The sequence below is a fragment of the Cryobacterium sp. Y57 genome (assembly GCF_002929505.1).
Taxonomy (GTDB): domain Bacteria; phylum Actinomycetota; class Actinomycetes; order Actinomycetales; family Microbacteriaceae; genus Cryobacterium.
In genome coordinates, this window is sequence record NZ_PJJL01000062.1 from 1 (window position 1) to 57,548 (window position 57,548).

The 57,548-nt window shown below is 64.8% G+C and carries 51 protein-coding genes and 1 pseudogene (1 of these 52 running past the window's edge); 12 read left to right on the plus strand and 40 right to left on the minus strand.

Features of this window, described 5'->3' with window-relative positions; all coding sequences use genetic code 11:
- Window positions 1-202, plus strand: a pseudogene (locus CXY72_RS06445) (aldehyde dehydrogenase); the annotation flags it as partial.
- Between the two features lie 192 nt (window positions 203-394).
- Here the strand turns inward: CXY72_RS06445 and ligA are convergent.
- The 3 genes from ligA to CXY72_RS06460 all read right to left on the minus strand — a co-directional run bounded on the left by ligA (window position 395) and on the right by CXY72_RS06460 (window position 5,141).
- Window positions 395-2,647 (minus strand): NAD-dependent DNA ligase LigA, encoded by a 2,253-nt coding sequence (gene ligA / locus CXY72_RS06450; protein WP_104126875.1) that lies wholly within the window; start codon window positions 2,645-2,647, stop codon window positions 395-397.
- Window positions 2,640-3,866 carry a tRNA 2-thiouridine(34) synthase MnmA gene (mnmA, locus tag CXY72_RS06455; RefSeq protein WP_104126876.1) on the minus strand — a complete coding sequence of 409 codons (1,227 nt, stop codon included), beginning with the start codon at window positions 3,864-3,866 and terminating at the stop codon, window positions 2,640-2,642. The genes ligA and mnmA overlap by 8 nt, the downstream gene beginning before the upstream one ends.
- A 63-nt stretch (window positions 3,867-3,929) precedes the next feature.
- Window positions 3,930-5,141 (minus strand): cysteine desulfurase family protein, encoded by a 1,212-nt coding sequence (locus CXY72_RS06460; protein ID WP_104126877.1) that lies wholly within the window; start codon window positions 5,139-5,141, stop codon window positions 3,930-3,932.
- A 70-nt stretch (window positions 5,142-5,211) separates the two neighbouring features.
- Between CXY72_RS06460 and glgX the strand changes: the two genes are divergently transcribed.
- A complete protein-coding gene (glgX, locus tag CXY72_RS06465; RefSeq protein WP_104126878.1) occupies window positions 5,212-7,290 on the plus strand; it encodes a glycogen debranching protein GlgX in 2,079 nt (692 codons plus the stop codon).
- A gap of 15 nt (window positions 7,291-7,305) precedes the next feature.
- Here glgX and glgP read toward each other — a convergent pair whose 3' ends face one another.
- A complete protein-coding gene (gene glgP / locus CXY72_RS06470) occupies window positions 7,306-9,873 on the minus strand; it encodes an alpha-glucan family phosphorylase (protein ID WP_104126879.1) in 2,568 nt (855 codons plus the stop codon).
- Window positions 9,874-10,119: 246 nt separating this feature from the next.
- Here glgP and CXY72_RS06475 point away from each other — a divergent pair, with 246 nt between their 5' ends.
- On the plus strand, window positions 10,120-12,120 hold the full coding sequence (locus CXY72_RS06475) for an alpha-1,4-glucan--maltose-1-phosphate maltosyltransferase (RefSeq protein WP_104126880.1): 2,001 nt from the start codon (window positions 10,120-10,122) through the stop codon (window positions 12,118-12,120).
- Window positions 12,117-14,441 (plus strand): 1,4-alpha-glucan branching protein GlgB, encoded by a 2,325-nt coding sequence (gene glgB, locus CXY72_RS06480; RefSeq protein WP_104126881.1) that lies wholly within the window; start codon window positions 12,117-12,119, stop codon window positions 14,439-14,441. The genes CXY72_RS06475 and glgB overlap by 4 nt, the downstream gene beginning before the upstream one ends.
- A gap of 87 nt (window positions 14,442-14,528) precedes the next feature.
- Here glgB and CXY72_RS06485 read toward each other — a convergent pair whose 3' ends face one another.
- Together CXY72_RS06485 and CXY72_RS06490 are read right to left on the minus strand one after the other, a co-directional pair.
- Window positions 14,529-15,503: a tetratricopeptide repeat protein gene (locus CXY72_RS06485; RefSeq protein WP_104126882.1), complete on the minus strand. Its 975-nt coding sequence runs from the start codon at window positions 15,501-15,503 to the stop codon at window positions 14,529-14,531.
- Window positions 15,500-17,329 (minus strand): hypothetical protein, encoded by a 1,830-nt coding sequence (locus tag CXY72_RS06490; protein WP_104126883.1) that lies wholly within the window; start codon window positions 17,327-17,329, stop codon window positions 15,500-15,502. The genes CXY72_RS06485 and CXY72_RS06490 overlap by 4 nt, the downstream gene beginning before the upstream one ends.
- Window positions 17,330-17,574: 245 nt before the next feature.
- On the opposite strand from CXY72_RS06490, the gene CXY72_RS06495 reads away from it, so the two are divergent.
- Both CXY72_RS06495 and CXY72_RS06500 read left to right on the plus strand, forming a co-directional pair.
- Window positions 17,575-19,182, plus strand: coding sequence for a hypothetical protein (locus CXY72_RS06495; protein ID WP_104126884.1), 1,608 nt, complete (start codon window positions 17,575-17,577; stop codon window positions 19,180-19,182).
- A gap of 23 nt (window positions 19,183-19,205) precedes the next feature.
- Window positions 19,206-20,255, plus strand: a complete 1,050-nt coding sequence (locus CXY72_RS06500; protein WP_104126885.1) for an AI-2E family transporter — start codon at window positions 19,206-19,208, stop codon at window positions 20,253-20,255.
- 20 nt (window positions 20,256-20,275) lie between these two features.
- Here the strand turns inward: CXY72_RS06500 and CXY72_RS06505 are convergent, their stop codons facing one another.
- The 9 genes from CXY72_RS06505 to rpsB form a co-directional block, all read right to left on the minus strand.
- Window positions 20,276-21,010: an alpha/beta hydrolase gene (locus CXY72_RS06505; protein ID WP_104126968.1), complete on the minus strand. Its 735-nt coding sequence runs from the start codon at window positions 21,008-21,010 to the stop codon at window positions 20,276-20,278.
- A 35-nt stretch (window positions 21,011-21,045) separates the two neighbouring features.
- On the minus strand, window positions 21,046-21,351 hold the full coding sequence (locus tag CXY72_RS06510) for a hypothetical protein (protein WP_199183973.1): 306 nt from the start codon (window positions 21,349-21,351) through the stop codon (window positions 21,046-21,048).
- A gap of 63 nt (window positions 21,352-21,414) precedes the next feature.
- The gene (locus CXY72_RS06515; RefSeq protein WP_104126886.1) at window positions 21,415-22,077 is read right to left on the minus strand and encodes a lytic transglycosylase domain-containing protein; all 663 of its coding nucleotides are present in this window, start codon (window positions 22,075-22,077) and stop codon (window positions 21,415-21,417) included.
- Window positions 22,078-22,131: 54 nt separating this feature from the next.
- Window positions 22,132-22,860 carry a DivIVA domain-containing protein gene (locus CXY72_RS06520; protein WP_233197684.1) on the minus strand — a complete coding sequence of 243 codons (729 nt, stop codon included), beginning with the start codon at window positions 22,858-22,860 and terminating at the stop codon, window positions 22,132-22,134.
- A gap of 47 nt (window positions 22,861-22,907) precedes the next feature.
- Window positions 22,908-23,921: a phosphatidate cytidylyltransferase gene (locus tag CXY72_RS06525; RefSeq protein ID WP_104126887.1), complete on the minus strand. Its 1,014-nt coding sequence runs from the start codon at window positions 23,919-23,921 to the stop codon at window positions 22,908-22,910.
- 11 nt (window positions 23,922-23,932) lie between these two features.
- The gene (frr, locus tag CXY72_RS06530) at window positions 23,933-24,487 is read right to left on the minus strand and encodes a ribosome recycling factor (protein WP_104126888.1); all 555 of its coding nucleotides are present in this window, start codon (window positions 24,485-24,487) and stop codon (window positions 23,933-23,935) included.
- A gap of 30 nt (window positions 24,488-24,517) precedes the next feature.
- On the minus strand, window positions 24,518-25,282 hold the full coding sequence (gene pyrH / locus CXY72_RS06535; RefSeq protein WP_104126889.1) for a UMP kinase: 765 nt from the start codon (window positions 25,280-25,282) through the stop codon (window positions 24,518-24,520).
- Window positions 25,283-25,404: 122 nt separating this feature from the next.
- The gene (gene tsf / locus CXY72_RS06540; protein ID WP_104126890.1) at window positions 25,405-26,232 is read right to left on the minus strand and encodes a translation elongation factor Ts; all 828 of its coding nucleotides are present in this window, start codon (window positions 26,230-26,232) and stop codon (window positions 25,405-25,407) included.
- A gap of 10 nt (window positions 26,233-26,242) precedes the next feature.
- The gene (rpsB, locus tag CXY72_RS06545; RefSeq protein WP_104126891.1) at window positions 26,243-27,160 is read right to left on the minus strand and encodes a 30S ribosomal protein S2; all 918 of its coding nucleotides are present in this window, start codon (window positions 27,158-27,160) and stop codon (window positions 26,243-26,245) included.
- 310 nt (window positions 27,161-27,470) lie between these two features.
- On the opposite strand from rpsB, the gene CXY72_RS06550 reads away from it, so the two are divergent.
- Window positions 27,471-28,019, plus strand: coding sequence for a M23 family metallopeptidase (locus CXY72_RS06550; protein WP_104126892.1), 549 nt, complete (start codon window positions 27,471-27,473; stop codon window positions 28,017-28,019).
- Window positions 28,020-28,063: 44 nt separating this feature from the next.
- On the opposite strand, the gene CXY72_RS06555 is transcribed toward CXY72_RS06550, so the two are convergent.
- The 7 genes from CXY72_RS06555 to CXY72_RS06585 form a co-directional block, all read right to left on the minus strand.
- Window positions 28,064-29,092: a tyrosine recombinase XerC gene (locus CXY72_RS06555; RefSeq protein WP_104126893.1), complete on the minus strand. Its 1,029-nt coding sequence runs from the start codon at window positions 29,090-29,092 to the stop codon at window positions 28,064-28,066.
- A gap of 40 nt (window positions 29,093-29,132) precedes the next feature.
- On the minus strand, window positions 29,133-30,065 hold the full coding sequence (locus CXY72_RS06560; RefSeq protein ID WP_104126894.1) for a phosphodiesterase: 933 nt from the start codon (window positions 30,063-30,065) through the stop codon (window positions 29,133-29,135).
- Window positions 30,066-30,228: 163 nt separating this feature from the next.
- Window positions 30,229-31,419: a YncE family protein gene (locus CXY72_RS06565; RefSeq protein ID WP_158252506.1), complete on the minus strand. Its 1,191-nt coding sequence runs from the start codon at window positions 31,417-31,419 to the stop codon at window positions 30,229-30,231.
- 313 nt (window positions 31,420-31,732) lie between these two features.
- Window positions 31,733-33,052, minus strand: coding sequence for a DNA-processing protein DprA (gene dprA, locus CXY72_RS06570; RefSeq protein WP_104126896.1), 1,320 nt, complete (start codon window positions 33,050-33,052; stop codon window positions 31,733-31,735).
- The gene (locus CXY72_RS06575; RefSeq protein ID WP_104126897.1) at window positions 33,049-34,584 is read right to left on the minus strand and encodes a YifB family Mg chelatase-like AAA ATPase; all 1,536 of its coding nucleotides are present in this window, start codon (window positions 34,582-34,584) and stop codon (window positions 33,049-33,051) included. The genes dprA and CXY72_RS06575 overlap by 4 nt, the downstream gene beginning before the upstream one ends.
- Window positions 34,584-34,982 (minus strand): YraN family protein, encoded by a 399-nt coding sequence (locus CXY72_RS06580; RefSeq protein ID WP_370446225.1) that lies wholly within the window; start codon window positions 34,980-34,982, stop codon window positions 34,584-34,586. Before CXY72_RS06580 ends, CXY72_RS06575 begins: the two co-directional genes overlap by 1 nt.
- 106 nt (window positions 34,983-35,088) lie before the next feature.
- On the minus strand, window positions 35,089-36,228 hold the full coding sequence (locus tag CXY72_RS06585) for an alcohol dehydrogenase catalytic domain-containing protein (RefSeq protein WP_370446226.1): 1,140 nt from the start codon (window positions 36,226-36,228) through the stop codon (window positions 35,089-35,091).
- Between the two features lie 39 nt (window positions 36,229-36,267).
- Between CXY72_RS06585 and CXY72_RS06590 the strand changes: the two genes are divergently transcribed.
- A complete protein-coding gene (locus CXY72_RS06590) occupies window positions 36,268-36,711 on the plus strand; it encodes a nitroreductase family deazaflavin-dependent oxidoreductase (RefSeq protein WP_104126898.1) in 444 nt (147 codons plus the stop codon).
- 79 nt (window positions 36,712-36,790) lie between these two features.
- Here CXY72_RS06590 and CXY72_RS06595 read toward each other — a convergent pair whose 3' ends face one another.
- From CXY72_RS06595 to nirD, 9 genes are all read right to left on the minus strand, one after another.
- On the minus strand, window positions 36,791-38,275 hold the full coding sequence (locus CXY72_RS06595) for a glyceraldehyde-3-phosphate dehydrogenase (RefSeq protein WP_104126899.1): 1,485 nt from the start codon (window positions 38,273-38,275) through the stop codon (window positions 36,791-36,793).
- 65 nt (window positions 38,276-38,340) lie between these two features.
- Entirely contained in the window at window positions 38,341-38,664 is a 324-nt protein-coding gene (locus CXY72_RS06600; protein WP_104126900.1) for a DUF2469 domain-containing protein, read from the minus strand.
- A 12-nt stretch (window positions 38,665-38,676) separates the two neighbouring features.
- Window positions 38,677-39,321 carry a ribonuclease HII gene (locus CXY72_RS06605; protein ID WP_104126901.1) on the minus strand — a complete coding sequence of 215 codons (645 nt, stop codon included), beginning with the start codon at window positions 39,319-39,321 and terminating at the stop codon, window positions 38,677-38,679.
- On the minus strand, window positions 39,321-40,103 hold the full coding sequence (gene lepB, locus CXY72_RS06610) for a signal peptidase I (RefSeq protein ID WP_104126902.1): 783 nt from the start codon (window positions 40,101-40,103) through the stop codon (window positions 39,321-39,323). Before lepB ends, CXY72_RS06605 begins: the two co-directional genes overlap by 1 nt.
- Window positions 40,104-40,182: 79 nt before the next feature.
- Window positions 40,183-40,524: a 50S ribosomal protein L19 gene (gene rplS, locus CXY72_RS06615; RefSeq protein ID WP_092108884.1), complete on the minus strand. Its 342-nt coding sequence runs from the start codon at window positions 40,522-40,524 to the stop codon at window positions 40,183-40,185.
- Window positions 40,525-40,698: 174 nt separating this feature from the next.
- Window positions 40,699-41,244, minus strand: coding sequence for a hypothetical protein (locus tag CXY72_RS06620; RefSeq protein WP_104126903.1), 546 nt, complete (start codon window positions 41,242-41,244; stop codon window positions 40,699-40,701).
- A 57-nt stretch (window positions 41,245-41,301) separates the two neighbouring features.
- On the minus strand, window positions 41,302-42,012 hold the full coding sequence (trmD, locus tag CXY72_RS06625) for a tRNA (guanosine(37)-N1)-methyltransferase TrmD (protein WP_104126904.1): 711 nt from the start codon (window positions 42,010-42,012) through the stop codon (window positions 41,302-41,304).
- A 9-nt stretch (window positions 42,013-42,021) separates the two neighbouring features.
- Window positions 42,022-42,834 (minus strand): sirohydrochlorin chelatase, encoded by an 813-nt coding sequence (locus CXY72_RS06630; RefSeq protein ID WP_104126905.1) that lies wholly within the window; start codon window positions 42,832-42,834, stop codon window positions 42,022-42,024.
- Window positions 42,831-43,229 (minus strand): nitrite reductase small subunit NirD, encoded by a 399-nt coding sequence (gene nirD / locus CXY72_RS06635; RefSeq protein WP_104126906.1) that lies wholly within the window; start codon window positions 43,227-43,229, stop codon window positions 42,831-42,833. The genes CXY72_RS06630 and nirD overlap by 4 nt, the downstream gene beginning before the upstream one ends.
- 290 nt (window positions 43,230-43,519) lie before the next feature.
- On the opposite strand from nirD, the gene nirB reads away from it, so the two are divergent.
- Genes nirB through CXY72_RS06650 form a run of 3 tightly spaced genes read left to right on the plus strand, consistent with a single transcriptional unit; the run spans window position 43,520 to window position 48,205 of the window.
- Complete coding sequence (gene nirB, locus CXY72_RS06640; RefSeq protein ID WP_104126907.1) at window positions 43,520-46,156, plus strand: nitrite reductase large subunit NirB; 2,637 nt, start codon at window positions 43,520-43,522, stop codon at window positions 46,154-46,156.
- 4 nt (window positions 46,157-46,160) lie between these two features.
- The gene (cobA, locus tag CXY72_RS06645; RefSeq protein ID WP_104126908.1) at window positions 46,161-46,985 is read left to right on the plus strand and encodes a uroporphyrinogen-III C-methyltransferase; all 825 of its coding nucleotides are present in this window, start codon (window positions 46,161-46,163) and stop codon (window positions 46,983-46,985) included.
- Window positions 46,985-48,205 carry a uroporphyrinogen-III synthase gene (locus tag CXY72_RS06650; protein WP_104126909.1) on the plus strand — a complete coding sequence of 407 codons (1,221 nt, stop codon included), beginning with the start codon at window positions 46,985-46,987 and terminating at the stop codon, window positions 48,203-48,205. The genes cobA and CXY72_RS06650 overlap by 1 nt, the downstream gene beginning before the upstream one ends.
- A gap of 162 nt (window positions 48,206-48,367) precedes the next feature.
- On the opposite strand, the gene rimM is transcribed toward CXY72_RS06650, so the two are convergent.
- The 3 genes from rimM to rpsP are packed head-to-tail and all read right to left on the minus strand — an operon-like array spanning window position 48,368 to window position 49,688.
- Window positions 48,368-49,024, minus strand: a complete 657-nt coding sequence (gene rimM / locus CXY72_RS06655; protein WP_233197685.1) for a ribosome maturation factor RimM — start codon at window positions 49,022-49,024, stop codon at window positions 48,368-48,370.
- Between the two features lie 19 nt (window positions 49,025-49,043).
- Window positions 49,044-49,280, minus strand: a complete 237-nt coding sequence (locus CXY72_RS06660) for an RNA-binding protein (RefSeq protein ID WP_104126911.1) — start codon at window positions 49,278-49,280, stop codon at window positions 49,044-49,046.
- A gap of 3 nt (window positions 49,281-49,283) precedes the next feature.
- Window positions 49,284-49,688 (minus strand): 30S ribosomal protein S16, encoded by a 405-nt coding sequence (gene rpsP / locus CXY72_RS06665; protein ID WP_104126912.1) that lies wholly within the window; start codon window positions 49,686-49,688, stop codon window positions 49,284-49,286.
- A 201-nt stretch (window positions 49,689-49,889) separates the two neighbouring features.
- Between rpsP and CXY72_RS06670 the strand changes: the two genes are divergently transcribed.
- Window positions 49,890-51,026: a glutamate--cysteine ligase gene (locus tag CXY72_RS06670; protein WP_104126913.1), complete on the plus strand. Its 1,137-nt coding sequence runs from the start codon at window positions 49,890-49,892 to the stop codon at window positions 51,024-51,026.
- Between the two features lie 57 nt (window positions 51,027-51,083).
- On the opposite strand, the gene CXY72_RS06675 is transcribed toward CXY72_RS06670, so the two are convergent.
- The 6 genes from CXY72_RS06675 to CXY72_RS06700 all read right to left on the minus strand — a co-directional run.
- Entirely contained in the window at window positions 51,084-51,902 is an 819-nt protein-coding gene (locus CXY72_RS06675; protein WP_104126914.1) for an SDR family oxidoreductase, read from the minus strand.
- A 341-nt stretch (window positions 51,903-52,243) separates the two neighbouring features.
- Window positions 52,244-52,876 (minus strand): HNH endonuclease family protein, encoded by a 633-nt coding sequence (locus tag CXY72_RS06680; protein ID WP_104126915.1) that lies wholly within the window; start codon window positions 52,874-52,876, stop codon window positions 52,244-52,246.
- A 358-nt stretch (window positions 52,877-53,234) separates the two neighbouring features.
- A complete protein-coding gene (locus CXY72_RS06685) occupies window positions 53,235-53,999 on the minus strand; it encodes an LLM class F420-dependent oxidoreductase (protein ID WP_104126973.1) in 765 nt (254 codons plus the stop codon).
- Window positions 54,000-54,327: 328 nt separating this feature from the next.
- A complete protein-coding gene (gene ffh / locus CXY72_RS06690; RefSeq protein WP_104126916.1) occupies window positions 54,328-55,917 on the minus strand; it encodes a signal recognition particle protein in 1,590 nt (529 codons plus the stop codon).
- 29 nt (window positions 55,918-55,946) lie between these two features.
- Entirely contained in the window at window positions 55,947-56,987 is a 1,041-nt protein-coding gene (locus CXY72_RS06695) for a hypothetical protein (protein WP_146071094.1), read from the minus strand.
- Between the two features lie 94 nt (window positions 56,988-57,081).
- On the minus strand, window positions 57,082-57,548 hold the 3' portion of the coding sequence (locus CXY72_RS06700; RefSeq protein WP_104126918.1) for a hypothetical protein. The gene runs 97 nt beyond the window's last position; 467 of the gene's 564 nt are visible here — the last part of the coding sequence; its start codon lies off the right edge, out of view; its stop codon occupies window positions 57,082-57,084.

The window sequence follows — 57,548 nt, forward strand, 5'->3', positions numbered from 1 at the left end:
GTGGCTCAAAGGCCAGAGCATGGGCAGCGGCCAATGCCCGGTGAAGAAATATAATCGGCAACTGCGCGACCTGATTGCCGTTGGCAAAGCCAAGCCGTCGTGGATCGTTTCGCACGAGGTCCCGCTCAGTAAAGCCGTGGATGCCTACAAGAACTTCGGCGACCGCAACGACGGGTGGACCAAAGTCATCCTCAAGCCCTAATAGGGCACCGTTGAACGAACTCGCCGCAGCGCGATCAACCCTCGGACTCAACGAGTGAGGGCGTGAACTCGAGTTCGGATAGTAATCCACACCGAAAGCGCAACCAGCACACGCTCTAACTTGGGCGCTGAGTTCGGCGGGGTGGCACTTGCGAGTGCCGCCCCGCGTTCAGCGCGGCGCCGGTGCAGCAGCCTACGTGGATGCCGGCGCGGTCGCCAACCCGGCCGGCCCCTCCGTGAGCAGGGTTCGAAATTCGTCGGCGTCGAGGATTCGGATGCCGAAGGCTTCGGCCTTGCCCAGTTTCGATCCGGCGCCGGGCCCGGCTGCCACGAAGTCGGTGTTCTTGGACACGCTCGATGCGCTTTTACCGCCGGCGGCGATGATCGCCTCCTGCGCGCCCTCCCGGGTGAAGCCCTCGAGTGATCCGGTGGCCACGACGGTCAGCCCCGCGAGCACTCCCCCGGCGGCCTCGGCCGCGCCCGGACCGGGGTGGCCCGGGGTGGCGAACTGCACTCCGGCCGCGGCCCACTGGGTGACGATATCTTCGTGCCAGTCCACCACGAACCAGGCGAGCACTGCGTCGGCGATGATGCCGCCAACCCCGTCGACGCCGGCGAGTTCTTCGCGGGTCGCCGCACGAACGGCGTCGAGTGAGCCGAAGTGGTTGGCCAGTGCCCGGGCGGCGACCGGGCCGACATGACGGATGTTCAGGCTCACCAGAATGCGCCACAGCGGCTTCGTCTTGGCCTTCTCGATCTCGGCCAGGAGCTTGAGCGCGCTGGAGGACGGCTGCAGGCCGGTCAGACCCTGCTTCTTTTCGGCCGGACTCGGATTGCGACAGAACGGCATACGAATTTTCGCAACCCCATCGTCTTCCTTCGGCAAGCCCGTTTCGGCGTCGCGCACGATCACCTGGATCGGCAACAGGTCGGCAAGTTTCAGGGCGAACAAGCCGGCCTCGGTCGACAGCGGCGGGTCGGCCGGCACGGTCGGCTGGGTGAGCGCAGAAGCGGCGACCTCGCCGAGCACCTCGATGTCGAGCCCCCCACGGCTGCCGATGTGTTCGACTCGGCCGCGTACCTGCGCGGGGCAGCTGCGCGCGTTTGGGCAGCGCAGGTCGATGTCGCCCTCTTTGGCCGGGGCCAGCGGGGTGCCGCATTCCGGGCAGTTCTGGGGCATGACGAATTCGCGTTCGGTGCCGTCGCGCAGTTCGACGACCGGGCCCAGCACCTCGGGAATGACGTCACCGGCCTTCCGCAGCACGATCGTGTCGCCGATCAGGACCCCCTTGGCCTTGACGACGTCCTGGTTGTGCAGTGTCGCCTGGCGTACCTCGCTGCCGGCCACGAGTACTTTCTGCATGACCGCGAAGGGGGTGGCGCGGCCGGTGCGGCCGACACTCACGACGATATCGAGCAGTTTCGTGTTGACCTGCTCCGGCGGGTATTTGTAGGCGATTGCCCAGCGCGGCGCCCGATTGGTGGCGCCAAGCTCGGCGTGCAGGGCGAGCTCATCGAGTTTGATGACGATGCCATCGAGCTCGTGCACGACGCTGCCGCGGTGCGCTCCGTAATACTCGATGAACTCAGCCGCCTCGGCGACCGACGGGACCACGCGAAAGTAGCTGCTGGTCGGCAGCCCCCAACCGTGGAGCAGGCCGTAGACCTCGGACTGGGTCTGCACGGGCGGGTTCTCCCAGGCGCCGATGCCGTGAACGAGCATGCGCAGCCGACCCAGGCGCGCCTTCATGAGGCGCAGCTGGTCCGCGTTCTTGCCGGAGGCTTTCTGCCGCAACGACCCGGCCGCAGCGTTGCGAGCGTTGGCGAACATCCGCTCGCCGGCCGCGGACTGCGCCGCGTTCAGCTCGTCGAACGCGACCGTCGGAAAGAACACCTCTCCGCGCACCTCCATGAGTGATGGATGCCCGGTGCCAGCCAGGCGACTCGGGATGCCGGGTACGAGGTCGATGTTCTCGGTCACGTCTTCGCCGACGACCCCGTCGCCGCGGGTCGCCGCGGAGACGAGCACTCCATTGGCGTAGCGCAGGTTGATGGCGAGGCCGTCGATCTTGAGTTCGCACAGGTAGTGCACCGCGCGGCCGGAGTTTTCCGCGGCTTTGCGAGCCCAGGCGTCGAATTCTTCGAGGGAGAAAACGTTGTCGAGGCTGAGCATGCGTTCGGCGTGTGTCACCGGGTCGAACAGGGTGACTTCGGCTCGACCGCCGACCGTTTGGGTAGGGCTGTCCTGGCTCGCCAGCTCGGGATGCAATCGCTCGAGTTCGTCGAGGCGTTGAACCAGCCGGTCGTACTCGGCGTCGGAGATAATGACGGTGTCGCGCTCGTAATAGGCGTCACGGGCGGCAAGCACGCGGGTGGTGATATCGGCAGCCTCGGCCGCTGCGGCACTCAGCGCGTCGGGTGTGGTGGCAACAACGGACTCAGGCATTGACCGGGACGGGGCTGGCCGAAGCGGTGGGGACAGTAGCGGTGGAAACAGAAGCGGTGGGAACAGAAGCGGTGGGGACAGTGTCGGTGGAAACAGAAGCGGTGACAGCAACCGGAACGGCGCTGACGGTGCGGTCGATGGTGCATTGGCCGAGCACCCGGGTGCCGACGTACACCACGGCGGTCTGCCCGGGGGCGACGCCAGCCAGCGGCTCGTTCGGAATGATGCGCAACTCGACCGAGTCGAGGACTCCGGTCACCGCGGTGGTCGAGACGACCTGGGCTACCGCAGGTACCGGGTCGGCGTGGGCGCGGATCTGCACATGGCAGGGGAACGCGACATCTGGATGTTCGGGGGCAAGCCCCGCCCAGGTGTACTTGTTGCCGGCGATCTCCTTGATGGCGAGCGCCTCCTTCGGACCGACGACGACCGTGTTGGTGATCGGGCGCACCTCAAGCACGAAGCGCGGCTTGCCGTCGGCGGCCGGAGTGCCGATCGACAGCCCCTTGCGCTGGCCGACGGTGAACGCGACGGCGCCGTCGTGCTGGCCGAGGGTGTTGCCTTCCCGGTCGAGGATATTACCGGTCACTGGGGCGACGCGTTCGCCGAGCCAGCCCTTGGTGTCGCCGTCGGGGATGAAGCAGATGTCGTAGGAATCGGGCTTGTTGGCCACCGAGAAGCCGCGTTCGGCCGCTTCGGCGCGCACCTCGGCCTTGGTCGGCGTGGCGCCGAGCGGAAACATGGAGTGGTTGATCTGGTCGGCGGTGAGCACACCGAGCACGTAGGACTGGTCTTTCGCCCAGGCGGCCGCGCGGTGTAGTTCCTTGTTGCCATCGGCATCCGTCAGGATGCTCGCGTAGTGGCCGGTGCAGACGGCGTCGAAGCCGAGGGCCATGGCCTTTTCAAGCAGGGCGGCGAACTTGATCTTCTCATTGCAGCGCATGCAGGGGTTCGGCGTGCGGCCGGCGGCGTACTCGGCAATGAAGTCGTCGACGACGTCGAGTTTGAAGCGTTCCGAGAAGTCCCAGACATAGTAGGGAATGCCCATGATATTGGCGGCACGCTGGGCATCCATCGAATCTTCCACCGTGCAGCAGCCACGACTGCCGGTGCGCAGTGTGCCCGGCATCCGGCTCAGCGCCAGATGCACGCCAACCACCTCGTGTCCAGCTTCGACCGCACGTGCGGCTGCGACGGCGGAATCAACACCGCCACTCATTGCTGCTAAAACCTTCACTCAACGAGTGTACGCGGAGTGCCCGTTTGAGCAAACGTCAGCCCGTCAGTGCCCGGGCACCCGATCGGCCAGACCGGCAACGAGCGCCTGGGCGTGGGCTGCGGGCAGAGCCGCGAGCAGCGCGTCGACGTCCGCGTCCGTCGACGTATGGCCGAGGGTGATGCGCAGGGCACCGCGGGACTCGACCTCGCTGCGTCCCATCGCCCGCAGCACGTGCGAGGGTTCCGGCACCCCGGCCTGGCAGGCTGATCCGGTCGACACCGACACCCCGGCGGCGTCGAGCAGGAACAACAGCGAGTCGCCCTCGCAGCCGGGAAAGCTGAAGTGGGCGTTGCCCGGCAGCCGGGTGGTCGGGTCGCCGTTGAGTACGGCGCCGGGAGCGACCCGCGCGACACCGGCAATGACCCGGTCGCGCAGCGCCGCCAGACGAACAGTTTTGACTCCTCCCGCCCCTTCTGGCTGCCGGGCCGCCCGCTGCTCAACGGTGATGGCGGATGCCGCTACGGCGAACGAGACCGCCGCCGCGACATCCTGGGTGCCGCTACGCACCTTGCGCTGCTGGCCGCCGCCGTGAATGAGTGGCTCGACGGTCGTCGCCCGGCCGAGCACGAGCGCGCCGATGCCGACCGGGCCGCCGACCTTGTGCGCCGATACGCTCAGCGCCGACACACCTGCAGCGGCGAGCGTGCGAAAGTCGACCGGAACGTAACCGTAGGCGGCGACAGCGTCGACGTGCACCGGGATGCCGTTGGCGGCGGCGAGCGCCGCCACCTCGGCGACGGGTTCGAGGGTACCGACCTCATTGTTGGCCATGATCACACTCACCAGCGCAACGTCCAGGGGATCACGCGCAATGGCATCCGCCAGCGCGCCAAGGTCGATGCGTCCCTCATGATCGAGCGGAATCCACTCGACGATGGCCCCGTCGTGCTGCGCGAGCCACTCCACCGTGTCGAGGGTCGCGTGGTGTTCGCCGCCGGGTACCAAAATGCGCCGGCGCGGGGCGCGGGCCCAAAACAAGCCCTTGATGCCGAGGTTGATCGCCTCGGTGCCGCTTCCGGTGAAGACGACTTCGATCGGATCGCAGGCGAGACTGGTGGCCACGATCTCGCGCGATTCTTCGAGCATCCGTTTGGCATTCTGGCCCTGGCTGTGCACCGAGGCGGGGTTACCGACGACGCTCATCGCTTCGGCGTAGGCGGCAATAGCGGCGGGGAGCATCGGCGTGGTCGCCGCGTGATCCAGATAGACAACCATGCCTGCCATTTTACAGTCGAGCGGATGCCGGTGGTCGTCACCCTCCCCCACACTGATTACTCTTGAATCCATGAGTTCCACCGATCCCCTGCGCAACCTCGGTGTGCGACTAACTAGCGCCGGCGGCGAACTCCGCGTCTGGGCCGAACATGCCGACGCCATGGACCTGTGTCTGTTCGACGAGATCGACCCGAACTGGATCATCAAAAGCGTACCAATGACGCAGGATGCGCACGGTGTGTGGTCCGGCAAATCGCGCACGCTGTCACCGGGGCGCCGGTACGGCATCCGAGTGTCGGGTCCGGCCAGCGCACAGAATTCTTTTCACCCCGAGAAGACTCTGATCGAACCGTATTCACGTGGTCTGGTTCGGGTCGGCGCCGGATTGTGGCAGTCCTCGGTGGTCGACGACGATTTCGATTGGAACGGCGCCGAGAAACCGGGCACGGCCCTCGATCACACCGTGGTCTACGAGGCGCACGTGCGCGGCCTCAGCCGGATGAACCCGCTGGTTCCGGCTGCGCTGCGGGGCACCTACGCCGGTCTCGCCCACGAATCCACGATCGCCTACCTGAAGGACCTCGGCGTGACCGCGGTTGAACTCTTGCCGGTGCAGGCGTTCGTGTCGGAGCAGCGCCTGATCAAACAGGGCCTGATCAACTATTGGGGGTACAACACCCTCAATTTCTTTTCCCCGCACGCCGACTACGCCACCCAGGCTGCCCAGTCCGCCGGGCCGGCAGCGGTGCTGCGCGAGTTCAAGGGCATGGTCAAGCTGCTGCACGAGGCAGGGCTCGAAGTCATCCTCGACGTCGTCTACAACCACACCGCCGAAGAGGGTCGGAACGGCCCCGTTACGAGTTTGCGCGGCATCGACAATGCAGGCTATTACCGGCAGGATGAGTCCGGTGCCTACATCGACGTGACCGGCTGTGGCAATACGGTCAACTTCAGCCACGACGTGCCGAAACGGCTCGTGCTCGATTCGCTGCGCTACTGGGCCAACGATGTGCAGATCGACGGGTTCCGCTTCGATCTGGCGGCGACGCTCGGCCGCGACGGCGGCGTCGTCTACGACCCGGAGCATCCGCTGCTCACCGAGATTCGCGACGACCCGGAGCTGGCCGGCGTGAAGCTCATCGCAGAGCCGTGGGATGTCGGCCAGGGCGGCTGGCAGACCGGCAATTTTCCGCCCGGCTGGACCGAGTGGAACGACCGCTACCGCGACCGCATGCGCGACTTCTGGCTTTCGGATATGAAGAGCCTGCGCCTAAGCGGCTCAGCCGGCAGCGGGATCGGACGGTTCGCGACCCGGGTCGCCGGTTCCTCGAACACGTTCTCCCAGAAGCGCGGCCCACTCGCCTCGCTCAACTTCATTACCGCGCACGACGGGTTCACCCTCGCCGATCTGACCGCGTACGACGTGAAACACAACCTCGGCAACGGCGAGTCGAACCGGGACGGCACCGACAACAACAGCTCGTACAACCACGGGGTGGAGGGGCCGACTCGCGACGTAGCCATACTGGCCACCCGCCGCAAGGCCATGCGCAACCTGCTCGGCACTCTGCTCCTGTCGGCCGGCATCCCCATGCTCACCGCCGGCGATGAGTTCGGGCGCAGCCAGCGGGGCAACAACAACGCCTACTGCCAGGACAGCGAGCTGACCTGGCTGAACTGGGATTTCGACGACTGGCAGCAGGACCTGCACCGGGTCACTCGCCGCCTGCTGCAGCTGCGCCGGGAGAACCCGGCGTTGCGTCCGGTGCACTTCGGACGGTTCGGCGAAACCACGCCCAGTGCCAGCCAGCTGGACTGGTACAACATCGCTGGCGAGGTACTCACCGGCGATGCCTGGAACTCGCCGACCGAGCGCACTCTGCAGTACATGGCGGCGTCGACCCCCGAGCATGAAGCGTTCAATCGCATCCTGCTCGTGATCAACGCGCGGGAGCACGACGAGACGGTCACCCTGCCCAGGCATGAGGGAGTGGATGCGTATACGTTGCTCTGGGATTCCAGTCACGACGACCTGCGCGACTCGGTCATCGAGCACGCACCGGGCACTTCCCTGTTCGTTCCGGGTGCCTCGATGCAGCTTATGCGCGCGCACGGCGCGCTCGTGCCGCGCCGTACGCCCCGTGCCTGAGCGAGTCAGGGCCGTCTAACTTGCGACGGCGACCAGCCCCATTTCGGCGGGGCTGGTGAGCAGGTCATTCTTCGGAACGACGCGCACGGTATAACCGAACGTTCCGGCCCGGTCGAGTTCGACCGTTCCTGTGAACAGGGTGGCACCGCCGGCCGGTGCTTCTTTCACCAGTGCCGGTTCGAGCGCCTGAGTGGCCACATCGCGCAGTTCGTCGGTGCCGAGGCTCTTACCGTAGACAACTTCGACGGTCACGTCGTCAGCGACGAGTCCGCCGAGCTGCACGTGCGCGCGCAGGTGCAGGTCATCACCCACTTCTGGCACCGACGAAACGCCGCCCGATTCGACGTGGGTCACCGCGACCTGCGGCCAGGCCGAGACGATCCGCCCTTTCCAGGCCGCCAGTTCGCGGGCCGCGCGGTAGTTGTTCGCCGACATGAGCGCTTCGTAGTGCCCGGCCGGGCGATATAGACGTTGCACATATTCACTGACCATACGGTCAGCGGACAGTGCGGGCGACAGGGAACTGAGGGTGTGCCGGATATTTGACACCCATCGTTCGGGTACGTCGTCGCCGTTGCGTTCATAGAACATCGGGGCGACCTGGTGTTCGATCAGGTCGTACAGCGCCTCGGCTTCGAGCCGGTCCCGTTCGGCGGAGTCGCCGGCCGAATCGGCCGACGGAATTGCCCATCCGTTCTTGCCGTCATAGTATTCCGGCCACCAGCCGTCAAGAATCGACAGGTTGAGGGCGCCGTTCAAGGCCGCCTTCATGCCACTCGTGCCGCAGGCTTCGAGCGGGCGGAGTGGATTGTTGAGCCAGACATCCGTTCCCGGATACATGAGCTGGGCCATCGCAATGTTGTAGTCGGGGAGAAAAGCGATGCGCGTGCGCAGGGCCGGATCCGCCGCGAACTGCACGATCTTCTGGATCAGTCGTTTGCCCTCCTCATCGGCGGGGTGTGACTTGCCGGCGATGACGATCTGAATCGGATGCTCCGGGTGCAACAGCAGGGCGCGCAGACGTTCAGGGTCGTGCAGCATCAGGGTCAGGCGCTTGTACGTAGGAACGCGGCGGGCGAAACCGATGGTCAGCACGTTCGGGTCGAACACCCGGCCCATCCAGGCCGGGGGGATGCCGCCCAGGTTCTGGTCGCGCCAAGCATTATGCAGACGGCGGCGGGCATCCGCGACGAACTGCAGGCGCATCTGCCCGCGCACCGACCACAGGTCCTGGTCGGACACATCAGGGGAGGCCCAGTTCGCCGTCGAGGTGTCGCTTGTGCCGAGCTTCGCGTTGGCGAGGCTCTTCAGCGCCGGGTCGGTCCAGCTCTGCGCGTGGACACCGTTTGTGATCGACGTAATCGGCACATCCGCTGAATCAAAGCCAGGCCAGAGCCCGTTAAACATTCTGCGACTGACCTCACCGTGCAGGGTCGACACGCCGTTGGCGTGCTGGCCGAGGCGTAATCCCATGACGGCCATGTTGAACACCTCGGAGGAGCCGCCGGAGTAACTCTCCGCTCCGAGCGCGAGCAGGTCTTCCACGTCGACGCCGGGCAGCAGATCGGTGCCGAAGTAGCGCCGCACGAGGGAACGCTCGAAGCGGTCGATGCCAGCGGCGACCGGAGTGTGGGTGGTGAAGACGGTTCCGGCACGGGCCACCTGCAGGGCTTCCTGAAAGTTCAGGCCCTCGCCGATCAGGCTGGAGATGCGCTCGAGGCCGAGGAACCCGGCGTGGCCCTCGTTGGTGTGGAACACGTCGGGCTCTGGCAGTCCGTGCAGCGAGCTCCACAGCTTCACAGCGCGGGCACCGCCGATGCCCAGCAGGAGTTCCTGCAGCAACCGGTGTTCGCCGCCGCCGCCGTACAGGCGGTCGGTGACCAGGCGCAGGTCGTCAGCATTCTCGGGAATGTCGGCGTCGAGCAGCAACAGGCGAACCCGACCCACCTTGGCCTGCCAAACGCGGGCATGCAGGGTGCGGTCGTCGGGCAGGGCGAGGGACACCTGCACGGCCGAACCGTCGGCTCGGCGCAGCACGGCGAGCGGCAGCCCGTCGGGGTCGAGCAGCGGGTAGCTTTCCATCTGCCAGCCGTCAGGCGAGATGGCCTGGCTGAAGTAACCGGCGCGATAGAACAGCCCCACGCCCACCAGCGGCAGGCCAAGATCGGACGCGCTCTTGAGGTGGTCACCGGCCAGAATTCCCAATCCCCCCGAATACTGCGGCAGGGCAGCGGCGATGCCGAACTCCGGTGAGAAATACGCGATCGCAGCCGGTTTTTCGCCCTCGAGTCCCTGGTACCAGCGTGGTTGATCGAGATAATCGCGCAAGCCGTTTCTGGTGGAATCAACCTGCGCCACGTAGTCGTGGTCCTGCGCCAGCTCGTCGAGGCGACGTGGATCGACGGCACCGAGCAGGGCGACCGGATCGGCACCGATCTCGCGCCACAGCTCAGGGGCGATGCGCTCGAACAACTGCCGAGTGGGTTCATGCCACGACCAGCGGAGATTGCCGGCAAGCTCCTCGAGAGCCGCGAGCGGCCCGGGGAGAACGGCACGGACAGTAAATTTGCGGATGGCCTTCACGAGGTCAACCTTAGGGGTGCCGGGTGACTAATCTGTGACACCGCGATCAACGCGCGCGGGCACGCCCGACGGAATCGTCGCGCGCGGGCACGCCCGACGGAAAGGGAGCGCCACGGCTACTGTTCACGCTACGGTCATGGTGTGGCCAAGACAGCAGCGAAAAAGACGATCCAGCCGGCAGCATCGAGCACTGCTCGCACGAGCGTGCCTGCGGATGCCGCGGCGGGGAGCGGTTTCACCACTTCCATGGGTCGCATCCCGGTTCTTGACCTGTCTCCTCAGCTGGACGACAATCGCTGGCCGGTCCGCGCCTTCGTCGGCGAAGTTGTGCCGTTTGGCGCGACCGCTTTTCGCGAGGGGCACGACCTCATCGGTGTCGACCTGCAGCTCACGGCGCCGGATGGCAGCACGACGCGGCATCCGATGGTGCTGCAGGCCGACGGCACCGACCGCTACGGCATCGAGGCGCAGCTCGGCGTCCCGGGTCACTGGCAGTATCGGGTGCGCGCGTACGCCGACGACTTCGCGACCTGGGAACACAACGCGGCGATCAAGATACCGGCGGGCATCGACGTCGAGCTCATGTTCACCATCGGCGGGGTTCTCCTGGCACAGGCCGGCCGTGATACCGGCCGCCCCATCGCCGCCCGTCGTGTGTTCCAGGCCGCGGCCCTAGCGCTCGCCAACACCGGCAAGTCGGCTACGGAGCGTTTTCTCGCGGTAGCGGATGCCGCGTTGCGGCAGGCCATCGCGGCTCGCCCCCTCGCTGGCCTGGCCTCCTTCTCGGCCGAACGCACGATCATCGTCGAACGCGCAAGGGCCGGTGTCGGTGCCTGGTACGAATTCTTCCCACGCTCTGAGGGCGCCGTTCGCCGCGCCGACGGCAGCTGGAAAAGCGGAACCTTTCGCACCGCAGCCAAACGACTGCCCGCCGTGGCCGCCATGGGCTTCGATGTGCTCTACCTGCCTCCGATCCACCCCATCGGACAAGCCTTCCGCAAGGGCCCGAACAATTCGCTCACCGTTGCCCCCGGCGACCCGGGGTCACCCTGGGCCATCGGCTCATCTGACGGCGGCCACGGCGCCATCCACCCCGACCTCGGTACCGTCGCCGATTTCAGCTTTTTTCTGAAGAAGGCCGCCTCCCTCGGCATCGAACTCGCTCTCGACTTCGCCTTGCAGGCCTCCCCCGATCATCCCTGGGTGAAGGAGCACCCGGAGTGGTTCACGACCCTGCCCGACGACACCATCGCCTTCGCGGAGAACCCACCGAAAAAATACCAGGACATCTACCCGATCAATTTCGACAACGATCCCGCCGGCATCCGCGCCGAGGCGCTGCGATTGCTGCGCTATTGGATCAGCCTCGGCGTGCGCATCTTTCGCGTGGACAACCCGCACACCAAGCCGCTCGACTTCTGGGAGTGGCTTATCGCCGAGGTCAATGCCACCGACCCCGACGTAGTGTTTCTGGCCGAGGCATTCACCCGTCCAGCTCTTATGCAGGCCCTCGGCAAGGTCGGCTTTCAGCAGTCGTACACCTATTTCACTTGGCGCAACACGAAGAAAGAGCTCGAGGAGTTCTTCGACGGTCTCGCCACCGACACCCCCGACTTTCTGCGCCCGAACCTGTTTGTGAACACTCCCGATATCCTCACCGAGTATCTGCAGTTCGGCGGCCCGGCGGCGTTCAAGATTCGGGCGGCGCTCGCCGCCACGGCCGCGCCGAGCTGGGGGGTCTATGCCGGTTTCGACCTGTTCGAAAACGTCGCTCGGCCGGGTGCCGAAGAGAGCATCGACAACGAGAAGTACGAGTACCGGCCGCGGGACTGGAACACGGCCGAGGAGCTCGGAAAATCCCTCGCGCCCTACATCACGCTGCTCAACCGCATCCGCTTGGAGCATCCCGCGCTGGGCCAGCTGCGCAACCTCGACATTCACTCGAGCGACGATGACGCGATCCTCGTCTACAGCAAATTTCTGGGCGCTGCCTTCACCGGAACGGGTCAAGCGGATGCCCTCATCATCGTCGCCAACGTCGACCCGCACTCGGTGCGCCAAACGGTGGTGCACCTCGACGTGACCCGGTTCGGCATTGCCCGCGGCGACAACTTCGACGTGCACGACCTCGTCTCCGGCGTCACCTGGACCTGGTCGTCCGATAACTTCGTGCGTCTGGACGCTTTCACCGAACCGGTGCATATTCTGCATGTCACGCCACACGATCCGACCCGGGCACGCGCATGAGCGGCGGCAAAGACAAAAACGCACAGCATCAGAAACACGACACCACGAGCACGAAGGGTCAGGGAAAGAACATCGACGGCAAGAAGGCACAGTCCCCCAAATCCAGGCCCAAGAAGATCCAAAAGCCTGCGGCCCCGATCGAACCGGTGCCCGACCACGTGCTCGAGGCCGTCGCTGCCGGCCGCTATTACAACCCGCATGAAGTTCTGGGCCAACACCTCGCCAACGAAGACTCAGTGTCAGACCCGGTCGTCATCATGCGGGCACTGCGTCCCCTCGCCACCGAGGTGTTCGCCATTCTCGCTAACGGATCGCGCGTCGAGCTGACCCACCTCGCCTACGGCATCTGGCAGGGCGAGAGCATCGTCGGGCTCAGCGATTACACGATCGACGCCCGCTACGAGAACGCCCCGCCCTGGATTTGTGATGACCCGTATCGGTTCATCCCGACGCTCGGCGAACTGGACCTGCACCTGATCGGTGAGGGTCGCCACGAGCGGCTCTGGGACGTGCTCGGGGCCCACCACCGCCAGCACCAGGGTGTCACGGCATCATCCACCGGTACCTCCTTCGCGGTGTGGGCCCCGCACGCCCGCGCCGCCCGGGTGATCGGCGACTTCAACGGCTGGAACGGCGTCACCCACGCCATGCGCAATATGGGCAGCACCGGCGTCTGGGAGCTGTTCATTCCGGGCCTCGCACTCGGCGCCAACTACAAGTTCCAGCTGCTCGCGCAATCCGGCGACTGGGTCGAGAAGGCCGATCCGATGGCCCGGCTCGCCGAGGTACCACCGCAGACCGCGTCGATCGTCACCGAATCGCACCATGAGTGGTCGGATGCCGCCTGGCTCGCCAATCGCACGGCCAACGATCCCCACAACCAGGCTATGAGTGTCTACGAGATGCACGTCGGTTCCTGGCGGCCTGGTCTCGGGTACCGCGAGTTGGCCGATGAGCTGGTCGGGTACCTGCTGGAGCTGAGTTTCACACACGTGGAATTCATGCCGCTGGCTGAGCATCCATTTGGTGGCTCCTGGGGCTATCAGGTGAGCGGATATTATGCGCCGACCAGCCGGTTCGGCTCCCCCGACGACCTGCGCTACCTGATCGACCGGCTACACCAGGCTGGCATCGGCGTGATCATGGACTGGGTTCCCGGCCATTTTCCCAAGGACGATTTCGCCCTGGCCCGCTTCGACGGCCAGGCCCTCTACGAACACCCGGACCCGCGCCGCGGGGAACAACTGGACTGGGGCACCTACATCTTCGATTTCGGCCAGATGCAGGTACGCAACTTTCTCGTGGCCAATGCACTGTACTGGCTCGAAGAATTCCACATCGATGCGCTGCGTGTCGACGCGGTCGCCTCCATGCTCTACCTCGACTACTCGCGTGAGGCCGGACAGTGGGAGCCGAATAAGTACGGCGGCAACGAGAACCTCGAGGCCATCAGCCTGCTGCAGGAGATCACCGCTACGGCGTACAAGCGCAACCCGGGCACGATCATGATCGCCGAAGAATCCACGAACTGGGGCGGGGTGACGGCGCAGACCAGCGGCGGCGGGCTCGGCTTCGGCTTCAAGTGGAACATGGGCTGGATGCACGACTCACTCGAGTATATGCAGGTCGACCCGATGTACCGCTCGTACCACCACAATGACATCACGTTCTCGTTCATCTACGCCTTCAGCGAGAATTTTCTGCTGCCGATCAGCCATGACGAGGTCGTGCACGGCAAGGGCGCCCTGGTCTCGAAGATGCCCGGTGATTCCTGGCAGCAGCTGGCCAACGTGCGCGCCTACCTTGCTTTCATGTGGGCGCACCCGGGCAAGCAACTGTTGTTCATGGGAAGCGAGTTCGGTCAGCGCTCGGAGTGGAGCGAGGACCGCGGACTGGACTGGTGGATGCTCGACCAGCCGGCGCACCGCGGCCTGTTCAACCTGGTCGCCCAGCTCAACCGGGTCTACCGCGATAATGCCAGCCTATGGAGCCGAGACAATGACCCCGGCGGCTTCGAGCTACTCGACGGCGGAGCCGCCGGCCAGAACGTCGTGTCGTTTCTGCGCTGGGACAACCACGGCGTTCCGGTCGCCTGCTTCTTCAACTTTGCCGGGCATCCGCATACCGACTACCGAGTCGGCCTGCCGTTCGCCGGGCAGTGGGAGGAGATTCTCAACACGGATGCCGCCGACTTCGGTGGATCCGGCGTGGGAAACCAGGGCGCCGTGGAAGCCTACAACGAGCCGTGGGCCGGTCGCCCGGCATCGGCAACCCTGACCCTGCCTCCCCTCGCTGGCTTATGGTTGCGCCTTCGCCGCTAATCGCATCATGTTCGAGCGTGACTGGCCGGTACGACTGAGCCAGCCGCCACTGGGCGCACCCGGGCGCACTCGGGCGCACTCGGGAAATCAGTACAGGAGGGCGGTCAGACGCGAACGGGTGGGGGGAACCCGTGGATCGTCCTGACCGACGACCTCGAACAGCTCGAGAAGGCGCTCACGGATCGTGTTGCGGCCGGCTGCGGGCTGTGCCGGAAAGAGTCCCAGCAGGCGATCGAAGGCGTCCTCGATGTGACCTCCGGAGAGGTCGAGGTCGGCCACCAGCAATTGCGCGTCGAGATCGTCGGGGGCGGATGCTGCGCCATTGCGAATCTGATCGATGCTCTTGCCCTGCAGCCGGGCAAGCAGACTCACCTGCGCCAGACCGGCAACGGCCATCGTGTCGTTCGGGTTCTGCGCCAGTGCGGTGCGGTATTCACTCTGGGCGGTGGCGTAGTCGCCGGCCTCGATGGCCGTGTACGCCTCCAGGTGGTGCGGCGGCAGAGGCTCCGGGGTCGCGACAACCGGTTCGGCGTCCGCGCCTGAGGCCTGAGCCGTGCCTGTCACACCCTGTTGCGCTGCGAGCTCCAGAACGCGACCGAGCACCTCGATGATCTTTTCCTCACCGAGTGGGCCGTTGAAAAGCTGTACCGGCTGACCGGTGATGACGGCGGCGACCGTCGGCACGGACTGGGCCTGGAATGCCTGTGCGAGCTGCGGATTCGAGTCGATATCAACGCGGGCCAGGACGAACTTGCCAGCGAAGCCCACAACGATCTTCTCCAACACAACCATGAGCTGTGTCGAAGGTTCGCTCCGGGATGCCCACAGCCCGACGACCACGGGAACGCGCGAAGACAAGTCGAGCAGTTCGCCGAAATTGGCGTCCGTACCCTCAAGAACAAGGCTCGGAAGGGCGACGGTACCGGAGGGTGCCGCAGTACCGCCGGCGATGGATGCACCAGCATCGGCCGCCGGGGTTGTTCCCGCCGGGGCACGGTTCACGAGCGAGGAGAGGTCCACCGCTCCGCGCAGGTTCGATCCGAAAGGGGGCATATTCGTCATGGAAGCTCCGCCGATGTGATGAGGCCCTGGGCAAAGCCCAGAAGCACGATTTTTTCGCTCGAACCAGCCGTGGGTACGTAGAACAGCAGTTGGTCGCGGTAGGTGTTTTGAAAGCCCTTGGCCGTAGTGGTGATGCCCGATAGCGCCTTCGTGGCGAGCGCATCGGCGGCCGGGCCCACCGTGGCCCCGGCATCGACCGGTTTGACCGTTTCAGTCTCCGTCATACTGACCGCCACGATGCTGCCGGAGTCGTTGGTCGCGAGGGCTACTGCTTCGTCGGTGCCCGCAGAAGCCGCGAATTCGATCGAAGCGGTCGACGGCAGAGCAGCGACCTTGGCCGCGTTCAGGTCAGCGACCTGAACGCGAAAATTATCCCCTTCGCTCTCGAACAGGCCGAACGAGGGGCTCGCCTCGCCCTGCAGCAGGATGTCGGCATAGGCGGCGGCCAATTCGTTCGGCGGCAGCAACAACAACTTGTTGTCGGGAGCGATGGCGGGGGCACCGACGATGGCGGGCGCCACCTTCGGGACGTGCGCCGACTGCTCCAGCGCGAACAGATACTGCACGTGATAGTTCGTGCGGGGCGATTCCTGCTTGAGGATGACCGCCATGGTCGGAATGCTGGGATCGTTTTCGTCCTGGATTACGGTCATGACAACACGAGGCCAGGAGTTCGTCTGCTGCGGCAGCGTGAACGTGAGCGGTGCACCCGCCAGGGCAACCGGCGGGGCTACTGCCGCATCGACGGCACGAATCTTGTAGTTGGCCAGTCGTTGTTCCAGCGCCGGGCCGGTGAATCGCGTCGCAATAGTCTCTGCATTCAGGTTCGTATCGGCGTCCGCGCTGAGCAGCGCAATTTCGCTCATGATCGTTTCCAACTGGGAGACAGTGACAGCGGGCGGCGGCAGTTCGGCGGCGGCTTCGACAGAATCGGTGGGCTGAGGCGTTGGCGTTGGCGTCGCCGTGGCCGTGCTGGCCGTGCTGAAATCAGGCCACAGGTCGGCCGAACAGCCGCTCAGCGCCAGCCCGGAGACCACGATCATGGGAACGATGGCCACGCGCCGGGCGATTCCCCGCCGCGACGTCGTGATCTGACTGGCTTTGATCGCCTTCGGACGCGGCGCACGCGGTAAACGCGGCATTCGGGGACCGCGGGGCACATTGCGACGCGGCCTGCGAGAGCGACGCAGATGCAGCAGAGCCAATACGTATAACACCAGTCCGGCCAATAGCAGTACGGCACCACCAGCGAGCAGCGGGCCGGCCCACGGGGTGGAATTATCGGACGCCCACGACAAACGGATGCTGGACGGTGCCGGTTCGATCCCGTCCGACGCGACGAGCACGGACATACCTTCCGGCAGGGTCAGCGTAGTTGTCACGGACTTCGTGCCGGTGTACTCCTCGAGCCACAAGTCCGACCCGGCTGGATTCACGATCGCGGAGGCGACATCCGCTGGGGCGGCAGCACCCGATGTGCCCTCGGCAGTATCGGCGGTTGCGGCGTCGGTGACGGTGGAGGTGAGTTCGCCTGTTTTTTCGCTGAGGCCGACGGTGGCGTACGCGTCGTCCGCAATCCACGCGGCGACGTCTTCCGAACGGCCGTAGGCGAGGAAGATGGCGCCATCTCCGCGCACGTTGATGGTCTGGCTGCCCGTCGACGCTGCCAGCGCGCTCGGATCTATCACGGTGTACTTCGTGTCGCCGGCGACGGAAGAAGCGAGGGACGTAAAAGCGGGTTCCAGAAGGATCGTTCGCTGTGCAATGCCGAGAACGATCATCACGGCAGCAAGCACGAAGGCCACGATGGCAAGAACAAAACGCACGGATCACCCTTCAGCTTGTGTGCTGGTTGGTATTATTCAGTCACTTTGGCTGACTCCTGCGCCTGAAAGCGCTCAGACACAGACCTTCTACGATACTGCCTTCTCCTGAAAGGTGCCTAATAACGCCGGCGCCCCACCGTCGAATGGGCGGGTACTGGCGGCGGCGCCAGCACACTAAAATTGGGGGTGTTCCCCGTCATGCATGATCCATCGAGGGCCGGGGCCCCATCTGTAAGGAGTAAAAAGTGTCTGACGACGAAGCTGATTTCACCCAGGTATTTCGCGGCTACGACAAGGATGAGGTCGCCAAGGCCATCCAGGCTCTGCGTCGCGAACTGATTCAGGCCAACACTCAAAACGCCGAGGCCGGCCGCGAAGTCAAACGGATGGCGGCGCGCATTGACGATCTCAACGCTGAAATCGAAGAGGTGGGCAGCCCCACCTTTTCCGGCCTCGGAACCAAACTGGAGAATACCCTTCGCGTCGCCGAAGAGCAGTCCACCCGAGTCATCGCCCAGGCCGATATCGACGCCGAAAAGCTGCGCGCCGCGACGAACGACGAGGTGCAGCTGCTCCGCCACAATGCCCTCGAGCAAGCCGAGCGTACTTTGTCCGATGCTGCCGTGAAGGCACGTCGGGTTCTCGATGACGTGCGAGTTGAAGCTGACGACGTGCGCGCCCGCGCTCAGGATGACCAGGCGCAGGTTGTCCAGGATGCGGTTCGCGATGCCTCCATGATTCGGGGCGCTGTCGCCACCGAGGCTGCCGAAGCGCGGGCAACGGTCAAGCGTGAGGTGTCGGCCATCCGCTCGGAAGCCGATCGGGAAGCAGCAGAAGTGCGCGTAGTGGCCCAGCGGGAAGCGACCGAGGCTCGGGAGATCGCGGCCGGCCTTACCCACGAAACCGAACTCACCCGCGCCGAAGTGGCGTTGGAACTCGACCAGCAACGCGCTGACTTGCAACGCGAAACCGAACAGGCCCGCGTCGATCTGACCGCCGAGACGGACCAGGCCCGGGTCGATCTGGCGAGGGATTCCGAGCAGGCGCGGCTGGACGGTGCACACGAGGCAGATCAGGCCCGCACCCTGCTCGCCGCCGAGGTCGAGCAAGGGCGAATTGATCTGGCCCGAGAGACCGAACAGGCACACGCTGTGACGGAGGTCGAACGCGAGCAGGCCCAGACCGATCTCGCTCGAGAGCTCGATCGCAAACGCGCCGGTGTGGCCCGTGAGATCGAGCAAGGCCGCGCAGCCCTCGCCGCCGAGGTTGAACAGGCGGCCGCCGACCTGGCTCGGGAGAACCAGCAAGCCGGAATCGACGCAGAGGCCGAAGCCGAGCAGGCCCGCATCGATTTGGAGAACCAGCTCACCGCCACGCGCAAGAAGGGCGAGCACGAGGCGAGCCGCCTGGCCCGGGAGATCGACCAGGCACGAGCCGACTTCGATGTCGAGTTGAAAGCCCGCCGTGACGAGGCCGAGCAGGAGTACCTCGCCCGGCATCAGGAGGCCGTGGCGCAGGCTCAGAAGTTTCAGGCGGATGCCGCCAGGCAGCTGACCGAGACGAGTGAGCGCACGGCCGAGCTGCGCACCCTCAACGAGCAACTCGATGCTGGCGCCCGCGAGGAAGCCAAGGCGAACAAGGAACTCGCCGAAGAGAACGCCGCTGGCATCCTCAGGGACGCGCACGCCGCTGCGACCACTCTTGTCACCGACGCCACAACACGCTCACGCACCCTCGTGGCGGACGCCGAGGACCGGCTGTCCCAGATTAGAATTGAACGCGACGCCGTGGCCGGGTACTTTGAAAGTCTGCGCAGCGTTTTGACGCAGGCAGAGCGGGTCGCCGCCGAGTAATCCCCCATCGCTGGAGTCGACACGTGAAAATACAAAATGCCTTCCGGTTTGGACTCGTCGGAACGTTGGGCGTAGGGCTGGGCTTGCTGATCATCACCTCGGTGATCACCCTGCAGACGATCATCATCTACGTCGGGGCGGCGCTGTTCATCGCGCTCGGCCTCGACCCAGCCGTTTCCTGGCTGGAGAAGAAGAAGTTCCCCCGCTGGGCTGCGATTCTGACCGTGGTCGCCGCGGTACTCGGTGTTCTGACCGGCGTCGTATTCGCCATCGTGCCGATCATCGTCGACCAGGTGTCCAAACTTTCCAGAATCTTTCCCGAATTGGTGCGGGGTGTGAACTCGTCGACCTTCCTGGCCGATCTCCAACGGCAGTTCCCCGGGCTGGACGTGTCGAGAATCACCAAGACGATCACCGATTTTCTGGGCAGTAATCTGGAGAATATCACCACGACGATAGTCCAGTCCGGTCTGGCGTTTGTGAGTGGATTGTTTGGCGCGCTGATCATCCTGATCCTCACGCTCTATTTCACGGCCTCATTGAACGCCATGAAGCGGGCCACGTACCAGCTGGTTCCCGCGTCCAAGCGAGCACGCTTTACCGACCTGAGCGAGCAGATCACTACGGCCGTCGGTCGGTACATCGTGGGCCAGGCCGCGTTAGCCTCCGTCAATGGTGTGCTGAGTTTCATCTTTTTGTCGATCATCGGAGCGCCATTTCCGGCGCTCCTGGCCTTCATCGCTTTCCTGCTGTCCTTGATCCCGCTGGTCGGTACTATCTCCGGCTCGATCATCATCGTGCTGACCTGCCTGATTCCTGGAATCGGCAGTTCACCCCAGACGGCTCTGGCCGCGGCAATTTATTACCTCATCTATATGCAGGTCGAGGCATACGTCCTCAGCCCGAACATCATGAGTCGGGCCGTCTCCGTGCCGGGTGCGGTCGTCGTGATCGCTGCCCTCGCTGGAGGCAGTCTGCTCGGTATCCTCGGTGCCCTGATCGCCATTCCGGTCGCCGCGTCCGTCATCATGATCGTCAAACAGGTCGTCATCCCCCGCCAGAACGAACTCTGAGTCTGAGGTCGACAGCGCGCTTACGACGCGTCGGGTAGCCCGGTGGTCCACTCCGTCGGCAGGGGCAGTGCGCCTGGGTTGACTGTGGCGACGATCTCGCTGAGAACACGGCGGGTCAGGCTCTCGCCAACCCACAGGTGTTTGCCGCCATCAACGGCGACCAAACGCACGCCGGGTATAGTAACAAACCGCGAGCGGGCGGCATCCGGCCTGAGATAGTCATCGAATTCGGGAATCACCGCTACTAATTCACGCTCGTTCCCGGCCCACGCCGCCAACTCTTCGCTGGTCGTGCGGTGTAGCGGGGGTGACAGCAGGATGGCGCCACGAATGGGGTGCTCCAAGCCGTACTTCAGGGCAAGTTCAGTGCCGAATGACCAGCCGACCAGCCACGGGTTGGGCAGGTGGCGCTCCGCGACAAAAGCCATCGCCGCGGCGACATCGGCTCGTTCGGTCAGTCCGTGACCGAAATTTCCGTCACTTGTGCCGCGCGGCGATGACGTACCGCGGGTGTTGAACCGCAGCACGGCCAGATCGGCCATGGCGGGCAGCCGGTTCGCCGCCTTGCGCAGAATATGCGAGTCCATGAAACCGCCGGCGGTGGGCAGCGGATGCAGCGTGACGAGTGTAGCCACCGGTGCCCTGCCGACCGGGGTGGCCAGTTCGCCCACCAAGGTCAGACCGTCGCTCGTGTGCAGCTCGACGCGTTCGATGATGGACGGCAGTTCGATGCCGCCACGAATGTCAACGGACACGGTCGCTGCTCCTCCTGGACTCTCGGGGCTGTTGGTCACTTGATCTTCCAACAGTGGGTGTGCCAGTGCCGCCGGTTGGCGAGGTCGGCATCGTCGCCGAGTACCCCGTCGCCGCGCCATGTGACGATGTGAGCCGTACCGGGGGCGATGCTTTGGGTGCATCCGGGACACAAATAGGCCTTGACCGCCTGTGTGGCGGGAACCGGCTGAACGTGCCACAGGCCGTCACGCCGGACTTCGCTGCGACGCCATCCCGCGAGCAGATGATTCAGGCCGACGTCTGCGTCGTCGTCGCTCGACTGCTGGGCCTTGCGGCCCCGGGGTCGATTGCTGCGCGCCATGATCCCAGTCTAAAGCGCCGGCTTGGAGCCGAACACCAGCGGGCCCGGGGCACCAGTTCGCGCTTAGTACCAGCCTGAAGCCTGGGACTTCTCCCAGGCGCCACACGGAGTGCCGTACCGGCCCGTGATATACCCCAGACCCCACTCAATTTGGGTACCAGCGTTCGTGGCCCAGTCGTCGCCGGCGGTTGCCATCTTGGAGCCGGGCAACGCCTGCGGAATACCGTAGGCACCGCTCGAACCGTTCTGGGCGCTCACATTCCAGCGTGACTCTTTTTGCCATAGCGAAACCAAACAGTTGTATTGGTCTTCGCCCCATCCGCGACCGGCGACGGCGTCGTAGGCGTACGCCTTCGCCGAGCCCGGATCGGGTACGGCAGCCCGCGGAGCGGTGAAGCTCTGGGTCTTTTTTTCGACCGCCACCACGATGGGCACCGGTTTGGGCTTTTCGGTGACCGCATAGCCGTCACGCGTAATGGTATTGATGTAGCTGCCGGCAACGAGAACGGCTTGGGCGGGATCGTCATCAGTCGTACTGCCAGCTATTTGAAAGTATGGTGATGCCGTAGCACCCGAGTAGGGATCGACCACGGTGACGAGCACGAACGCACAGGCGGCGGTGAACCCGAACAGAAAGTGCGCCGGCTTCACCCGGGTCCGCGTACGACGAAGGATCGGCTTGGCCGCAGCCGGAACGGTGTCGATTACGTGCAGATGCCTACCCATTACTACACGACCCTAGCCGACAAATTTGATAACAGCCAAGTAACGGTGACCAAATCAGCGCACCGCGAGCATGACGTCCACGGCGCTGTCCAACACCAGGTCCACCTGCGCTTCCCGATATCCTCCCCGTTCGGGGCGAAAAACGGACGTTCGCACCTCCGCGACCGTAAGCACACGACCGTCGCGAAAATACTTCACCAATTTGTTAGCGAGACGGTCGACGTCCACTCGTTTGTAGCCGACCGCTAAGATGCTCGTGCGCGCAAAGCGGGTGCCGGGGGGGCGGCTGAGCCGGCCGATGATCACCTCGATGGCGCCCTGCGCTTCAGCCATCCACGCCTCCTCTCCCCCGGCTCGCGTCGCCTGATCCCGTTCTCGGGCGGCGAATGCGTCTTCGAGTCGTTCCAGTGCCGCATCGACCTGGTCGGGCGAGTATCCCCCTTTGTGCATTGCGAAGGCCGTGTGGCGAATTTCCTCGGCCGTCAACCTCATACCGGTGCCGGTCTCGTCTGCTTCGGGCTGTTTCGCGACCAACGTATACATGGCCGCGGCCCGGTCGGCGGTGCCCGGCTCGTCGTGCGTGGTCGCCGGCATCGCGGTCCCAGTCTCGGTACCGGCGGCGATCTCGTCAACGGATTCCACAGCACCAGTATCAGCATCGAGTTCGTCGTCGTGTAGGTCAGGCTGGTCGTATGCGCGCCGGGCCGCAGCCAGAAACGCATCGACCTGGGTGACGTTGTAGCCGAGAGACTTCTTGTCCACTCGCAAAAATATGGTGCTCATACCCTCATTGTCTCGTACCAGGTTCGCGGGGCAAAAATCAGTCGCGCTCACGCGAAGACCAGATAGAGGGCGTAGGCGGCAGCGGCCGATGGCAGAATCGAGTCCAGCCGGTCCAGAAAGCCGCCGTGACCGGGCAGCCACGAACTCATGTCCTTGATGCCGAGGTCGCGTTTGATCAGTGATTCGGCCAGGTCGCCAAAGGTCGCGGTCAGCAGGATGACCGCTCCGAAGACCAATCCGAACCACCACGGCTGGTCGAGCATGAAGATCGAGAGCAGCACACCAGCGATCATGCAGATCAATCCGGCGCCAACAAAACCTTCCCATGTTTTCTTCGGGCTGATCGAGGGTGCCATCGGATGCTTGCCGAAGTTCAGGCCGCTGACGTACGCACCGGTGTCGGCAGAAATGACCAAAATCAGGAAGGCGAGCGTCCACCACTGTCCGTGGTCCTGGGCGACAAGAAGCACTGCAAAACTTGCGAGAAAGACGACGTAGACCTGAATCAGGATGCCACCGCCCACGTCGCCGAGGATGGAACGGGCAGTGGCGCGGTGCGACGCCATCACGAGAAGGGCCAGGCGCCACAACCCGATGAGTACGATGCCGCCGAGCATGACGAACCATTGACCGGTTGCCCCACCGTAGAACGCAGCCGGAACGATGGCGACTGCAGAGATGATCACGGGGATGCGCGGCACGTTGCGTCCGGCACGCCGCAGGGCCTGTGCCAGTTCGAACGCGCAGAATCCGACAATGACGACCGCGAAGATCATGAAGAGCTGTTTGATGATGATGAGACTGACCAACATTGAGCCGCCGAGCACAAGTCCAATCAGGATGGCCAGAATGAGGTTGCGCCCGGTGCGCGCTGCAATGCGTTCGTTGGTCGCATCGAATTGAGCCCGCGTGGCCTGCACCTGACGTTCAAAATCGGCCTTGGTCGTCTGCACCTGACGTTCGAAATCAGCTCGCGTCGTTTTCACCTGCGCCCGGAACTCGGCGCGACTGACACCGTTGCCGCGTCTGTGCCGCTGGCCATTCTCCGGTTTCTCGGTCATCTGAACGCTTCCTAGATCTCGAGAAGTTCGGCTTCCTTGCGTTTGAAGGCGTCGTCAATGCCGTCCACGTGGCTCTTGGTCATCAGCTCGAGCTCTTTCTCGGCACGAGCGACCTCGTCGTCGCCGACCTCGCTCTTGAGCGCATCGAGCTCGTCTTTGGCCTTACGGCGAATGTTGCGCACTGAAATGCGGGCATCCTCTGCCTTGGCCTTGACGATCTTCACGAATTCCTTGCGGCGTTCCGTGGTGAGTTCGGGCAGCGTTGCCCGGATGGTGGTTCCGTCGTTGCCGACGTTGGCGCCCAGATTCGGGGTGTCGCGGATGGCGATCTCAATGTCGCGCAGCGCCGCTTTGTCGTAGGGACCGATCAGCATCGTGCGCGCTTCCTGGTTTTGCAGCGACGCGAGTTGTTCCAACGGTGTCAGAGTGCCGTAGTAACTCACCAGAATTTTCGCGAACATTTGCGGGTTGGCGCGCCCGGTACGCACGGTGCCGAAGTCGTCTTTGGCGGCCTCGAGGGCCCGGTTCATGCGCGCAGTGGCATCGGAAAGAACATCCGCGATCACGGTGACTCCTTTATTGGTGGTGGAATAATTCTAGTTGGAGACGCGAGTGCCCAGATCGGCGCCCAGAATGGCCGCAGTGACGTTACCTTCTGGTGCCATGCCGAAGACCTGCATGGGCATGTGGTTGTCCATGCACAGGCTGAACGCGGTGGAGTCGACCACTTTGAGGCCGCGCTGGAGCGCTTCCAAGTAGGTGATGTGGTGGATCTTCTGGGCGTCGGGATTCGTACGGGGGTCGTCGGAATAGACGCCGTCCACGCCGTTCTTGGCCAAGAGCACAACGTCGGAGTCAATTTCGAGGGCGCGCTGCGCGGCCACGGTATCGGTCGAGAAGTAGGGCAATCCGGCGCCAGCACCGAAGATAACGACGCGGCCTTTTTCCAGGTGCCGTTCGGCGCGCCGCGGGATGTACTGCTCAGCGACCTGAGTCATCGAGATGGCGGACTGCACTCGGGTTTCAGCCCCGGCCTGCTCGAGAAAGTCCTGAAGGGCGAGGGCGTTCATGACGGTACCGAGCATTCCCATGTAGTCGGCGCGTCCGCGGTCCATGCCGCGCTGGGAGAGCTCGGCGCCCCGAAAGAAGTTTCCACCGCCGACGACGATGGCCACTTCGACCTGCTTGGCGGCCTCAGCGATCTCTCTGGCGAGCGAGCTGACCACATCGGGGTTTACCCCTACTGCGCCGCCGCCGAAGGCCTCACCGGACAGTTTGAGGAGCACCCGTCGTTTCTTCACGACCGCGGTGGGATGCAACGGGCTGGTCTGGGTCGTGGGTGTGCTGGCCGTGTCAGTCATGTCGTGCGGGGCCTTTCCGAGAGGGGGTGCAACCAAACTACCAAGTGCGGGCGTGCACCCCACACGAGGCACACAAAACGGAGGCCGGATCGCTTTCGCAATCCGACCTCCGTTATTTTTTGTTAGGCGCCGACCTTGAACCGGGCGAAGCCCGACACGGTCAGTTTTGCATCGTCAAGAACCTTGGCGACGGACAACTTATTGTCCTTGGCATAGTCCTGTTCGAGCAGTGCGACCTGCTTGAGATACGCCTTGACGCGTCCCTCAACGATCTTGGGCAGCGCCGCTTCCGGCTTGCCTTCGTTCTTCGAGATCTCGGTGACGATCTTGCGTTCGGTCTCCACCAGGTCAGCCGGAACATCGCTCGCCGCAAGGAACTCGGGGTTGGCGAACGAAATGTGCTGGGCGACGCTGCGAGCGGTTTCCACGTCGACACCGGAGAAGCCGAGAACAACGCCGACCTGCGGGGGCAGATCTTTGCTGGTCTTGTGCAGGTAGATCGAGAACGACTCGCCGATGACGGCGGCGACGCGGCGAAGTTCGAACTTCTCGCCGATGATTGCCGCTTCGCCGTCAATGAGCTCGGCTACGGTCTGCGTACCGGCCGTAGCGGCCAGTCCGGCCTCGACCGTGGTCGCGCCGGCGGCGGCGATCGCGTCAAGAACCTTATCGGCCAGAACGACGAACTTGTCGCCCTTGGCGACGAAGTCAGTCTCGCAGGCCAGTTCAATCATGTATGCGGTCGTGCCGATTTCCTTAGCAGCAACGAGTCCCTCAGAGGTGGAACGGTCAGCGCGCTTGGCGTTGCCCTTGGCACCCTTGAGACGCAGGATCTCGATGGCCTTATCCATGTCGCCGTCGGCTTCAACGAGGGCGTTCTTGGTGTCGACCATTCCGGTGCCGAGGTTCTCGCGAAGAGCCTTGACGTTTTCTAATGTGAAATTTGCCATACCAGGTTCCCTACTTGGTTTCGTCGGCGACGGCAGCCAGTACGGCCGCAACGTCGCTGTCGGCGACAGCGTCAGCGATGGTGGGCTCTGCAACGACAGCCTCGTCGGCGACGACGGTTGCGTCGGCGACCTTCTCGGTCTCGGCAGAGGACTGCGCGGGGGTGGTCTCGGCGTCGGACGCCTGGAGCAGTTCAGCTTCCCACGCGGCGAGGGGCTCAACTTCGGCCTCCGGCTTGGCGTGGCGCTGGATGAGGCCCTCGGCTGCGGCGTCCGCGATGATGCGGGTCAGCAGACCAACGGAGCGAATGGCGTCGTCGTTGCCCGGGATCGGGTACTGCACGTCATCGGGGTCGCAGTTGGTGTCGAGGATGGCGATGACAGGGATGCCGAGCTTGCGCGCCTCATCAATGGCGAGGTGCTCCTTGTTGGTGTCGACAACCCACAGTGCCGACGGGGTCTTCGTGAGGTTGCGGATTCCGCCGAGGCTCTTGTGCAGCTTGACGAGCTCGCGCTTCTTGATGAGCATTTCCTTCTTCGTGAAACCGCTCTTGGCGGTGTCATCGAAGTCGAGCTCTTCGAGTTCCTTCATGCGGGCCAGACGCTTGGAAACGGTTTGGAAGTTGGTGAGGAGGCCACCGAGCCAGCGCTGGTTGACATAGGGCTGGCCTACGCGCTGCGCCTGCTCGGAGATGGATTCCTGGGCCTGCTTCTTGGTACCGACGAAGAGGATGGTGCCGCCGTGGGCAACCGTCTCCTTGACGAAGTCATAGGCTTTATCAACGAACCCAAGCGACTGCTGCAGGTCGATGATGTAGATGCCGGAACGCTCGGTGAAGATGAAGCGCTTCATCTTCGGGTTCCAACGGCGGGTCTGGTGCCCGAAGTGCACGCCGCTGTCAAGCAGCTGGCGGATGGTTACGACGGCCATGTGCCGACTCCTGTTCTGGTGCGGGTTCAAAAAACCGCACCAATCGGTTTGTGCGATGATCGGTCGATCATCGCTCCTGGTGCCCGGCACACGTCCGCCCTGCTCGCGAATGTTCTCGTGAGACGGGACCGATTGGACATGGCGGCCAAATGGGCACGCGTAGTCAGCGCACAAAGCGCTGCTGGAATCAGCGTATCACCGCCCGGCGTACTACTGCGACCGTCTCCTGCACAGGAACGATGACGGTGGATAACGACACGGATGTGCCCGATGTCCAGGCGAGGTCGGCGCCGATCGGCAGGATAGAGGCATGCAGAACCTTCGCGCACTGGCTGCATCCACTCTTATCATCGTGCCCGTGCTCGTGGGCGTGGTCGCTGCCGCGGGCGCTGGCGCTGGGTCGAGGGCCACGTTGGAACGGACGGTGAGTACAGCCCCGACGGAGGCAGCTGCCTGGGTGTGGCCGGTCGCGGCGCCGCACCGAGTGACCCGGGCGTTTGAAGCGCCGGAGTCGTTATATGTGGGCGGTCATCGCGGCATCGACCTTGCTGCGCAGACGAATGACGCGGTGTTTGCGCCGCACGACGGCGTGGTGTCGTTTGCGGGTCGTGTCGTTGACCGGCCTGTGCTGTCGATCACGCAGCCGGGTGATCTGATCTCGACGGTCGAGCCCGTGATCGCCACTGTCGCGGCGGGAGACCGGGTGCGCGCCGGACAGGTGATCGGTTCAGTGGCGACCGGCGGTCATTGCCCGCCCGGCTGTGTGCATTTAGGTGTGCGACTGCACGGGCTGTACATATCGCCCCTACTCTTTCTCGGCACCGTGCCGCGCGCGATTTTGTTACCGGCATTGCCGTGATGAGGCCGTGAACCCTGTACGAAACGCTATCTTTCTCGGCCTGGTCAAGCGCGGGGGTGGGCGAGCCCGTAGCTGGTTTTCAGGCGTTCCGCCGACACATGGGTGTAGATCTGGGTGGTACCGAGACTGACATGCCCGAGAAGTTCCTGCACGGCGCGCAGGTCGGCTCCACCGTCGAGCAAATGGGTGGCCGCGGTGTGGCGCAGGGCGTGCGGTCCGGCCGGACCGGTGCCGGGAACCGCGGCGAGCAGCGCGGCTACGAGGCGGTAGACGCCGCGCACGCCAAGGCGCCGGCCCCGGCGGCCGAGGAACAGCGCCGTGGTGTTGTTCGACGCGTCGGTGTCGTTCGACGCGTCGGTGTCTGGCGCTGCGACGTCTGGCGCTGCGACGTCGGGCACGGCGAGGTGTGATCGCGCTGCCGGCGTTGGCGTGGTCTTCACGGCGTCTGCCGAGACTGCGGCGCCTGGGTTCCGCCCCTGACGCAGGAAGTCGACGAGGGCTCGCTTCGCCGGAACGCCGAACGGAACCACGCGTTCCTTCGCACCCTTACCGGTGACCCGCACGGTCAACCGTTCCAGGTCTATGTCGGCGAGATCAAGGCCGACGAGCTCGGAGACTCGCAGCGCTGAGGCGTAGAGCAGCTCGACAATGGCGAGATCCCGCAGCGCGAGTGCCTCTCCCCCGGCGGCGCGGGCCGCCAGCAGTTCGAGCAGTTCGCTCATCTGGGTCTGGGCGATCACGCGCGGCAACGTTCGCCCCGGTTTCGGCGAGCGCAAGCGGGCCGCCGGGTCCGTGACGAGATCGTCACTGCGCCCGAGCCAGGCCGTGAAGCTGCGCACCGATGCCGACCGGCGGGCCAGCGTGGCCCGGGCAAGGCCGGCCTGGGTTGCGACCCAGAGCCATTCCCGCAGAAGTTCGAGGCTCAACTCACCGGATGCCGTCACCCCCCGGTCGCCAGCAAAGCCGGCCAGTTGGTTCAGGTCGGTGCGATAGGCACGCACCGTGTGTGCTGAATAGCCACGCTCGGCGCTGAGGTAACGCAGAAACTCGTCGATGTCGTCGCTCACACGCATGGGTTCAGTTGTTCTTGCTCATGGTGTCGCGCCACCGCCGTCATGACTGCCGCGAAAAGGCGTGCCGGCGGTCTTCGGGTGAGAGGTCGGCCAGTTCACCGACAAAGTCGGCGGAAAACTGCGTGACAGCGGCGTAATCGCCGATCGGCAGCTGTGAATGCGTGATCTGGTCGGCGTAGACGTGCACAAGGTTCAGTGTCTGACCGCCGTTCACCCCGGTCATTTCACGGTCGGGGGCACTCAAATCCATCGTGTAACAGGTAGCCGCCGCCACCGACACGGGGATGCCGGCGAATACGCCCTGAGTGGGATAGTGCAGGTGCCCGGCGAGAATTGCCCGCACATCACTGCCGGCCAGAACGGCAGCCAGTCGCGGCTGGTCCTGCAGCTCGAGCACGCTCATCAGCGGCAGCGGTGTGGGAATCGGGGGGTGGTGCAGTGCCAGGATCGACCCGCGCCGCGCGGGCGTGCTCAGAACCTGGCGCAGCCACTCCAGCTGGGCATCGGCCACCTCTCCGTGGTGATAGCCGGGCACACTCGTGTCGAGCGCAATGATGCGCAGGCCGCCGACGTCGTGCAGCTGATCGACGGGGTTCTGGTCGACGGGGTTCTGGTCGACGCTGTGTTGATCGTCGGGTGTCTCACTGAGGAGTTCGGAACGAAACGATTTGCGCAGGTCATGGTTGCCCATCACCCAGATTATGGCGGCATCCCACTGGGCGGCAGCGGCCTCCACGATGCCGCGAATGCGGCGGTAGGCATCCGCTTCGCCCCGATCGGCCACATCGCCGGTGAGAATGAGGGCATCGGGCCGGATCCCTGAACGGCGCAGCTGCTCGAGGGCGCGGTGCACGGTGTGGTCGGTATCGACCACACCGTAGAGCGCCGCGCTATCCGCCAGAAAATGCGTATCACTCAGGTGCACCAAAATCTGCTCGGCGGGCTCGTACTGGCCCAGCTGCACGACTGTCATGTTTCACCTCTCGTCGGGTCTTCAGACTACGGGCAGCCACCGACACTCCTTTCGTTAAGGGGCCAGGAGACGGAGCGCTCCGACCCCACCCGTGAAATGGCCGTTCCCCCCAGCGATGGACTCGACGAGGGGAACGGCCGGGCTGACGCCGTCGCGAACCGGCTCAGAACACCGGGAGCACCGACACCGTGCCATCGTTGAAATTGGTGATACCCACCTTGCTGCCGTCCGGCGTGGCGGCGAGACTCGACGGGGCACGCCCGAGTGGTATGCGACTGAGTACTCGGTTGGTAACCGTACTGATCGTCGCGATGGTGTTGTTTTCCGTGGACAATACATAGAGCCTTGACCCGTCAGGGCTGACCGCCAGAGCACCAGGTGCAGTGATGGCGGTCCTGGCCCGTACCCGGTTCGTTGCAGTGGCGATGACCTCCACGGCGTTGGACGGCCCGGTGATCAGGTCGCGTCCGAGGCTGGCGTACACCGTTGTACCGTCGGGCGACGGTGCCGAAGCGATCGGCGGGTGTGAGGTGTTGAACCGCTCCTGTGGCGCCTGAGGGGCCGCAGTATCGATAATGAACAGACCGTAGTCGTCGCCATTGCTCAGATAGACCTTCTTTCGGTCAGCACTGGGGGTGAGTTCACCGACCGGGGCACCGGTGAAGATCGGTTCGGCGAGGGAACGGGTCGCGATCGTGGCTACCGTGATGTCGAACAGTGTGGGTGAACCACCGATGTAGAGGGACTTGCCGTCGGGAGTGGCTACCAGATCACCGCAAGCGCCAACAGTGAAGGAGTAGGCGACCGTGTTGGAGGCGATGTTCAGCGCATAGATCTTGTTATCGCTGCAGGTGCTCACGAATACCTGTTTCTGGTTGGCCGACACCGCAAGCGCGAGTGGGGTGCCGCCCAGCGGAACGGTGGCGACGACTTTTCCAGTTGTGATGGCAATCACGGAGACAGTTCGTGAACCGGTATTGGCGACGTACGCCCAGCGGCCATCGTTGGTCACGACCAGGTCGCGGGGATTAGTACCGACAGTAATGGTGCGCGGCGCTACCCGCCCGGTCGGCGCGCTCGTCTTCAAGACCGTCCGATATCCGGCTTTCGTGCCGGTCACGGTCACGGTCACGCGCTTTCCCACCTGGCTGTTCGAGGGTGTGAAAGTGGATGCCGTGGCACCGGATACCGAGACACCATTCACTGCCCAGCGGTAGGACAACACCACCGGAACCGGTTTCCAGGTACCCGGAACTGCCGTCAGTCGACGGCCTGCCTGTGGCACGCCGGTGATCGTTGGAACCGGGGTTGCGGTGAATGTGCGCGCGGTGGACTGAATCGCATTTCGTTCCATCGCTGCAGGCTGACCCACGTTCGCAGCGCTCAGCGCGCTCGTCGCAGGAGCCGCGAGCGCCGGTGGAGCTCCAGTCAGTACCACCGCTCCGACGGTGAGAACGGTGAGTGCGAAGCCGAGGCTTCTGCGCTCATGACATCCACTTCTCTGAAAATTCAAACACTCGAAGAGGTAGGGCAATTGCCGATACTGCGGGTTACAGTAATCCCATCGTTGCCCGGCGACAAGGGCAGACCAGTGGGCTATCGAGGCACCGTGGCTGCCGCGCCGAACGCCTACCCCGTGAGCGGATGGCGGTTGTTTTCTGTTCTCCCTACGCCCGGCGTACCCAGCCGGCCTCCCGCTCCTGGGCCGCCCCATCGAGATCGAGACCGCCGAGGGCGCCGCGCACGGCCGACGTCGAGAGCCCGGCACGGCGTGACAAATCGGCCACCGTGCGCGGTGAGCGACCGCTCAGGGCGTCGAACACGCGCACCTGATCGCTCGTGCGGGGTATCGGGCCCGGGCCGGCATCAGTGTCGGAAAAGTCCAGGGGCACCTGGATCGACCGCTCACCAACCAGCTCGGCCATCTCGGTCGGGTTGGTTACGCACACCGCGGCAAATTCCCGAATGAGGCGATGGCAGCCGGCCGAGGTGGGGCTCGTGATCGGCCCGGGCACGGCGCCGAGCGGCCGACCCAGCGCCGACGCGTGCCCGGCGGTGTTGAGCGAGCCCGACCGCCAGCCGGCTTCCAACACGATCGTTGCTGCACTCGCTGCGGCGATCAATCTGTTTCTTTGCAGAAAGCGCCATTTCGTGGGCGCCGCTCCGCAGGGCAGCTCGGAGAGAACGGCCCCGGCGGCCACGATGCGGGTGAGCAGGGAGTCGTGGCCACTCGGGTAGAACCGGTCGACTCCCCCGGCAAGAAAGGCCACGGTAATGCCGTCACTGGCCAGTGCCGCGCGGTGGGCCATTCCGTCGATGCCGTAGGCAGCTCCAGACACCACGGCAAAACCACGGTCGACGAGCCCGGCCGAGGCTTCCATGGCGATGTGCTCGCCGTAGCCGGTGGCTGCCCGGGCCCCGACCAGAGCGATCGAGTTGGACAGCGCGGCGAGCGCGCCGGGCACCCCGCGCCACCACAGCGCCAGTGGCGCATGCTGCTCCAGGTCATCGATCGCCGCGGGCCAGAGGGTGTCCGTGGCCAGCAGTAGCCGGGCGTCGATATGGGCCGCCTGCTGCAGCGAGCGGATGACATCCCCCGAGTTGAGCCGCGGCCGCCAGCGTTGGAGTCCGGCGTCGAGGGACTGTTCCAACTCGGCGCTCGTGTCAGCATCCACTTCGGAGGTATCGGAGCTGGGACTGGTGGCGAAGACGATATCAGGCGCGCCCGGCTCATCGGCCAGCACATCGCGCACGAGCGCACCGATGCGCACGGGGCTCCATGCCTCGAGGATGGCTGTCAGGGCCACACTCGCGCCGAGGCTGGCCACGAGCAGGCCGGCCGTACCATCACCGGGTTCGGCGATGCCCGACCACGCAGCGCGGGCGAATACCTCGCCGGGCGTTGCGGCGGTGTCGACTGACATACCACCGCGCACGCCTGCGGTGAGCTCGCTTACCCGGATCTCGTCGAGGCCGAACAGCGTCATGATGTCATTCCTTTGCGTAGGTAGAGGGCGTGGCCAATTTGGTCGGGACCGGGAATGGTGAGGCCGTCGTAGTCGGCCAGGGTCCAGGCGATGCGCAGAACCCGGTCGTAGCCGCGCATGGTGATTCCGCCGCGTTCCAGCGCCCGGTCAAGGCCCGCGGTGGTGCTCGCAGCCAGTCGAGTGGATGCGCCGCGCAGCCACGAACCCGGAACCTGGGAGTTCAGGGTCCAGGGGGTGCTGCCGAGCCGCTCGGCCGCCGCCGCACGGGCGGCGACTACACGCTTTCGGGCGGTGACGCTCGTCATCCGCTGCGTACCGGTGGCGACGCGCAGCTGTGCGGCGGTGATGCGCTTGACATTGAGCTGGATGTCGATGCGGTCCAGCAGCGGCCCGGAGATGCGAGCAAGGTAACGGCGGCGCGTGTTGGGCGGGCACGTGCAACTGAGGTCTCCCGCGCCGTACTGCCCGCACGGGCAGGGGTTTGCTGCCATCACCAGTTGAAACCGGGCCGGGAAATGCGCGACGGCGTTGGCGCGGTGAATGCTGATCCAGCCGGATTCCAGGGGCTGACGCAGGGCGTCGAGCACCGGAGAAGCGAATTCGGGGGCCTCATCGAGGAAGAGCACACCGTGCGAGGCCTGCGACGCGGCCCCCGGCCGAATCTGTCCATTGCCACCGCCGACCATGGCCGCAGCGGTCGCCGTGTGATGTGGCGCCTCCCACGGCGGTCGGGTGATCAGGGCTCCGCCTAATCCGAGGCCGCTGAGCGAGCGGAGGGAGCTGACCTCCAGGGAGCTCGCCGGGTCGAGGTCGGGTAGCAGGCCGGGCAGCCGGGCCGCGAGCATGGTCTTACCCGCTCCGGGCGGGCCGAGTAGAAATACGTGGTGCCCGCCCGCGGCGGCTATCTGCAGGGCCAGTATGGCATCGTCGTTGCCGATCACGTCTGCCAGATCGGGTTCGGCGGCCAGGCTGGCCGGTATGGTCGCTGCCAGAATGGGCTCAACCGGTATCGGCGGCAGTGTGGCGCCGTGGAAGATCGCCGCGTCACGCAATGATGCGACACCGATGACGTGAATATTGGGCACGAGTCGTGCTTCAGCCTCGTTGCCGATCGGCACCATCACCGTTGTATGCCCGAGGCGAGCCGCGGTCATCACACCCGGAAGAATGCCCAGCGTCGGCCGGAGCCTACCGTCGAGGGCGAGCTCGCCGAAATGCACGACCTGACCGACCGATTTACCGGAAACGGTGCTGTCGGCGGCGAGGCAAGCCAGGGCAATCGCAAGGTCGAAGCCGGCGCCGTGCTTGGGCAAGGCGGCAGGCGACAGATTAATGGTGAGGCGGTGAACGGTGAGTGGGCATCCACTGTTGGTGGCCGCAGCACGCACCCGCTGGGTAGCCTGCGCGAGTGCAGCATCGGGCAGCCCGATCAAGATCATGCCGGGCAGTTGCGCCGAGATGTCGGCCTCGACCTCGACGAGTGCCCCGGTCAGCCCAAGCAGCGCAACGGCGAGGGTGCGGGCGATGCCCATCAGAACACGCCCTCGAGGTGTTCGATGACCGGTTCGCGGCCGACCGGGGCGATCACCGCGATGACGTCGAGCCGGATCTGGCGCGGCCAGCGCTCGGCCTGTCCGCACCAGGCGGCGGCAAGGCGGCGCATCCGGGCCAGTTTTTTGACCGTGATGGCCTCAAACGGATGTCCGAAGCTCACGCTGCTGCGCGTCTTCACCTCCACGAACACCACAGCAGCGCCCTGTTGCACGACGAGGTCGATCTCCCCCTCTGAGCAGCGCCAATTGCGGGTCAGGATCGTGTAGCCGGCGCCCTGAAGAAAGCGGGCGGCCTGATCTTCGCCGAGTTTGCCGAGTTCGTCCTTGCGCGCCACGAGTGCCTCCGAGAACCAGAGTGACCGGTCGCGCACGGCCACGGCCGGACCATCGCCGCATTGGTGGACAACGGCCCGCCCCCGGCAGCTGTGGAGGACGCTGTGGGGAACTCTGTGGGGAATTCTGTGGAGGACTCTGTGGAGGACTCTACTCGGCGTGCATGACGAACAGGCGGCGCACGACCTCGCCGGCCACGAGGGCGTCGAGGCTCTCATTGAGGTCGCCGAGCGGTCGGGTGTCGGTGTGCAGCAACTCGACGGGCAGGCGGCCGTCGCGCCACAGCTTCAGGTAGGCCGGAATATCGCGGCGTGGAACCGAGTCGCCCATGTAGGAGCCGAGCAGCCGCCGGCCCATCCCAGCGAACTGCAGCGCCGGCGTGGTGAGGGTCTGTTCGGGGTGTGGCAGACCGACCGAGACGAGGGCGCCGCCCCGGGTGAGCAGGGCGAGGCTTGCCTCCATCACCCGAGCGCTGCCGACCGCTTCGATGGCGAGGTCGACGCCGTCGCCCGCGTGCAGCCGCACGAGCTCGGCCGCCTGGTCGGGCGACCCGGTGTGGTGGGCACCGCAGCGGAGGGCCAGCGCCCGTTTGTCGGGTAGCGGATCGATCGCGATGACGGTGGTGCCAGCCACCTGGGCGGCGGCCATGACGGCCATCAGGCCGACCGCGCCGAGCCCGAACACGATCACCGACTGGCCGGGAGCGAGGGCGCCGGTGTTGAGCACGGCGCCGATGCCGGTGAGGGCCGCGCAGCCGAACATGGCGGCGATGTCGAAGGGGACATCCGAGTCGACAGCGATGACGGATTCACGGGCCACGACGGAGTACTGGGAGAAAGCGGAGACGCCGAGGTGGTGGTTGATCCGCTCCCCGTCGCCGGTGGCCAGCACGGCCGAGCCGTGCAGCAGGTCGCCGCTTCCATTGGCCTCGGCGCCGCGGTGGCAGAGTGCCGGGCGTCCGGCCATACAGGCTCGGCAGTCGCCGCAGCTCGGCACGAAGACGAGTACGACCCGGTCGCCGACGGCCAGATCGTCAACGCCGTCACCGAGGGCGCTCACTGTGCCGGCAGCCTCGTGTCCGAGCGCCATCGGCAGGGGCCGAATGCGTGAGCCGTCAATGACCGAGAGGTCGGAGTGGCACAGGCTGGCCCGTTCGATGCGCACCAGCACCTCGCCGGCGCGCGGAGCAGGCACCGGAACCTGCTCGAGCGTGAGCGGGCGGCTGTCGGCGTACGGGCGCGTAGAACCGGATTCGCGAAGGATCGCGCTGAGCATCGTTGATGGAATCATTCTTCCAACCTAACGCCCACCAAGGCGTAGGCTGGGCGTATGAAAATGCGCGACCGGGTGACCGACCTCGGCATGCAAACGATGAACGGCGTGCACCGGATGGTGCTGGGCCTGTCGGGCGGACGCCTCGGCTGGACCATCGGCACGATGCAGACGATCGAACTGCACACGACCGGTCGCAGTAGCGGGCAGCGTCGGTCGACGCTGCTGACGGCGCCCGTGCATGAGGACGGAAAGTACGTGCTCGTCGCGTCGAAGGGCGGTGACCACCGGCATCCGTTCTGGTACCTCAACCTCGTCGCCGAGCCTGCCGTGGACCTGACCATTCGGGGCGTGACGCGCCCGTTTCGGGCTCGCACCGCGTCATCCGCTGAGAAGGCCGAGTTGTGGCCGCGCATCGTGGCGGCCTACCCCGGTTACGGTACCTACCAAGGCAAAACCGACCGCGACATCCCCGTGGTCATCTGCGAACCGCGCGTTTAATCGCGGACGGGGCCCGGGCCCGGAACACGGGCCCAGTTTATAAACTGGGCCCGTGGACGGGGCCCGGGCCCCGTGCAGATCACACCGGTTCGGCGACCGGTTCGAGGGTTTCGGCGGCGAGGATGGCCGGGAAGGCGGGCGCGTGCACGCCGGACATCTCTTCGAGCACCCGGATGACCTGACAGCTGTAGCCGTATTCGTTGTCGTACCAGACGTAGAGCACGGCCTTCTGGTCGGTGACGATGGTGGCCAGCCCGTCGACGATCCCGGCGCGACGCGAGCCGAGGAAATCGCTCGAGACCACCTCGGGAGAGTCGATGTAGTCAATTTGCCGGTGCAGCGAGGAGTGCAGCGACATGGTGCGCAGGTAGGTGTTGATCTCGTCCTTGTCGGTCGTGCTGGCGAGGTTGAGGTTGAGGATGGCCATCGACACGTCGGGGGTGGGAACGCGGATCGCGTTGCCGGTGAGCTTGCCCGCCAACTCGGGCAGGGCCTTGGCGACGGCCTTGGCCGCGCCGGTCTCGGTGATGACCATGTTGAGCGCAGCCGAGCGGCCTCGGCGGTCACCGGAGTGAAAGTTATCGATGAGGTTCTGATCGTTGGTGAACGAGTGCACCGTTTCGACGTGACCGTCGATGATGCCGTAGCGGTCGTTGATGGCTTTGAGCACCGGAGTGATCGCGTTCGTGGTGCAGGACGCCGCGGTGATAATTCGGTCGCTGGCCAGAATGTCGGTGTGGTTGATGCCGTGCACGATGTTCTTCAGCGCGCCCTTGCCCGGCGCGGTCAAGAGAACCCGCGCGATGCCGGGGCACGTGAGGTGCTGCGACAGGCCTTCTTCGTCGCGCCACTTGCCCGTGTTGTCGACAACGATGGCGTCGTGGATGCCATACCGCGTGTAATCGACACTGGCCGGGTCAGCGGAGTAGATCACCTGGATGAGCGTGCCATTGGCGAGGATGGTGTCATTCTCCTCATCGATGGTGATCGTGCCCTCGAACGGTCCGTGCACCGAGTCGCGGCGCAGCAGACTGGCACGTTTCATCAGGTCGTTGGCGGAACCACGGCGCACGACGATCGCACGCAGGCGTAAGCCCTGGCCGCCGCCGCCATGTTCGATCAGGATGCGGGCAAGCAGCCGGCCGATACGACCGAAGCCGTAGAGCACGACGTCGGTACTGGTGCGATGGTCGAGTCCGTGCTGGCCGACGACGTCGGTGAGTTCACCGCGCAGGTATTCCTCCAGGGTGACGCGCCCGTTCTGTTGCCGAAAGCCGAGAGCGAGCCGGGCGAGGTCGATCGACGCTGCGCCGAGGTTGAGGCCGTCGATGGTCTGCAGAATCGGCAGGGTCTCTTCGAGCGGAAGCTCGACATCCGCTATATGGCGGGCGAACCGGTGTGCCTTGAGCAGGCCGACGACCGACTTGTTGACCAGGCCGCGGCCGTAGACGCTCGTCACGACGGTGTGGTCGCGGTAGAGGCGCCCGATCAGGGGAATCATCGCCTCGGCGAGAGACTCGCGATTACTCCACGTTGCACGGGCACGATCAGCGTCCTGGATCACAGGGTTGCCTTCCTAAACCATCGTTGGTTAGTTAGTCCGGCCACCCGAGGCCCCGGAGTCATTGCTTATTCGTCGAGTGCAAGTTCCTTGGGAAGTTCAAAGTCTTTCGTCGCGAGTTCTTCCACGTTGACGTCCTTGAAAGTCAGCACGCGCACCGATTTGACGAATCGGTCTGAACGGTAGACGTCCCAGACCCAGACGTCTTTCATGGTCAGTTCGAAGTAGAAATCGTGTTCTGTGTCCCGGCGAACCAAGTCGACTTCGTTGGCCAGATAGAAGCGGCGTTCGGTTTCGACGACGTACTGGAACTGGCCAACCACGTCTCGATATTCCCGGTACAGGGCCAACTCGACCTCGCGGTCGTAGTCCTCGATTTCGTCTTCTTCCATGGTGATCTCATCTTACGCTGAGATTTTGAGCCACGATTTGCGATGTAAGGGGCTCGGCCCGAGCCGCTCGATCGCGCTCATGTGCGCGGCGCTGCCATAACCTTTGTTCGAGGCCCAGCCGTACCCGGGCGCGTCGTCATGCGCGGCGATCATGAGGCGGTCGCGGTGCACCTTGGCGATCACGGATGCCGCCGCCACCGACCCGCAGTCTCGGTCGGCTTTGATTCGCGTCACGACGCTCAACGGGGTGGCCAGCGCTTTGTTCAGCCAGTCATCGCTGCCGTCGAGCAAGACGATGCTGCCGGCCACATCGACACCCTGCGCATAGAGCTCGGCCAACGCACGCTTACCGGCCAGCCCGAGGCAAGCGATGATTCCCAACTCATCGACCTCGGCCGCCGAGGCGAGCCCCACGGCCGAGTATGTCGCCCAGGCAACGGCGAGCGGGGCGAGCAGTTCCCGGCGCGGTTCGCTGAGCATCTTCGAGTCGCGAAGTCCCGCTGGCATGGTCAGAACGGATGCGTTCACCGCGGCGAATCCGACAGCCACCGGTCCGGCGAGGGCGCCGCGACCCACTTCATCACAGCCGATCACAAAGCGTGCACCGGTGCGCAGCAGGTCGATCTCGACCTCGAGGGTGGGGTCGGACACGGCCACTACTCGGAGCCTTTGTCGGCGTGCTCTACCTCGCGGAACACGTCGGGGTAGTCGTCGAGCCATGCCCAGTGCGCCAGCGGCCAGCTCACGACGAGCGCGCGACCGACGACATTGTCGACCGGGACGTACCCCTTACCGACCGTGTCGCCGTTGTAGCGGGAGTCTTTGGAGTTGTAACGGTTGTCGCCCATCATCCAGAGTGAGCCCCCCGGGATCGTGACGTCGAAGTCATCCTTGGAGACCTTGGTTTCACCTTCCGGCAACAACACATAGGCGGATTCGTTCAGCGGAACATCGTTGACGCTCATCTGGCCGAGGGCGTTGCAGCAGACGACGTGGTCACCGGGTAGCCCGATCACCCGTTTGATCAGGTGGTCGTTGCTGTCGGGCGCGGACAAGCCCACGACAGACAGGAGCCAGTCAGCGCTGGCAACGATCGGATTTTGCACGAGCTCAGCCTGCGGCAGCAGCCATCCGCCCGGGTCTTTGAACACGATGACGTCACCGCGGGAAATCGGGATCACCTCGGGTTCGAGCTGATTCACGATGATGCGATCGTCGACCTGCAGCGTGTTCATCATCGACCCGGAGGGGATGTAGAACGACCGGATCAGGAATGTCTTGATCAAAAACGAGATGAGCAATGCCACGACGAAAATGATGAGGAGGTCGCGGATGAACAGCAAGACGCTGCGCTTCTTGCTGGGTGCCGTCGTGCTTCGAGATTTCTTCGACCCTGATACCCGACGATCGGACCTGGAGGCGAGCACTTCATCTGTCATTTAACCGCCTGAGCTCCCCATCAGTTTAGGTGATGGGGAGCTCAGAAGAATCCGCGTGGATCGTGGGGAAGCGTGAAAGTTAGCGCTTTTCCTTGATCTTGGCCTTCTTGCCACGCAGGTCGCGCAGGTAGTACAGCTTCGCGCGACGGACATCGCCGCGGGTCACGATCTCGATGTGGTCGATGACCGGGGAGTGCACCGGGAAGGTACGCTCGACACCGATCTGAAAGCTGACCTTGCGAACGCAGAACGTTTCGCGCACGCCTTCGCCGGAGCGGCCGATGACCACTCCCTGGAAGACCTGGATACGAGAGCGGGTTCCCTCAATGATGTTGACGTGAACCTTGACGGTGTCGCCGGCACGGAAGTCAGGAAGATCCTTCTTCAGCGATGGGGCGTCTACCGCGTCGAGAATATGCATGTTGTTTCGCTCTCTGTACCCGCCACAGGTCGACTACGCTAGGTGCTTCAATCGAAGCAATCAGTATGAGGATGTGCGCCGCAACGAGCAGGTTCCCCTGTGGCAGAGTCCTGCAGCGGCACAAGGACTTAGTCTGCCATGAAGTCGCACCCGTTGCAAAGCGGGGCCCGACGCTCAGGGCCGGTCGCGCTTTTCTTCGATGACGATGACCTCTGGCTTGGCGCTTCGGCCAAAGGTCGGTGCCGGCTTGGTCTCGTGGGGGCGTGACCTGTTCGGCAGCGGATGCGGGGCAGAGGCCGGGGCAGATTGCCCCTGCGCCTGCTGCTCCACCAGGTCGACCATCGCCAAGACTCGGCGTCGGGCTGCGTCGAACAGCTCCCAGACAACGAACCAGAATACGGCGATACCCCCGATGATGACGAGCACGCTGAGCCAGCCCGCAGCATCCGCTGAAAAAGGAATGGCGATGATGAGCGCGTGCCAGAGCGTTAGCACGCCGACGTCGGCGTAGGAGAGCGCCCGGGTTTCGCGCACGTCTTTACGGGCGTAGATGACCAAGGCGACGAGCAACAGTCCGAGGCCGATAAGAACGGCTCCGAAGAAGATGCCCAGCACCGCCCACGCGCCCGATCCAAAAATCGCAGACCCGACGAGAAGCCAGAGCGGCAGGGCTCCGGCGGCAATGAATTGCCAGTGGTAAAAGGCGCGGCGGATGATCACAGAGTCAGCCTATCGATGGGGGCTGACACTGGCCTTGGCGTTCGCTGGAGGCTGAAGTTACGAGAGTGTGCGCGGCAAAAGGTCAGGCCGCACCCGTTCGGTACGTTCAATTTGCTGCTGGTGGCGCCAGGTACTGATGGCGCCATGGTTGCCGCTTCGTAACACCGGCGGAACGTCGAGGCCGCGCCAGCTGGCGGGCTTGGTGTAGCTGGGGTATTCGAGCAGGCCGTCTTCGTGGGATTCTTCGACGAGGCTTTCCGGATTGCCGACAACGCCGGGAATGAGCCGGCCGATCGCTTCGATCATGGCCATGACGGCGACCTCTCCCCCGTTGAGCACATAGTCGCCGAGGCTCACAAGGCGTACCCGGCCGCGCTGCGAGTAGTGATCGACGACACGCTGGTCGATGCCCTCGTAGCGACCGCATCCGAACACGAGATGTTGCTCGAGCGAGAGCTCGCGGGCCATCCGCTGGGTGAACTGGTCCCCCGCCGGCGAGGGAAAGATGACGAGGGGGCCGTCGTCGACCAGTGCCGGGTCGGTGCCGAGTATGGCATCGAGGGCATCACCCCAGGGCTCCGGCTTCATGACCATGCCGGCGCCGCCACCATACGGGGTGTCGTCGACGGAATGGTGCCGGTCGTGGGTGTGGTCGCGCAGGTTGTGCACACCCAACTCGATCAAGCCACTTTGGCGGGCCTTGCCGAGTAGCGACAGATCGAGCACATCGAAGAATTCGGGAAAAATGGTGACGATATCGATGCGCATGGTCAAATTCTAGAAGATCTGAGCCTGCTCTTTCGCCTCGCGGTACCGGTCGACGACCACGTCAACCAGAGCAGCGGGGGCCGTTTCGCCCGGCAGCAGCAGTGGAGCCGTCACCAGTGCGGCGCCGACGCTCTGGGCGCGCGTCAAGTCGAAGAAGAATCCGGGTGCCATGAGATAGGTACTCACGGTCACGTGTTCGCTGCGTAGTCTGGCACCGGTGACGGCACAGGCCAGCCGGGGCGTGGCCGCAGAGAGAAAGCCGACGGTGACGCGAACACCGAGGCGCTCCTCCAGCAGTGCGCCGACCGTGCGGCAGTCGTGCACCGCGCGGGCGTCGCTCGAGCCGGCGGCGGCGAGCACGATCTCCTGCCCGCGGACTTGGGTGTCGAACCCGTCGGCACGCAGACGATGTTCGAGTACGTCGATGAGTCGGTCGTCCGGGCCGAGCGCCCGCGACACGGTCGTCACGCGGTCATGCGCGCTGGTCTCTCGTTGCAGGTCGACGTGCACGTGGTAACCGGCAGAGAGCAACAGGGGCACCACGACCGCGGCGGAATCCGGGGGCACCGCGCCGAGGCTCGCCGCGACATCCGGCTGCTGCACATCAACGAAACCGCCGCTGACGGCAAGTTCGGGATGAGCGCGGGCAACGGCGTCGACGAGGGCAGCGATGGCCGCCTGGCCGTCAGCCGAGTGGGTGCCGTGCGAGATGGCGACGAGCGCGGCGGGTGCCGGCGTTGCGCGCTCGGCACCGCTCCCGAAGGTGCGGCGCCACTCGATGCTGTGCCGTGCTGCACGAGCCCGTTCTTCGATTAAGGTCATGCCGCCTCGTGCAGTCCAGACTCGACCGCGACCTCGATGTAGCCGCCGACAACACGAGTTTCGTAGGTATTCAGCACGAGTGTCGGATTGGTGAAGCATTCCCCGGTGCCGAGGTCGTAGACCTCTTTGTGCAGGGGCGAGGCGATGGTCGGGCGGTCACCCTTGGAACCGACGATGCCGCGGGCCATGACGTTGGCCTCGGTGTGCGGGTCACGGTGATCGACGGCGTAGATCTCGGTGGGTGAGAGCAAAAACAGTGCGATCTGTTTCATGCGAATGAGGGCTGCTTCTCCCCAGCTGGGTTCCAGATCGGCTACGGCACAGGCACGCTCCCAGACCAGGGCGGGGCGGGTCACTGCAGTGGTACGGCGGGTGTCGGCCAGTGTCATCGTCATCGTGCGCTCCCAGGGGTGTGGTTTTTGGGGTTGTCGCGTTTGTGCGTCGCTCTCACGGTAGGCGAGCAATATTTCAACCGATCGCCCGCCATGTTTCCCCCGGGTGAAACCCGCCTCACACGAGGCGTGCTTCGCTGTGGGGCTTTCGACCAGTCCGGGACACACGAGCGACACGAGGGAGAAACTGCCCCGAACTACGCTCACAATTGCCCCGCTTTGAAAGGATGCTGATGCCAGCTTCTCGTGAAACCGTCTCCGCGTATTGTGTCCCAGACACCTCCGCATCCGCTATGGACGCGACACACGCCGTCACAACAGTGCGCCCGGCGGATGCCGCCATTGTCGGATCGGAGACGACGCGCCGCGTCGTCGTGATCGGTGGCGGTCCCGCCGCACACCGCCTCACCGATGCCCTGCACTCCCGCGACACTGAGCACGCCCTCTCGATCGTCGTGCTGGCCGAGGAGAACCACCGGCCATACGACCGGGTTGCGCTCAGCCAGCGACTCACCGGAATGACCGACCTCACCCTTTCGCCTACGGCGCCGTGGGACAGTGAACGCATCGCGCTGCGCATCAACGAGCGGGCCACCAGCATCGATCGGGTGGCACATACCGTGACGACGTCGACCGGGGCCGTGCTCGACTACGACGACCTCGTGCTCGCCACCGGATCCAGTGCTCCTGTACCCGAGATGCCGGGTCGCGAACACATTCGGGTCTACCGCACCCTCGACGACGTCGACGCCCTCGTCGCTGAACTCGCCGCCCTCACCGTCTCCCTCGGCCGCACCCCCAAAGTCGTCGTGGCCGGCGGTGGTCTGCTCGGCCTCGAAGCGGCCGGCGGACTGCACAAGCTCGGCGCGGATTCCGCCATCGTGCATTCCGGCAGCTGGCTCATGTCGGCCCAGCTCGACGAGGGTGGTGGACAGGCACTCGGTCGGCTCATCGTCGCTCAAGGCATCGAACTCCACCTCGGCACCAGGGCCCGAACCATCCTCTGCGACGACGACAATGCGGTGACCGGCCTGCAGCTCGGCAACGGCATCCACATTGCCGCCGACATGGTCGTCTACGCAATCGGCATCTCGCCGCGTGACGAGCTGGCGCGCGCCGCCGGACTGACCGTCGGCGCGCGCGGCGGCATCACGATCGGCAACGACTGCCGCACGAGCGACCCCAGCATCTGGGCGATCGGCGAGGTCGCCAGCTGGAATGACCGCTGTGTCGGCCTCGTCGCACCGGCCAACGCTATGGCCGAGGTCGTCGCCGACCGTCTGCTCGGCGGCAGCGCCGAGTTCACGACCGTCGACGATGCCACCAAGCTCAAACTCTCCGGGGTCGACGTAGCCAGCTTCGGTGACGCCCTCGCCAGCACGCCGGGCTCGCTTGAAATCGTCTATGCCGACCCGGCCCGCGGGCTGTACCAGAAGCTCGTCATGACCGACGACGCCAAAACCCTGCTCGGCGGCATCTTCGTCGGCGACGCTACTCCCTACTCGGCCCTGCGGCCGATGGTCGGCCGCGAACTCAGTAGCGAACCCGCCGCGTACCTCTCCGCAGCCGGTGCCGAGGTTCCCGGCGGCGACGAACTACCCGACGACGCCCTGGTCTGCTCGTGTAACATGGTCTCGGCCGGCGCTGTGCGAAGCGCCGTGCGCGGAAACGAGCACACCGATGCCTGGACCGAACTCGGTCCTCTCAAGGTCTGCACGCGGGCCGGCACCCAGTGCGGTTCGTGCGTGCCACTGGTCAAGAAGATTCTGGAGGCCGAGCTGAGGGCATCCGGTCAAACGATCTCGCACGCCCTGTGCGAGCATTTCGAGCTGAGCCGGCAGGAACTGTTCGATTCGGTGCGGGTGCTCGGGCTCGTATCGAGCGACGAAATCTTTTCCCGTTTCGGCACCGGCCGAGGCTGCGATGTCTGCAAGCCCGCCGTCGGCTCGATCCTGGCCAGCCAGAACACCTCCTACATTCTGGATGCCGGCCGCGGTACTCTCCAGGACACCAACGACCGGGCCATGGCCAACATGCAAAAGGACGGCACCTATTCGGTCGTTCCGCGCATTCCGGGCGGTGAGATCACCCCCACCAGACTCGCCGTCATCGCGCAGGTCGCCCTGGACTTCGACCTGTATACCAAGATCACCGGCGGGCAACGGATCGACCTGTTCGGAGCCCGGCTGGAGCAGCTGCCCGACATCTGGCGCATCTTGGTCGACGCCGGCTTCGAGTCCGGCCAGGCCTACGGCAAGTCGCTGCGCAACGTGAAGTCCTGTGTCGGGTCCACCTGGTGCCGGTTCGGGGTGCAGGATGCCGTGGGGCTCGCGATTCGACTGGAACTGCGCTATCGCGGCCTGCGCGCCCCGCACAAATTCAAGTTCGGGGTGTCCGGCTGCGCGCGCGAGTGCGCCGAAGCACGCGCCAAAGACGTGGGCATCATCGCCAGCGACAACGGCTGGAACATGTTCGTGGGCGGCAACGGTGGTTTTCAGCCCGCGCGCGGGCAGCTGCTGGCGACCGACCTCGATGAGGAAACCTTGATCAGGTACATCGACCGCTACATGATGTACTACATTCGAACGGCCGATCGTATGCAGCGCACGGCGCGCTGGATGGAAGACTTGAGCGGCGGGCTCGAGCATGTGCGCGAGGTCGTCATCAACGACTCACTCGGACTGGCCGCGGAACTCGAGCAGGCCATGCTCGCCCATGTCGACAACTATGAAGACGAGTGGGCAGCCACACTCGCCGACCCGGAGCGCCTACGCCGATTCCGATCCTTCGTCAACGCGCCCGCCGAGCCAGACCCGAGCATCGCTCTCGTTACGGAGCGTGACCAAATCCGACCCGCGACCCCGGCCGAGCGAGCCTCGTCGGGTACTGTTCTACTAAGTGGAACCCGCATTCCCGTTCGAAAAGAGTAAGAAGATGACAGCCCGGAATTTCGGTACGACTGGGTCGGTCAGCGCCGAGCAGGTCACGGCAGGGCAAGTCACCCTGGTCGGCGGCGGACCCGGAGCCGCTGGGTTGCTGACCGTCGCCGCAGTGACGGCTCTGGCCCAAGCGGATGTCGTGTTGTTCGACCGCCTCGCCCCCAACGACGAACTCGCCCTGCTCGCACCCCGCGCAACGCTCGTCGACGTCGGCAAGCGCGCCGGCAGCCATCCGGTCTCACAGGCGGGGATTGAAGAGCTGATGGTCGAGCATGCCCTCGCGGGAAAACGCGTGGTGCGACTGAAGGGCGGCGACCCGTACGTGTTCGGGCGCGGAAGCGAAGAAGTGCTGGCCTGCCACCGCAACGGCATTGCCGTCACGGTCATTTCCGGTGTCACGAGTGCGATCGCCGTGCCGGCGGCAGCGGGAATCCCGCTGACGCACCGCGGGATCAGCCACGCATTCACCGTGATCAGCGGCCACGCGCCGCTCACCGACAACGAACTCGAGGGCCTCACGCTGCTGGGAAGTACCATCGTCGTGCTGATGGGCGTTGGCACGTTGCCGACCCTGAGCCAGGGATTGATGCGCCACGGCATGCCCGCCGACCTGCCAGTGGCCATTATCGAACGTGGCTTCAGCGCCACCCAGCGCACCACGGTGAGCACGCTGGCCGCCGTGCTCTCGGATGCCGCAGCCGCCGGCGTGCGCAGCCCCGCCGTGCTCGTCATCGGTGAGGTCGTACGCCTCGCTTTCAGCGGCGACACGGCCGCGAACGACCTCGTGGCCCGGGCCGCCGAGTTCACGGTGACCGCCTGATGAACAGAGGGAACGAACCGGTTTCGGACGGTGAGCGGGGAGCACCCGCTGCACAGCTGCCCGCGCAGCACGAGGCGTTGCCGGGTGCGACCGAGCCGATTGAGGTGGCGCCCCCGGTTCTGCGGCCGAACCAACTGGACGGGTTTCGAATCGGCGTGACCAGCGATCGCCGGTCGGGCGACTTGATCGACGCCTTCGAACGGCGCGGTGCCAAAGTCATGCACGCGCCGACGCTGCGCATCGCCCACTCCCAGCAGGACGGTCCACTGCTCGATGACACCAGAGCCCTGATCATCGCGCGACCCGATATTCTGCTTGCGACCACCGGCTACGGCGTGCGACGCTGGTTTGAAGTCGCAGAGGCCGACGGCATCGGGTCCGACCTCACCGACGCATTCGCCGACACCACGATTCTGGTACGCGGACCGAAAGCACGCGGGGGCATTCGCGCCACCGGGCTGAACGACTCGGGTATGAGCGAATCAGAGACGACCGCCTCTCTCGTCGACAAGGTATTGGCCGAGTATCCGCCGGGACTCGTCGTCGGCATCCAGGTTCATGGCGCCACCGACGAGGTGCAACTCGACCGGCTGCGCGCGGTGCACCAGCAAGTGCTCGTCGTTGCGCCCTACCGCTGGATCGCAGTCGATGACAGCGACGAACGGGTCTACAAGCTCGTCGAGGCGATTTGTTCCCGTCAGCTCGACTGTGTGACCTTCACGAGCGCCCCGGCCGTGCACGCCCTCTTCACCGCGGCGGAAGGCATGGAGGTCTATCCGGAACTCATCGCGGCGCTGCAGACGCAGGTCTGCGCGGCCGCTGTCGGGCCGGTGACGAGTGCCCCGCTGATCGCGGCCGGGATCGTCCCGATCCAGCCGTCCCGGTTTCGGATGGGCGCGCTGATTCGGCTGGTCTGCGAACACCTGGAACAGAACATGATCGAACGGGTCGAGACGCAGAACGGACTCGTGCAGCTGCGCGGCTCGATCGTGCAGGTCGGCGCGGAGCGCACCCAGCTGCCACCGACAGCCCTCGCTATCCTGCGGGCGCTCGTTCGGGCGCGCGGTGCGGTCGTCTCCCGCGAAGACCTCACGCTCTCCCTGGCCGGCGACTCCGACGAGCACGCTATGGAGGTTTCGCTCAGCCGACTCCGGCAGACGCTTGGCATTCCCGGGTTGGTCGCGACCGTGGTCAAGCGCGGCTACCGCCTCAACGTGTAGCCGCCCGGTACACACCTGCCGGCGCGCTCCCGTCGGCCGTTGTTCGGCACACAAATGCCGATGCGCACCGTTCGGCTGTTGTTCAGCATACAAATGCCGGTGCGCACCCCGCGGCCATTGTTCGGCCAGATGGGTGCGCACCGGCAACGGTACGGTTGAGCGCTACGGTTCGTCGGTCATATGAGCGGATGCCGCAGCATCCGGTTCAGAGTCGCCTTCTGAATCCGTCTTCGGTACAGCGCCAGCGGCGGCACTATCGGCTTCGTCCTCGGGCAGCTCTTCGAGAAGACCGGGCGGCGGCGTGATCGTGACCAGGCCGTTTTTCACATCGACGGTCGGCACGATGGCCTTGACGAACGGGATCATGACGTCGCCGGTGGGCGTCTTCACGATCAACAGGTCTTGGGCCGGCATATGCTCGAGGCGACCGATGGTGCCGATGCGTACCCCGTCGCGCATGACGGCGAGGCCGACCAGCTGGTGGTCGTACCAGGCGTCTTCTTCATCCGACTGCTCGGCGACGTCCGCGTCGATCCAGAGGATCGCCTTCGCGAGCGTTTCTGCTGCGCTGCGGTCGACAACATCCTTGAAAAAACCGACCGCATGCTGGTTGTACCAGCGCAACTCGACGAGTTCGATCGTCTTGCCGTGCCAGGCCGAACCGGTCGGAACCTGCAGCGTGAACACGGCGCCCGGGACGAAACGTCGTCCCGGGTCATCCGTGAACAGTTCGAGCTTGATTGCTCCCTTGAGGCCGTGAGCCTTGGTCAGGCGCCCCACCCGTAATTGCTGGGTGCGGTCCTTCTCACTATCGTCCACTGTCGCGTCGTTCACTGAACTAGAAATCGGTGTCGACGACGTCGACGCGTACGCGCCGACCATCGGCCAGAGCCGCAACGAGGGTGCGCAGTGCTTTCGCGGTGCGCCCAGCGCGGCCAATGACCCGGCCGAGATCTTCGGGGTTCACCCGAACCTCGAGCACATCGCCTCGTGGCGAGTTCTTTTCTGCAACGTGCACGTCGTCCGGGTGATCAACGATCCCCTTGACGAGGTGTTCGAGCGCGGGAGCAAGCAACAGTTACGCCTCGTCGGTTGCTGCGACAGCAACCTCTTCTACCTTGGCGACCGGCTTCTCGGCTTTGGGCTTGAGAACCGGCTTCTTCTTCTCGTCAGCGACGAAAGCAGCCTTCGGTTCCTTCACCTTGACGGTGCTCTTGGCGTTCTTGTCGCCCTTAAAGATGCCCCAGTCGCCGGTGAGCTTGAGGAGTGCAGCAACCTGCTCGGTCGGCTGAGCGCCGACGCTGAGCCAGTACTGCGCACGCTCAGACTTGACCTCGATGACCGAGGGCTCCTCCGTGGGGTGGTAGATGCCGATTTCTTCGATGACACGACCGTCGCGCTTGGTGCGCGCGTCGGCAACGACGATGCGGTAGTACGGTGCACGGATCTTGCCCATGCGCTTCAGACGGATTTTGACAGCCACAATTCTCCAGTGTTGATTCGGTGTTTGGCGAACCTTGGGCCGTGAGCGTGGGGGCACACTCGGCATAAGCTCTATAGGATCACGTTGCACCGAGATAGAGGGTCGGGCACAACGGATCGCGACTAATCATTGTGTCAGAGATTGCTCACATTGTGATAATCGAACCTCAACAGCTTTCACCCGCCCACCCAAGGAGCACCCGTGCCACTTGAATTCGCCCGCTCCGCCCGCTCCACCGTGGGCATCGAGTGGGAGGTCGCCCTCGTCGACCGCAACACCGGCGATCTGGTGTCGATCGCCGATGAGGTACTCGACGCCCTCTGCACCCCGGACGGATCGGCGCACCCGACGATCACCGGCGAGCTCCTGCTCAATACGATCGAGCTGGTTTCCGGCGTGCACGACACCGTCGGCCACGCTGTAGCGGATGTCACCGGCCAGCTCGGCGAGGTGCGTCGCGCTCTCGACGGCCGCGAGGTGGACGTGATCTGTAGCGGATCGCATCCGTTTGCGCAGTGGTTCGACCAGACCGTCACCGACAAGGCCCGGTACCACAAGCTCATCGACCGCACCCAGTGGTGGGGGCGCAACATGATGATCTGGGGAATCCACGTGCACGTGGGCATCGACGACAAGGCCAAGGTCATTCCGATCATGAACGGCCTGCTGACGTATGTTCCGCACCTGCAGGCGCTGAGCGCGTCGAGCCCGTTTTGGGCTGGCGTCGACACCGGCTACGCCAGCAACCGTTCGCTCATGTTCCAGCAGCTACCGACGGCCGGCCTACCCTGGGACCTGCCCGACTGGGAGGCCTGGGAACGCTACGTCGACGACATGGCGGTGACCGGCATCATCGACGACGTGACCGAGGTGCGCTGGGATATTCGCCCGTCACCGCGCTGGGGCACGATCGAGATTCGCGTCTGCGACGGTGTCTCGACCACCGTGGAGCTCGGCGCAATCGCCGCATTCATCCAGTGTCTGGTCGAATGGATGTCCACCCGCCTCGACGCCGGTGAAGAAGTCCCGCGCATGCAACCGTGGTTCGTGCGTGAGAACAAGTGGCGTGCGGCCCGCTACGGGCTCGATGCTGAGATCATCCTCGATGCGGCCGGCACTGAATGTCTCGTGACGGATGACGTGCGCCGCCTCATCGGGATCCTCTCCCCCGTGGCCGAGCGGCTCGGCTGCCTGCCGGAGTTGCAGGGTCTCCACCGCATCATCGACGACGGCGGCAGCTACCAACGACAGCTCGCCGTGGCCGCCGCCACCGGGGGCAGCCTGCCCGCTGTCGTTGCGGCGCTCAGCCACGAACTTGCGCAGGGGCTCGGCAGCTAGTGCAGTTTCAACGGGCAGGCGCCGTTGACCGTTTAGAGCGAGGGCCGGCTTGAAGACTCAGTTGCCGTGTGCCTCGATCGACACCGGCTGCCATTCGTTCCACGTCGCCAGTCGGGACTCGTAGTCCTTCGTTGCGATGCCGAGGGGTGCCTCGCCGAAGAAGATGCGCAGTGGCGGCTTCGGGGCATCGACGACCTTGAGGATCGCGCCGCGGGTGGCCTTCGGGTCACCGGGATCGTTTGCAGAGGGACGACTCGCCGCTGCCTGTCGCACATCGGCGTACTCCGCCATCTCATCGCTCCGCGAGGCGGATGGGCCCGACCAGTCGGTTGAGAAACCACCGGGTTCGACCAGAGTCACGTTGATACCGAAGCCCGCGACCTCCTGGGAGAGTGATTGCGAGAAGCCCTCGAGTGCCCACTTCGACGCATGGTAGATACCGACGGTGGGAAAGGCGCTGATGCCACCGATGCTCGAGACCTGGATGATGTGACCCGAACCCTGCTTGCGCATGACCGGTACCGCCGCTTGGGTGATCCAGAGCGCGCCGAACAGGTTTGTCTCGATTTGCGCTCGGGCCTCGTCTTCGGTCAACTCCTCGACCATGCCGAAATGACCGTAGCCAGCGTTATTGATGACGATATCGAGCTGGCCGAAGTGCGCGGCTGCCTTCTGCACGGCCGCGAAATCCGCATCCCGGTCCGTGACGTCGAGCCGGATCGGCAAAAAAGTGTCTGGGTACTTCTCAACGAGAGCATCGAGAGTTTCCAGCTTCCGTGCTGTGCCTGCGACGCTGTCGCCACGCTCGAGCGCAGCTTCCGTCCACTCGCGGCCAAAGCCCTTGGACGCGCCCGTAATGAACCAAGTCTTGCTCATGGGTATGTTCCTTTCAATGAATGACCTAGACGGTAACGTTCGACGGGAGCAAACACTTCCCAGTCGAACGAGTCGTCCGGTGTCGCTCTCGCGCCTTGACTGCTCTACCGATGGCGAACCTACTACGCGACCGGTCGCCGGCATCCTCAGCGTTGATTCGGCTTCGGAACCGGATGCACTCAGGCGTTGATCATCCTGGATGCGGCCGGCGCCGAATGTCTCGTGACGGATGACGAGCGTCGACTGATCGAGATCCTCGGTCCAGCGCTATGGTGTCGTCGCGCTCTACGCCCTCGCCATCGCCGTTGCCACCGTCGTGTTCGTTGAAATCATCTGGGCCGTCAGCAGGTTGCCAACATGGACTTGATCGCCGCCTTTTCAGCGGAGTCCATGGACAGCCCCCACCCGTACTTTACGTGCACAACATGCTTGGCGTAGGTGCAGTGGTACGAGGCCAGCGGCGGCTGCCACTCCGCCGCGTCCCTATCGGACTTAGACGCGTTGACGTTGTCGGTGACCGCGATGAGCTGACCGTCGCTCAGGCTGTTGGCGAACTGCTGACGCTTGCTCGTTGTCCAGGTCGACGCTCCGGACCCCCAAGCCTCAGACAATGCCACGACGTGGTCGATGTCGACATCCGATGACGCATAGTTCCAGGCACCGTCATAGACGGAGTACCAGTTTCCCGAGGTCGCTGAACAGGTCGAGCTGGTCACGACGTCGACGCCATCGCGCTGGAGCACTATCTCTCGTGTGTCGCAGCTACCGGACTGCGTGGACCAGTGCGGGAATAAATCTCGGGAGTACCCGGCCGAACCCGTCTCGGCCTTGGTGGCGATCGTGGCCAGCTCGCTGTTGATCGTGCTGAGCGCCGGCGGGTCCGGCGGGGAGGCGAACGCCGGAGTGGCCGTCAGATGAGTCGCCGCAACGACAAGTGCACCGATCAGTAGCAGGGCGGGGGGCAGACGTGTCATCGAGACTCCTCGGATCGACCGTGAATCAGAAGACATCGATTCATCGGATTGCTTCAATGCTCTCGGGTAGCGGGTCTGCACCGCAGGCCATTCAGGTGAACACTAGGCAGCCATCGCGCGACGGCCGGTTCGGAGCACCAGCCGCGTCATATCGGCACGCAGCACTCCACCTGTGCGTGACGTGGCCTCTAAGCCTGATCTCGAGCAGCGTGGCGCCCCGCGTGACAGAGTCAATGACCGTCCTCCCCGCCGAGCGCTGCAGCGAGTTCAGCAGCCCTCAGGAAAACACGGGGTTGGCGTACAGGCGTCCGTTGACGATGGCGGCATCCACGTGCTGACTCGGTCAGGGCGTGGGTGCTCAGGCGTTCTTGGAGTCGCGCCAGGCCAGCCAGTCGGCGGCGGGCGCCAGGTCGTAGTCGGGGCCGGAGATTCCCACCGTGAACAAGCGCGTGCCGAGGTCGAAAAGTGCGTCCGCGTCAGCGATGGTACGCCCGCGCAGCTCGGTGGAGATTTCGATCTCGGTGATATCCCGGCCGACTTCGTCGCACCAGGCTCCCAGCACGCCGAGCTTGTGCTCGAGCACCTCGGGGTTGGAGAAGGAATGCCAGATGTCGGCGTGCTGGGCGACGATGCGGAGGGTCTTCTTCTCGCCGCCACCACCGATGAGCACGGGGATGTCGCGGGTCGGCGGCGGGTTGATCTCGGCCCAGCGGGCCTCGATGCGATTGAGGCTGTCGTCGAGGGCGTTCAGCCGGGTGCCGGGCGTGCCGAACTCAAAGCCGTACTCCTGGTAGTCACGCTCGAACCAACCGGCGCCGGTGCCGAAGATGAAGCGTCCACCGCTGATGTGGTCGATCGTGCGGGCCATGTCGGCCTGCAGGTCGGCATTGCGGTAGCTGTTGCAGTTGACCAGCGCGCCGAATTCAAGGGTCGTGGTCTGCTCGGCCCAGGCGGCGAGGATGGTCCAGGACTCGAAGTGCAGGCCGTCTGGCTCACCGCTGAGCGGAAAGAAATGATCCCAGTTGAAAGCGATGTCGAACCCGCGCGTCTCGACATCCGTGAGCGTGTCCCGAATCTTTGAGTACTCGGCGTGCTGAGGGGCGATCTGCACGCCGATGCGCATCTGCTGGTTCGTCAGTGAAGTCACGTGTCCAGCCTAGGGCCGCGCCCGGGCCGAGCCGTGACCCGCGACTGGACGCATCCAGATCGCGCAGCGTGCGCTTCGGGCCCACTCTGTGCACCTGGGCCCAGTTTATAAACTGGGCCTGTGGACGGGACCCGGGCCCCGTCCACAGGTCACCGCCGGGCATCCACGCCGCGGCTCATGCGGCGGTCCGGCGCTCGAACTGGGTTCGGGCCCACCTTATGAACCCGGGCCCAGTTTATAAACTGGGCTTGGGGACGGGGCCCGGGCCCCGTCTAGGGAGAGGCGCGCGCACGGGGCGCGCGGGCTACCGGCCGAGCATTTTCTGCAGCGCGGCCATTTCTTCTTCGGTGGGGCCGCCGGCCTTGCCCTTGCCGGGCTGGGCACCGGAGCCGAGGCCAAAACCTGAGCCGGGGGCATCCGCTGAAGCAGTATCACCGACGGGCTTGATTCCCGAGGCAATCGCTGCGTTCTCAGCGGCACGCTTGGCCGGGTTTCCCGACTTGGACCCCTTCTTCTTCTGTTGCACCTTCGGCTTACCGCCGTAGCCGGCACCGGGGATCGGGCCCATGCCGGGAATGTTGGGCATCCCGCCCTTGGCGACGGTCTTCATCATCTTCGCCGCCTGCTCGAAGCGCTGCACGAGCTGGTTAACCTCGGTGACACTCGAGCCGGAGCCCCGGGCGATGCGCAGGCGGCGGGAGCCGTTGAGCAGCTTCGGGGTGGTGCGTTCAAGCTTGGTCATCGACTGGATGATGGCCTCGGTGCGCACGATCTCGCGCTCGTCGAAGTTCTCGAGCTGGGCCTTCATGGCGCCGGCGCCGGGCAACATGCTCATCATCTTCTTGATCGATCCCATGTTGCGCAGCTGCTGCATCTGGCCGAGGAAGTCGTCGAGGGTGAAGGTGTCGGTCGCGAACTTCTCAGCGACCTTGCGGGCCTCGTCTTCGTCGAACGCGCCCTGCGCCTGCTCGATCAGGGTGAGGATATCACCGAGGTCGAGGATGCGGCCGGCCATACGGTCGGGGTGGAACGGCTCGAAGTCGTCGAGTCCTTCACCGGTGGAGGCGAACATGATCGGGCGCCCGGTGAGGCTCGCGACCGAGAGGGCCGCGCCACCACGGGCGTCGCCGTCGAGCTTGGTGAGCACGACGCCGGTGAAGTCGACACCGTCTTGGAAGGCCTTGGCCGTAGCGACGGCGTCCTGGCCGATCATGGCATCGATGACGAAGAGCACCTCGTCGGGATCGATCGCCTTGCGGATGTTGGCGGCCTGCTTCATGAGCTCGGCGTCGACGCCGAGCCGGCCGGCGGTGTCGACGATGACGACGTCGTGCACCTTCTGCAGGGCGTACTTCACGCCATCGCGGGCAACCTTGACCGGGTCCCCGACGCCGTTACCGGGCTCCGGCGCGTAGACGGCAACGCCGGCCTGCCGGGCGACAACTTCGAGCTGAGTGACCGCGTTGGGGCGCTGCAGGTCGGCGGCCACCAGCAGAGGGGTGTGGCCGTCTTTGGCGAGCCATTTGGCGAGCTTGCCGGCGAGGGTGGTCTTACCCGCCCCCTGCAGGCCGGCGAGCATGATGATGGTCGGTGGTTTCTTGGCGAATTCCAACCGACGCTGCTGGCCGCCGAGAATCGTGATGAGTTCGTCGTTGACGATCTGCACGACCTGCTGGGCCGGGTTCAGCGCCTTGCTGACCTCGTCGCCGAGGGCGCGCTCCCGAACCTTGCCGGTGAAGTCCTTGACGACCTCGAGGGCGACGTCGGCGTCGAGCAACGCGCGGCGAATCTCCCGAACGGTGCCGTCGACATCCGCTGCGCTGAGCTTGCCCTTGGTGCGGAGGTTTTTGAACGTCTCGGCAAGACGATCTGAGAGGTTTCCAAAAGTTGCCATGATGCGTTTAGTTTAACCGGTGGCCGCGGCTACTTCGAAACGGATGCTGCAGCGCGCGACCCGTCGACGGCCAGCGCTGCCGCAGCGGCGGCCCGGCGGCGGCGCAACCACCAGAAGGTTGCGGCTGAGAGCAGCAGGAGCACTGCGCCCGAGGAAACCAGGGTAATGAGCAGTACCGGGGACTCGTTGGGCGCGACGGTTTCGCCGACTCCCGCATCGGGGAAGGTGATGGTGGCCGAGGCTTCGCGCTCGACCAGGCCGCTCTTGAGGGAGACGGTGGCATCCCATGGGCCGTTCGGGAGTTCGTCGGAGAGGGTGAAGACCACCTCGCCGGAGTCACCGGGGGCGAGGGTGGTGGCTTGCTGCACCGCGAAGGGACCAGCGGACAGGCCAGCCGGTCCGTTGGCAAGGGTGAGGTCGCCGGCGATGTCCACAGCCCGACCTCCGGCATTACGCACAACAGCGGACACTGTGGGAGCCCCGTCGGTATCACGAGCAGGGGTGAGAGCACCGATGTCAAAATCAACTGGGGAGCCATTTCCTGGTCCGACAGAGAGGAGCATTCGGATGCCTGCACGGGTTGCCTGAACGACGGAGGTTCCACCGATGTCGGCGCTGCGAACCTCCGCCCACACCACAGAATAATATTCGCTCTCGGAGGCGTCGACCGGGATATCCACCGTTACGGTGACCATCGCAGTCTCCTGCGGACCGAGCAGCAGACTTTCGTGGTCGAACGACGTCCAGGCCGTAAGTTCGTTACTGGACGGACCGCTGACCGCGTCAAAGCGTCCACCATGAACGGTAGCCGCTGCACTATAGATGCGGACTGTGCGTTCGGACCCGGAGTTGTTCGCGACCTCGACTCGCCGGTCAATGGTCGCGCCGGGCGCTAAACGGTCAATGATGCTCGTGAAGGTCCGGGGATCATCCTTGGTTGCCTCCGGAACGTCGACCAGCCGAATTCCGACTCCGGAAGACTCCGAATCGTTAAGGGTCTGCGCAAACGCGGGAGATGCCCAGCCGGTGAAGACAACGAGGGCAAGTCCGACGGTTACTAGGTTTCGCACGATGGGCAGCCTCAAGGTAGGGAACGTGTTGATCCGGGTGTGCAGCGGGTGAGGCATCCGGTCTCCCGCCGCCTCACCTGCTGTGAACTCGTTCCTAGCCTGCGACTACGGAGTGGGTGATGACGGATGTGTAGTTGCCGGCCTGAGTGTTGGCCGGTATGGCGACGCTCAGATTTGCGCTCCAAGTCGATTGATTATTTCCGGCAACGGCAGTGGCCGTCTGCTGCACCAGTGCGGGGGTGGTTCCGAATTTTACGGTCCCTGCTGCCACGGTGCTGCTACCCATTCCCGCCGTCTGCGACGCAGCTTGCGGGATATACGTACCTGCGGCAGCAACTGAGATTGTGGTGGACACACCCGTACTAGCGAAGTTAGCCATTGAGACGGACGATATCCATCCAGCCGTTCCTGCGCGCTCGTCCGTCACCGTAATTCCGGTTGCGGTTCCCGTAACGGTAGTGCCGGGTTTCGCGGCCGCTCCCGAGGGGCCGAGAAGACCGAACGACGGGCCGGAAGTGATCGAGAGCTGGCCCGCGGCGATGGCGATCGTGGCGGTCTTGG

Excerpts from the sequence above, each read along its gene's own strand:
- pyrH (WP_104126889.1), bottom strand. The coding sequence starts at position 25,282 with ATGACTGACACGGCCAGCACACCCACGACCCAGACCAGCCCGTTGCAT.
- ligA (WP_104126875.1), bottom strand. The coding sequence starts at position 2,647 with ATGCCTGAGTCCGTTGTTGCCACCACACCCGACGCGCTGAGTGCCGCA.
- CXY72_RS06460 (WP_104126877.1), bottom strand. The coding sequence starts at position 5,141 with ATGGTTGTCTATCTGGATCACGCGGCGACCACGCCGATGCTCCCCGCC.
- CXY72_RS06575 (WP_104126897.1), bottom strand. The coding sequence starts at position 34,584 with ATGGGCATCGCCCGCACCCTCGCCGTTGCGCTGCTTGGGCTGACCGGG.
- CXY72_RS06475 (WP_104126880.1), top strand. The coding sequence starts at position 10,120 with ATGGGTCGCATCCCGGTTCTTGACCTGTCTCCTCAGCTGGACGACAAT.
- rpsB (WP_104126891.1), bottom strand. The coding sequence starts at position 27,160 with ATGGCCGTCGTAACCATCCGCCAGCTGCTTGACAGCGGCGTGCACTTC.
- CXY72_RS06650 (WP_104126909.1), top strand. The coding sequence starts at position 46,985 with ATGAACAGAGGGAACGAACCGGTTTCGGACGGTGAGCGGGGAGCACCC.
- CXY72_RS06590 (WP_104126898.1), top strand. The coding sequence starts at position 36,268 with ATGAAAATGCGCGACCGGGTGACCGACCTCGGCATGCAAACGATGAAC.
- CXY72_RS06520 (WP_233197684.1), bottom strand. The coding sequence starts at position 22,860 with ATGAGCACCATATTTTTGCGAGTGGACAAGAAGTCTCTCGGCTACAAC.
- CXY72_RS06585 (WP_370446226.1), bottom strand. The coding sequence starts at position 36,228 with ATGATTCCATCAACGATGCTCAGCGCGATCCTTCGCGAATCCGGTTCT.
- nirB (WP_104126907.1), top strand. The coding sequence starts at position 43,520 with ATGGACGCGACACACGCCGTCACAACAGTGCGCCCGGCGGATGCCGCC.
- lepB (WP_104126902.1), bottom strand. The coding sequence starts at position 40,103 with ATGACAGATGAAGTGCTCGCCTCCAGGTCCGATCGTCGGGTATCAGGG.
- trmD (WP_104126904.1), bottom strand. The coding sequence starts at position 42,012 with ATGCGCATCGATATCGTCACCATTTTTCCCGAATTCTTCGATGTGCTC.
- glgB (WP_104126881.1), top strand. The coding sequence starts at position 12,117 with ATGAGCGGCGGCAAAGACAAAAACGCACAGCATCAGAAACACGACACC.
- nirD (WP_104126906.1), bottom strand. The coding sequence starts at position 43,229 with ATGACGATGACACTGGCCGACACCCGCCGTACCACTGCAGTGACCCGC.
- CXY72_RS06600 (WP_104126900.1), bottom strand. The coding sequence starts at position 38,664 with ATGGAAGAAGACGAAATCGAGGACTACGACCGCGAGGTCGAGTTGGCC.
- CXY72_RS06565 (WP_158252506.1), bottom strand. The coding sequence starts at position 31,419 with ATGGAACGAAATGCGATTCAGTCCACCGCGCGCACATTCACCGCAACC.
- CXY72_RS06515 (WP_104126886.1), bottom strand. The coding sequence starts at position 22,077 with ATGGGTAGGCATCTGCACGTAATCGACACCGTTCCGGCTGCGGCCAAG.
- CXY72_RS06630 (WP_104126905.1), bottom strand. The coding sequence starts at position 42,834 with ATGACCTTAATCGAAGAACGGGCTCGTGCAGCACGGCACAGCATCGAG.
- CXY72_RS06555 (WP_104126893.1), bottom strand. The coding sequence starts at position 29,092 with ATGCGTGTGAGCGACGACATCGACGAGTTTCTGCGTTACCTCAGCGCC.
- ffh (WP_104126916.1), bottom strand. The coding sequence starts at position 55,917 with ATGGCAACTTTTGGAAACCTCTCAGATCGTCTTGCCGAGACGTTCAAA.
- CXY72_RS06550 (WP_104126892.1), top strand. The coding sequence starts at position 27,471 with ATGCAGAACCTTCGCGCACTGGCTGCATCCACTCTTATCATCGTGCCC.
- CXY72_RS06485 (WP_104126882.1), bottom strand. The coding sequence starts at position 15,503 with ATGACGAATATGCCCCCTTTCGGATCGAACCTGCGCGGAGCGGTGGAC.
- CXY72_RS06675 (WP_104126914.1), bottom strand. The coding sequence starts at position 51,902 with ATGAGCAAGACTTGGTTCATTACGGGCGCGTCCAAGGGCTTTGGCCGC.
- cobA (WP_104126908.1), top strand. The coding sequence starts at position 46,161 with ATGACAGCCCGGAATTTCGGTACGACTGGGTCGGTCAGCGCCGAGCAG.
- CXY72_RS06685 (WP_104126973.1), bottom strand. The coding sequence starts at position 53,999 with ATGCGCATCGGCGTGCAGATCGCCCCTCAGCACGCCGAGTACTCAAAG.
- mnmA (WP_104126876.1), bottom strand. The coding sequence starts at position 3,866 with ATGAGTGGCGGTGTTGATTCCGCCGTCGCAGCCGCACGTGCGGTCGAA.
- CXY72_RS06525 (WP_104126887.1), bottom strand. The coding sequence starts at position 23,921 with ATGACCGAGAAACCGGAGAATGGCCAGCGGCACAGACGCGGCAACGGT.
- CXY72_RS06510 (WP_199183973.1), bottom strand. The coding sequence starts at position 21,351 with ATGGCGCGCAGCAATCGACCCCGGGGCCGCAAGGCCCAGCAGTCGAGC.
- CXY72_RS06680 (WP_104126915.1), bottom strand. The coding sequence starts at position 52,876 with ATGACACGTCTGCCCCCCGCCCTGCTACTGATCGGTGCACTTGTCGTT.
- tsf (WP_104126890.1), bottom strand. The coding sequence starts at position 26,232 with ATGGCAAATTTCACATTAGAAAACGTCAAGGCTCTTCGCGAGAACCTC.
- CXY72_RS06560 (WP_104126894.1), bottom strand. The coding sequence starts at position 30,065 with ATGACAGTCGTGCAGCTGGGCCAGTACGAGCCCGCCGAGCAGATTTTG.
- glgX (WP_104126878.1), top strand. The coding sequence starts at position 5,212 with ATGAGTTCCACCGATCCCCTGCGCAACCTCGGTGTGCGACTAACTAGC.
- dprA (WP_104126896.1), bottom strand. The coding sequence starts at position 33,052 with ATGACGCTGTTCGGCCTCGACGAGATCCGGGTAAGCGAGCTCACCGCA.
- rplS (WP_092108884.1), bottom strand. The coding sequence starts at position 40,524 with ATGCATATTCTCGACGCGGTAGACGCCCCATCGCTGAAGAAGGATCTT.